The sequence below is a fragment of the Amaricoccus solimangrovi genome (genome assembly GCF_006385685.1).
Taxonomy (GTDB): domain Bacteria; phylum Pseudomonadota; class Alphaproteobacteria; order Rhodobacterales; family Rhodobacteraceae; genus Amaricoccus; species Amaricoccus solimangrovi.
This window is the reverse complement of record NZ_VFRP01000009.1, coordinates 53,902-111,445: the sequence shown is the minus strand read 5'-3', so window position 1 is coordinate 111,445 and position 57,544 is coordinate 53,902. Positions and strand designations below refer to the sequence as shown.

General features: G+C 70.2%; 48 protein-coding genes (2 of these 48 running past the window's edge). 25 read left to right on the top strand and 23 right to left on the bottom strand.

Going from position 1 to position 57,544, the window contains the following annotated elements; genetic code table 11:
• Window positions 1-324, top strand: the 3' end of a protein-coding gene (locus FJM51_RS11085; protein WP_140454208.1) for a GlxA family transcriptional regulator. 642 nt of this gene lie to the left of the window's left edge; 324 of the gene's 966 nt are visible here — the last part of the coding sequence; the start codon falls outside the window, past its left edge; the stop codon is at window positions 322-324.
• A gap of 10 nt (window positions 325-334) precedes the next feature.
• Here FJM51_RS11085 and FJM51_RS11080 read toward each other — a convergent pair whose 3' ends face one another.
• From FJM51_RS11080 to adh, 5 genes are all read right to left on the bottom strand, one after another.
• Window positions 335-1,447: a PQQ-dependent sugar dehydrogenase gene (locus tag FJM51_RS11080; protein ID WP_140454207.1), complete on the bottom strand. Its 1,113-nt coding sequence runs from the start codon at window positions 1,445-1,447 to the stop codon at window positions 335-337.
• A gap of 93 nt (window positions 1,448-1,540) precedes the next feature.
• Window positions 1,541-2,023, bottom strand: coding sequence for a response regulator (locus FJM51_RS11075; protein WP_140454206.1), 483 nt, complete (start codon window positions 2,021-2,023; stop codon window positions 1,541-1,543).
• Between the two features lie 133 nt (window positions 2,024-2,156).
• Complete coding sequence (gene adhP, locus FJM51_RS11070) at window positions 2,157-3,185, bottom strand: alcohol dehydrogenase AdhP (RefSeq protein ID WP_140454205.1); 1,029 nt, start codon at window positions 3,183-3,185, stop codon at window positions 2,157-2,159.
• A 61-nt stretch (window positions 3,186-3,246) separates the two neighbouring features.
• Complete coding sequence (locus tag FJM51_RS11065; protein ID WP_140454204.1) at window positions 3,247-3,615, bottom strand: DUF779 domain-containing protein; 369 nt, start codon at window positions 3,613-3,615, stop codon at window positions 3,247-3,249.
• Window positions 3,616-3,683: 68 nt separating this feature from the next.
• Window positions 3,684-5,201 (bottom strand): aldehyde dehydrogenase, encoded by a 1,518-nt coding sequence (gene adh / locus FJM51_RS11060; RefSeq protein WP_140454203.1) that lies wholly within the window; start codon window positions 5,199-5,201, stop codon window positions 3,684-3,686.
• A gap of 229 nt (window positions 5,202-5,430) precedes the next feature.
• On the opposite strand from adh, the gene FJM51_RS11055 reads away from it, so the two are divergent.
• Window positions 5,431-6,522, top strand: a complete 1,092-nt coding sequence (locus FJM51_RS11055; protein ID WP_140454202.1) for a sigma-54-dependent Fis family transcriptional regulator — start codon at window positions 5,431-5,433, stop codon at window positions 6,520-6,522.
• A gap of 24 nt (window positions 6,523-6,546) precedes the next feature.
• On the opposite strand, the gene mdoH is transcribed toward FJM51_RS11055, so the two are convergent.
• From mdoH to FJM51_RS11035, 4 genes are all read right to left on the bottom strand, one after another.
• Entirely contained in the window at window positions 6,547-8,661 is a 2,115-nt protein-coding gene (gene mdoH, locus FJM51_RS11050) for a glucans biosynthesis glucosyltransferase MdoH (protein ID WP_140454201.1), read from the bottom strand.
• Window positions 8,649-10,154 (bottom strand): OpgD/OpgG family glucan biosynthesis protein, encoded by a 1,506-nt coding sequence (locus FJM51_RS11045; protein ID WP_140454200.1) that lies wholly within the window; start codon window positions 10,152-10,154, stop codon window positions 8,649-8,651. Before FJM51_RS11045 ends, mdoH begins: the two co-directional genes overlap by 13 nt.
• 267 nt (window positions 10,155-10,421) lie before the next feature.
• Window positions 10,422-11,837, bottom strand: a complete 1,416-nt coding sequence (gnd, locus tag FJM51_RS11040; protein WP_140454199.1) for an NADP-dependent phosphogluconate dehydrogenase — start codon at window positions 11,835-11,837, stop codon at window positions 10,422-10,424.
• A 131-nt stretch (window positions 11,838-11,968) separates the two neighbouring features.
• Window positions 11,969-12,241 carry a SemiSWEET transporter gene (locus FJM51_RS11035; RefSeq protein ID WP_140454198.1) on the bottom strand — a complete coding sequence of 91 codons (273 nt, stop codon included), beginning with the start codon at window positions 12,239-12,241 and terminating at the stop codon, window positions 11,969-11,971.
• Window positions 12,242-12,444: 203 nt separating this feature from the next.
• Between FJM51_RS11035 and FJM51_RS11030 the strand changes: the two genes are divergently transcribed.
• From FJM51_RS11030 to FJM51_RS11005, 6 genes are all read left to right on the top strand, one after another.
• Complete coding sequence (locus FJM51_RS11030) at window positions 12,445-13,368, top strand: LysR family transcriptional regulator (RefSeq protein WP_140454197.1); 924 nt, start codon at window positions 12,445-12,447, stop codon at window positions 13,366-13,368.
• 155 nt (window positions 13,369-13,523) lie between these two features.
• Window positions 13,524-13,994 (top strand): NAD(P)H-dependent oxidoreductase subunit E, encoded by a 471-nt coding sequence (locus FJM51_RS11025; protein WP_140454196.1) that lies wholly within the window; start codon window positions 13,524-13,526, stop codon window positions 13,992-13,994.
• Window positions 13,994-15,538, top strand: coding sequence for an NADH-ubiquinone oxidoreductase-F iron-sulfur binding region domain-containing protein (locus tag FJM51_RS11020; RefSeq protein ID WP_210240273.1), 1,545 nt, complete (start codon window positions 13,994-13,996; stop codon window positions 15,536-15,538). Before FJM51_RS11025 ends, FJM51_RS11020 begins: the two co-directional genes overlap by 1 nt.
• 8 nt (window positions 15,539-15,546) lie before the next feature.
• On the top strand, window positions 15,547-18,447 hold the full coding sequence (gene fdhF / locus FJM51_RS11015; RefSeq protein WP_140454194.1) for a formate dehydrogenase subunit alpha: 2,901 nt from the start codon (window positions 15,547-15,549) through the stop codon (window positions 18,445-18,447).
• 4 nt (window positions 18,448-18,451) lie between these two features.
• Window positions 18,452-19,285, top strand: a complete 834-nt coding sequence (fdhD, locus tag FJM51_RS11010; protein ID WP_140454193.1) for a formate dehydrogenase accessory sulfurtransferase FdhD — start codon at window positions 18,452-18,454, stop codon at window positions 19,283-19,285.
• 4 nt (window positions 19,286-19,289) lie between these two features.
• Window positions 19,290-19,550 carry a formate dehydrogenase subunit delta gene (locus tag FJM51_RS11005; protein WP_140454192.1) on the top strand — a complete coding sequence of 87 codons (261 nt, stop codon included), beginning with the start codon at window positions 19,290-19,292 and terminating at the stop codon, window positions 19,548-19,550.
• A 9-nt stretch (window positions 19,551-19,559) separates the two neighbouring features.
• Here the strand turns inward: FJM51_RS11005 and glgX are convergent, their stop codons facing one another.
• The 9 genes from glgX to FJM51_RS10960 all read right to left on the bottom strand — a co-directional run bounded on the left by glgX (window position 19,560) and on the right by FJM51_RS10960 (window position 33,512).
• The gene (glgX, locus tag FJM51_RS11000) at window positions 19,560-21,557 is read right to left on the bottom strand and encodes a glycogen debranching protein GlgX (protein WP_140454191.1); all 1,998 of its coding nucleotides are present in this window, start codon (window positions 21,555-21,557) and stop codon (window positions 19,560-19,562) included.
• A gap of 8 nt (window positions 21,558-21,565) precedes the next feature.
• Window positions 21,566-23,194: an alpha-D-glucose phosphate-specific phosphoglucomutase gene (locus tag FJM51_RS10995; protein WP_140454190.1), complete on the bottom strand. Its 1,629-nt coding sequence runs from the start codon at window positions 23,192-23,194 to the stop codon at window positions 21,566-21,568.
• Window positions 23,191-24,648, bottom strand: a complete 1,458-nt coding sequence (gene glgA, locus FJM51_RS10990; protein ID WP_140454189.1) for a glycogen synthase GlgA — start codon at window positions 24,646-24,648, stop codon at window positions 23,191-23,193. Before glgA ends, FJM51_RS10995 begins: the two co-directional genes overlap by 4 nt.
• A gap of 15 nt (window positions 24,649-24,663) precedes the next feature.
• A complete protein-coding gene (glgC, locus tag FJM51_RS10985) occupies window positions 24,664-25,923 on the bottom strand; it encodes a glucose-1-phosphate adenylyltransferase (RefSeq protein ID WP_140454251.1) in 1,260 nt (419 codons plus the stop codon).
• A gap of 17 nt (window positions 25,924-25,940) precedes the next feature.
• Entirely contained in the window at window positions 25,941-28,175 is a 2,235-nt protein-coding gene (gene glgB, locus FJM51_RS10980; protein ID WP_140454188.1) for a 1,4-alpha-glucan branching protein GlgB, read from the bottom strand.
• Window positions 28,176-28,223: 48 nt separating this feature from the next.
• Window positions 28,224-30,686 (bottom strand): glycogen/starch/alpha-glucan phosphorylase, encoded by a 2,463-nt coding sequence (locus FJM51_RS10975; RefSeq protein WP_140454187.1) that lies wholly within the window; start codon window positions 30,684-30,686, stop codon window positions 28,224-28,226.
• A 216-nt stretch (window positions 30,687-30,902) separates the two neighbouring features.
• Window positions 30,903-31,598 (bottom strand): orotate phosphoribosyltransferase, encoded by a 696-nt coding sequence (locus FJM51_RS10970; protein ID WP_140454186.1) that lies wholly within the window; start codon window positions 31,596-31,598, stop codon window positions 30,903-30,905.
• 21 nt (window positions 31,599-31,619) lie between these two features.
• Window positions 31,620-32,657 carry a dihydroorotase gene (gene pyrC, locus FJM51_RS10965; RefSeq protein ID WP_140454185.1) on the bottom strand — a complete coding sequence of 346 codons (1,038 nt, stop codon included), beginning with the start codon at window positions 32,655-32,657 and terminating at the stop codon, window positions 31,620-31,622.
• A gap of 150 nt (window positions 32,658-32,807) precedes the next feature.
• Entirely contained in the window at window positions 32,808-33,512 is a 705-nt protein-coding gene (locus FJM51_RS10960) for a glutathione S-transferase N-terminal domain-containing protein (RefSeq protein ID WP_140454184.1), read from the bottom strand.
• 142 nt (window positions 33,513-33,654) lie between these two features.
• Between FJM51_RS10960 and metZ the strand changes: the two genes are divergently transcribed.
• The 10 genes from metZ to FJM51_RS10910 all read left to right on the top strand — a co-directional run bounded on the left by metZ (window position 33,655) and on the right by FJM51_RS10910 (window position 47,132).
• Complete coding sequence (gene metZ, locus FJM51_RS10955; protein WP_140454183.1) at window positions 33,655-34,833, top strand: O-succinylhomoserine sulfhydrylase; 1,179 nt, start codon at window positions 33,655-33,657, stop codon at window positions 34,831-34,833.
• Between the two features lie 162 nt (window positions 34,834-34,995).
• Entirely contained in the window at window positions 34,996-36,078 is a 1,083-nt protein-coding gene (gene folE2, locus FJM51_RS10950; RefSeq protein ID WP_140454182.1) for a GTP cyclohydrolase FolE2, read from the top strand.
• Between the two features lie 87 nt (window positions 36,079-36,165).
• A complete protein-coding gene (locus FJM51_RS10945) occupies window positions 36,166-37,614 on the top strand; it encodes a TrkH family potassium uptake protein (RefSeq protein WP_140454181.1) in 1,449 nt (482 codons plus the stop codon).
• Window positions 37,615-37,704: 90 nt separating this feature from the next.
• On the top strand, window positions 37,705-38,646 hold the full coding sequence (locus FJM51_RS10940) for a glycine--tRNA ligase subunit alpha (protein ID WP_438502751.1): 942 nt from the start codon (window positions 37,705-37,707) through the stop codon (window positions 38,644-38,646).
• Window positions 38,643-39,086: a DUF6446 family protein gene (locus FJM51_RS10935; protein ID WP_140454180.1), complete on the top strand. Its 444-nt coding sequence runs from the start codon at window positions 38,643-38,645 to the stop codon at window positions 39,084-39,086. The genes FJM51_RS10940 and FJM51_RS10935 overlap by 4 nt, the downstream gene beginning before the upstream one ends.
• Complete coding sequence (gene gltS / locus FJM51_RS10930) at window positions 39,087-40,289, top strand: sodium/glutamate symporter (protein ID WP_140454179.1); 1,203 nt, start codon at window positions 39,087-39,089, stop codon at window positions 40,287-40,289.
• Between the two features lie 8 nt (window positions 40,290-40,297).
• Entirely contained in the window at window positions 40,298-42,490 is a 2,193-nt protein-coding gene (gene glyS / locus FJM51_RS10925) for a glycine--tRNA ligase subunit beta (RefSeq protein WP_140454178.1), read from the top strand.
• Between the two features lie 179 nt (window positions 42,491-42,669).
• A complete protein-coding gene (locus tag FJM51_RS10920; protein WP_140454177.1) occupies window positions 42,670-45,297 on the top strand; it encodes a putative PEP-binding protein in 2,628 nt (875 codons plus the stop codon).
• A complete protein-coding gene (locus FJM51_RS10915) occupies window positions 45,294-46,232 on the top strand; it encodes an ArgK/MeaB family GTPase (protein ID WP_140454176.1) in 939 nt (312 codons plus the stop codon). Before FJM51_RS10920 ends, FJM51_RS10915 begins: the two co-directional genes overlap by 4 nt.
• Window positions 46,233-46,409: 177 nt before the next feature.
• Window positions 46,410-47,132, top strand: coding sequence for a cell wall hydrolase (locus FJM51_RS10910; RefSeq protein ID WP_140454175.1), 723 nt, complete (start codon window positions 46,410-46,412; stop codon window positions 47,130-47,132).
• A gap of 10 nt (window positions 47,133-47,142) precedes the next feature.
• Here FJM51_RS10910 and FJM51_RS10905 read toward each other — a convergent pair whose 3' ends face one another.
• On the bottom strand, window positions 47,143-47,775 hold the full coding sequence (locus FJM51_RS10905) for a CAP domain-containing protein (RefSeq protein ID WP_181164529.1): 633 nt from the start codon (window positions 47,773-47,775) through the stop codon (window positions 47,143-47,145).
• 129 nt (window positions 47,776-47,904) lie between these two features.
• Here FJM51_RS10905 and FJM51_RS10900 point away from each other — a divergent pair, with 129 nt between their 5' ends.
• From FJM51_RS10900 to tsf, 7 genes are all read left to right on the top strand, one after another.
• Entirely contained in the window at window positions 47,905-48,831 is a 927-nt protein-coding gene (locus FJM51_RS10900) for a dihydroneopterin aldolase (protein WP_181164528.1), read from the top strand.
• A 13-nt stretch (window positions 48,832-48,844) separates the two neighbouring features.
• Complete coding sequence (locus FJM51_RS10895) at window positions 48,845-49,513, top strand: HAD family hydrolase (protein WP_181164527.1); 669 nt, start codon at window positions 48,845-48,847, stop codon at window positions 49,511-49,513.
• A complete protein-coding gene (folP, locus tag FJM51_RS10890) occupies window positions 49,510-50,532 on the top strand; it encodes a dihydropteroate synthase (protein ID WP_233713073.1) in 1,023 nt (340 codons plus the stop codon). The genes FJM51_RS10895 and folP overlap by 4 nt, the downstream gene beginning before the upstream one ends.
• 22 nt (window positions 50,533-50,554) lie before the next feature.
• The gene (gene glmM / locus FJM51_RS10885; RefSeq protein WP_140454171.1) at window positions 50,555-51,895 is read left to right on the top strand and encodes a phosphoglucosamine mutase; all 1,341 of its coding nucleotides are present in this window, start codon (window positions 50,555-50,557) and stop codon (window positions 51,893-51,895) included.
• A gap of 140 nt (window positions 51,896-52,035) precedes the next feature.
• Window positions 52,036-52,317 (top strand): hypothetical protein, encoded by a 282-nt coding sequence (locus FJM51_RS10880; protein WP_140454170.1) that lies wholly within the window; start codon window positions 52,036-52,038, stop codon window positions 52,315-52,317.
• 226 nt (window positions 52,318-52,543) lie between these two features.
• The gene (gene rpsB, locus FJM51_RS10875) at window positions 52,544-53,317 is read left to right on the top strand and encodes a 30S ribosomal protein S2 (protein ID WP_140454169.1); all 774 of its coding nucleotides are present in this window, start codon (window positions 52,544-52,546) and stop codon (window positions 53,315-53,317) included.
• Window positions 53,318-53,417: 100 nt separating this feature from the next.
• Window positions 53,418-54,293 (top strand): translation elongation factor Ts, encoded by an 876-nt coding sequence (gene tsf, locus FJM51_RS10870; RefSeq protein ID WP_140454168.1) that lies wholly within the window; start codon window positions 53,418-53,420, stop codon window positions 54,291-54,293.
• A 103-nt stretch (window positions 54,294-54,396) separates the two neighbouring features.
• Here tsf and FJM51_RS10865 read toward each other — a convergent pair whose 3' ends face one another.
• The 4 genes from FJM51_RS10865 to radA form a co-directional block, all read right to left on the bottom strand.
• A complete protein-coding gene (locus tag FJM51_RS10865) occupies window positions 54,397-55,077 on the bottom strand; it encodes an SDR family NAD(P)-dependent oxidoreductase (RefSeq protein WP_140454167.1) in 681 nt (226 codons plus the stop codon).
• Window positions 55,074-56,531: an amidophosphoribosyltransferase gene (purF, locus tag FJM51_RS10860; protein ID WP_438502752.1), complete on the bottom strand. Its 1,458-nt coding sequence runs from the start codon at window positions 56,529-56,531 to the stop codon at window positions 55,074-55,076. The genes FJM51_RS10865 and purF overlap by 4 nt, the downstream gene beginning before the upstream one ends.
• 76 nt (window positions 56,532-56,607) lie before the next feature.
• Entirely contained in the window at window positions 56,608-57,168 is a 561-nt protein-coding gene (locus FJM51_RS10855) for a CvpA family protein (RefSeq protein ID WP_140454165.1), read from the bottom strand.
• 7 nt (window positions 57,169-57,175) lie between these two features.
• Window positions 57,176-57,544, bottom strand: the final stretch of a protein-coding gene (gene radA, locus FJM51_RS10850; protein WP_140454164.1) for a DNA repair protein RadA. Its footprint extends 1,038 nt past the window's final position; only the last 369 of its 1,407 coding nucleotides appear in the window; the start codon falls outside the window, past its right edge; it ends in the stop codon at window positions 57,176-57,178.

The window sequence follows — 57,544 nt, the reverse complement described above, 5'->3', positions numbered from 1 at the left end:
CCGAAGCTCTCGACCGTCATGCACCGGATGGAAACCCATATCGAGGAGCCGATCTCCCCCGCCGATCTGGCCGAGGAGGTCGGCATGTCGACGCGGCAGCTCGAACGGCTGTTCCGCCGCTACCTCAACCGCAGCCCGAAGCGGTACTACATGGAGCTGCGGCTGAAGAAGGCGCGCAACCTGCTGATGCAGACCGAGATGAGCGTGATCAACGTGGCGCTGGCCTGCGGCTTCGCCTCGCCGTCGCATTTCTCCAAATGCTACCGCGCCTTCTACCAGACGACGCCCTATCGGGAGCGGGGCACGCTCGAGATCCTCGAATAGCGCGCCCGGGTCAGCTACCGGGCGCCGGCACCATCCGCCAGACCGCGCCGTCGCTCTCGGCGATGAACCAGATCGCGCCGTCGGGCGCCTCGCGGATGTCGCGGATCCGGGCGAATTCGCCCTGGAACATCCGTTCGAGTTCGTCCCGGCCATCGGGCGACAGCCGCGAGATGAAGTCGTACTTGAGCGAGCCGGCGAAGAGGTCGCCCTTCCATTCCGGCCAGAGTTCGCCGGAATAGACCATGAGCCCGGAGGGGGCGATCGAGGGCGTCCAGACGTGAAGCGGCGCCTCCATCCCGGGCGCCCCGGTGCCCCGGCCGATCGCGCCGCCGCCGTATTCCTCGCCGAAGGTGACGACGGGCCAGCCGTAGTTCCGGCCCGGCGCGATCCGGTTCACCTCGTCCCCGCCCTGGGGTCCGTGCTCGGTCTCCCAGAGCGCGCCGTCGGGCCCCATCGCGATGCCCTGCGGGTTGCGGTGCCCGAAGGACCAGATCTCGGCGCGGGCATCGGCGCGGCCGGAGAAGGGATTGCGCGCGGCCGGGGCGCCGTCGCGGCGGATCCGGACGATCTTGCCCCGGTCGTTGTCGAGATACTGCGCCGTCTCGCGCTCGTGGCGCTCGCCGAGCGTCAGGAAGAGCGTGCCGTCCGGCGCCTCGACCACGCGGCCGCCGAAATGGGCGCCGCCCTTCGCCGGCGGCTCCTGGCGGAAGATCACCTCCACGTCGTCGAGCGCCGCGGTCCGCTGGTCAAGCTTCGCCACGGCGAGCGAGGTGGCGGCGCCGGCGCCGCGCCATTCGGCGAAGGTGAGGAAGATCTCGTGACTGAAGGCGTAGTCGCGCGCCACCACGACATCGAGCAGCCCGCCCTGGCCCCTGGCCCAGACCTCCGGCACGCCCGAGACGGGCCGCGCCGCGCCGCCCTCGATCAGCAGCAGCCGGCCGTCGCGCTCGGTGACGAGCCAGGCGTTGCCGGGCAGGAAGGCGAGGGACCAGGGCGTCGAGAGCCCGCTTGCCATGCGCGAGACCTCGACGGCGCCCGCCGAGGTCTCGTAGCGCTCGGCGGCCGCGGGTCCCGGGCCGCAGGCCAGGATCGCGAGCGCCAGACCGGCCGGGACAAGTCGCATCGTGCTCTCCGGATGGTTTCCATCGGGAGAGTAGCGCCCCGCCGCCCGGATGGCAGCCGGATTCGCGCATTCGTGACATCATGCCGCCAGGCCTCAGGCCGGGGGCGCCTTCGCGATCCGCTCGGTGAGCGGCGCGGCCGGCGCGCGCGCCTCGGGCAGGACCGAGCGCACGCAGTCCTGGAAGGCGGCGAGGCTCGGGATCGGCTTCGCGAGGCAGGCCGCCGCCCCGGCGGCGCGCGCGGCCGGCTGCCAGGCCGCGGGATCCTGCCCGCTCGTCGCGATCAGCGCGCGCAGCGGCGCCGCCGCCGCGGCGAGGTGGCGGATCAGCCCGAGCCCGTCGCCATCGGGCAGGCCGATGTCGACGATGACCACGTTCGGCCGGTAGATCGCGAGGTGGCGCCCGGCCGCCGCGAGGCTGTCCGCCCGGCGCAGCCGCGCGCCGCTCTCCGCGGCCATGAGCCGGACGGCTTCCGAGGCGCCGCGGCTGTCCTCGACGAGCAGGATGGTCACGCCGAAGAGGCGGTGACGGCGGCGGGTGGCGGGGGGCTTGCTGGCATCGCTGAGCGGCGGGGTCATCTCGGCTCCGAAGGATTGGGGGCACGGAGCCTTCGGCGCCATCCCCGTTGCGCGGCCCGCGGGCCGCCTCGGAGACCAGATTTCGCCATGCAAGCTTACCCGCCGGTTAAGCACCCCGGCGGGGATTTCCGGATCAGGCGATGTCGAGGACGATCCGGCCCTCGATCTCGCCCTTGCGCATCTTCGCGAAGACGTCGTTGATGTCGTCGAGCTTCGCGTGGTGGATCGTCGCCCTCACCTGCCCCCGCGCCGCGAAATCGATCGATTCCTGCAGGTCGAGCCGCGTGCCGACGATCGAGCCGCGCACGGTGATTCCGTTCAGCACCATGCCGAAGATGTCGATCGGAAAGTCGCCGGGCGGCAGGCCGTTGAGCGAGACGGTGCCGCCCCGGTCCACCATGTTCACCGCCTGCTCGAAGGCCTTCGGGCTGACCGCCGTCACGAGCACGCCCTGCGCGCCGCCGCCGGTCTCGCGCTTGATCACCGCCGCCGGATCCTCCTCCATCGCATTGACGGTGAGCGTCGCGCCGAGCTTGCGGGCAAGTTCGAGCTTGTCCTCGGCGATGTCGACCGCCGCGACGTTGAGCCCCATGGCCTTCGCGTACTGCACCGCCATGTGGCCGAGCCCGCCCACGCCCGAGATCACCACCCAGTCCCCGGGCTTCGTGTCCGTGACCTTGAGCCCCTTGTAGACCGTGACCCCGGCGCAGAGCACGGGCGCGAGTTCCGCGAAGGGGATGTTCGAGGGCAGATGGCCCACGTAGTCGGGATCCGCCACCACGTATTCGGCGAATCCGCCGTTGACGGAATAGCCGGTGTTCTTCTGCTCGAGGCAGAGCGTCTCCCAGCCGCCGAGGCAGTGCCGGCAATGGCCGCAGGCGGTGTAGAGCCAGGGCACGCCGACCCGGTCGCCCTCGCGGACGTGTTTCACGCCCCCGCCGACGGCGGAGACGAAGCCGACGCCTTCGTGGCCGGGAATGAACGGAGGATTGGGCTTCACCGGCCAGTCGCCCTCGGCGGCGTGCAGATCGGTGTGGCAGACGCCCGAGGCCTGGATCGCGACCTGGATCTCGCCCTCGCCGGGCTCGGGAACCGGCACCTCGTCGATGGTGAGCGGCGCGCCGAATTCGCGCACCACCGCCGCCTTCATGGTTTTCGCCATGGCAGTCTCCTCCGGATCGGTCCGCTTCCCGCGCGCGCCGCGGAAAGCCTCCGCCGGCCGCCTAGCCCGGCGGCGCGACGGCGCAGATGGTCGAGCGGGTCAGGAAACGCCGCTCCCGGCCGTTGTCGAGGGAGAACATGCCCCCCCGGCCGGGCACGACGTCGATGATGAGGTCGGTATGGGCCCAGGCGGCCGCCTGCGGGCCGCTGATGTAGAAGGGCGCGCCGCCGATATGGCCGAGCAGCACGTCGGTCTCGCCGATCAGGAATTCCCCCTTCGGGTAGCACATCGGCGAGGAGCCGTCGCAGCAGCCGCCGGACTGGTGAAACAGGACCGGGCCATGGTCGGCCTCGATCTCGGCGAGCAGTTCGAGCGCCGCGGGGGTCGCGCTGACCTTGCCGGGCGCCGGGGCATCCTCGGGTTCCGTCATTGCCTCCTCCCCTGAATAAAAGGCCGGGGGCTGGCCCGAAGGCCAGTCCCCGGAGTCGCTCAGGGAGATCAGAAGAAGCCGAGTTTCTTCGGCGAGTAGCTGACGAGGAGGTTCTTCGTCTGCTGGTAGTGGTCGAGCATCATCTTGTGGGTCTCGCGCCCGATGCCCGACTGCTTGTAGCCGCCGAAGGCCGCGTGGGCCGGATAGGCGTGGTAGCAGTTGGTCCAGACGCGGCCCGCCTTGATGCCCCGGCCGAAGCGATAGGCGCGGTTGCCGTCGCGCGTCCACACGCCCGAGCCGAGGCCATAGAGCGTGTCGTTGGCGATCTCGAGCGCCTCTTCCTCGGTCTTGAAGGTCGTGACCGAGACGACGGGCCCGAAGATCTCCTCCTGGAAGACCCGCATCTTGTTGTGGCCCTTGAACACCGTGGGCTTCACGTAATAGCCCCCGGCGAGGTCGCCGCCGAGTTCGTTGCGTTCGCCGCCCGTCAGCACCTCCGCGCCTTCCTGCCGGCCGATGTCCATGTAGGAGAGGATCTTCTCGAGCTGCTCGGAGGAGGCCTGCGCGCCGATCATCGTCGAGGGGTCGAGCGGGTCGCCCTGCTTGATCGCCTCGACGCGCTTGACGGCCCGCTCCATGAAGCGCTCGTAGACAGACTCCTGGATCAGCGCGCGGCTCGGGCAGGTGCAGACCTCGCCCTGGTTCAGCGCGAACATCGTGAAGCCTTCGAGCGCCTTGTCGAAGAAGTCGTCATCCTCGGCCGCCACGTCGGCGAAGAAGATGTTCGGGGACTTGCCGCCGAGTTCGAGCGTGACCGGGATCAGGTTCTGGCTCGCATACTGCATGATGAGCCGGCCGGTCGTGGTCTCGCCGGTGAAGGCGATCTTGGCGATCCGGGGGCTCGAGGCGAGCGGCTTGCCGGCCTCGAGGCCGAAGCCGTTCACGATGTTGAGCACGCCCGCGGGCAGCAGGTCGCCGATGATCTCGGCCCAGAGCAGGATCGAGGCCGGGGTCTGCTCGGCGGGCTTCAGCACCACGCAGTTGCCGGCGGCGAGCGCCGGGGCGAGCTTCCAGCAGGCCATGAGCAGCGGGAAGTTCCACGGGATGATCTGGCCCACGACGCCGAGCGGCTCGTGGAAGTGATAGGCGATCGTGTCGTGGTCGATCTCCGAGAGCGAGCCTTCCTGGGAGCGGAGGCAGCCCGCGAAGTAGCGGAAGTGGTCGACGGCGAGCGGCAGGTCGGCCGCCATCGTCTCGCGGATCGGCTTGCCGTTGTCCCAGGTCTCGGCGGTGGCGAGAAGCTCGAGGTTCTCCTCCATCCGGTCGGCGATCTTCAGAAGAATGCCGGCGCGCTCCGCCGCCGGGGTCCGGCCCCAGGCGTCCTTGGCGGCGTGGGCGGCGTCGAGCGCCTTCTCGATGTCCTGCGCGCTGGAGCGCGCGATCGAGGTGATGACCTGGCCGTTGATCGGAGAGGTGTTGTCGAAATAGCGGCCTTCGACGGGCTCGACCCAGTCGCCGCCGATGAAGTTCCCGTAGCGCGTCTTGAACGGCGCCTTGCGGGTGGCGATCGCGTCCTGAACGGTCATGTCGGTTGTTCTCCTCCGTGGATGTGGCGGGTGTCGCCCGCCCTTGTGATTGATCCGAGGCTGATACCGCGAGGCCTCCCGGTCAATCGCGACTTGGGGCGATGACGGAGGGTTTACGCCAAAGTGGCATTGGACAAAGGTGCCCGTCCCGGTATCTTCTGACGCACCAAGCAACAAGAAAGTCACGCCTGTCGCGAAATGCGACACTTCAGGGAAGGGACCGGCTTTCATGGGCCGTGCAAGCGAATCAGTGATCGACCAGGCGCGGAACCAGTATTTCGGGGAAGGCCGGCTGCCGTCGGACCAGCTCGGCCACGCGGTGCTGCGCTCCTGGATCCGCTGTTCGGACATGGGCCTGCGGGAACGCGTCGCGCCCTCGCCCGATCCGCTGTCCTCCGGCGACCTGCGCCACCTCCACGATCGGCACGCGCGCTTCTGCCGCCTCTGCCGGCCCGAACTCGAGATGCTGGGGGCGGAGGCGCGCGACACCGGCAGCGTGGTGATCCTGACCGACGCGGCCGGGATGATCCTCGACACGCTCGGCGACACCGCCTTCGCCGGCCGCGCGGCGCGCGTCGCGCTCCGCCCGGGCGTCGACTGGAGCGAGGCCAGCACGGGGACGAACGCGATCGGCGTCGCGCTCGCCGAGCGGCGGCCGGTCGCCGTGCATGGCGGGGAGCATTTCTTCGCCGACCACCAGCTTCTGAGTTGCTCGGCGACGCCGATCATGGACCCGCGCGGGGCGATCATGGGCGTGCTCGACATCTCCGGCTCCTCGGGCGTCTCGCATACCCACGCGCTCGGCCTCGTGCGCATGGCGGTGAGCCAGATCGAGCACCGGCTGCTGCGCCAGCGTTTCGACGGCTGCCGCGTCCTGCGCTTCCACGGCGACCCGGGGATGCTCGGCACGGTCCGCGAAGGCGCGCTGATCTTCCGCGAGGAGACCCTGGTGGCGGGGAACCGTCGCGGCCTCGCGCTGGCCGGGCTCGGCTGGGACGCGCTCGACCGGACGCGCTTCGAGCAGATCTTCGCGCTGCCGGCCGGCGCCGCCCGGTCGGCCACCACGCTGCGCGGGCCGAAGGGCGAGACCTTCGTCTGCGAATGGCGCGACGCGGAGACCGGCGCGCCGACGCTGCTCGCCGAGCCGGAGGCGCCGGCGCCGCGGGAGACGACGCTGCACGACGCGGAGACCGACCTCATCCTGCGCACGCTGCGCGACTGCGGCGGCAATGTCAGCGAGGCGGCCCGGCGCCTCGGCATCCACCGCAGCACGATCCACCGCCGCGTCGCCGCGACCGGCCGTCCTCATCCGCTGCAATAGGGCCGAGGTCCCGGAGCGGGAGCCTCAGAAGGCGACGTTCCGCGCGATCAGCCGGCGCATGATCGGCTCGGAGGCGAGCACCGCGTAGCGTTCGCCGGGGGTGAGCGCGTCGGGTTCCGCGCCGTCGGAGAGCCGCAGCCAGCCCGCCGCCAGCGTCGCGTCCGCCTCGCCCGGGCGGCGCGCGGTCGGCGCGTCGAGCCAGGCGAGATGCCGCTCGAGCGCGGCCTTGTCGGCGAGCAGCGCGGCGATGGTGGCGGGCGGCGCGCAGCGTTCGCGCATCTCCTCCGCGATCGCCTCCGCCGCCACCGAGATCGCCGGCGGATGCTCCTCCTCCGGCGTCACCAGCAGCTTCGCGCGCCGCCGGAGCCAGCCGCCGACCACGCCGCTCGAGACGAAGCCCGCGAGCGGGATCGCGATGATCATGCCGGTGAGCGCGGGGCTCATCCAGGCCAGCAGCGACCAGGAGATGAGCCCGGCGAGCACGGCGAGAACGACGCCCACGAACATGTGCCGGTGGTGGAAGCTCCAGAGCACGCGCCAGGGGATGCGCTCCGCGTCGCGCGCCTGGGCGCGCCAGCCGCTGTCCGCGCCGGTCAGGATCTCCACCACCGAGCGGGTCTGCGCCAGCATCATCACCGGCGCGATCAGCGCCGAGACGATGTTCTCGACGAAGAAGCCGACGACGGCGCGGATCCGCAGCCCGCGCGCCGCCCGCTCGCCGAGGAAGGCGACGAGGCCGAGCAGCTTTGGCAGGAACAGGACCAGCATGCAGAGCCCGAACAGCATCATCGCGCGCCGGGCGTCGATCTGCGGCCAGGTCGGGAACAGCGACCAGCCCTCGGGGAAGTAGTTCGGCGGCACGAGATTGGCATGGAGCGCGAGCAGCATGCCGGTCAGCAGGAACAGGAACCAGAGCGGCGAGGCGAGGTAGGACATGACGCCCATCGCCAGATGCAGCCGGCTGAGCGGGTGGAAGCCCGCGGTATTGATGAGCGCGAGATGCTGCAGGTTGCCCTGGCACCAGCGCCGGTCGCGCGCGACGAGTTCCATCAGGTTCGGCGGCGCCTGTTCGTAGCTGCCGCCGAGATCGTCGGCCATGACGATCGACCAGCCGGCGCGGCGCATCATCGCCGCCTCGACGAAATCGTGGCTCATCACCATGCCGCCGAAGGGCTTTCGCCCCGGCAGGATCGGCAGGCCGGCGGCGGAGGCGAAGGCCTCGGTCCGGATGATCGCGTTGTGGCCCCAGTAGTTGCCCGCGTTGCCGAACCAGACCCCGAGACCGCGTGCGAGCAGGGGGCCGTAGACGCGCGCGGCGAACTGCTGCGCGCGGGCGAGCACGGTCCGGCCGTTGATGAGCCGGGGCACGGTCTGGATCAGCCCGGCCTCGTCGTCGGCCTCGATCCGGTGGGCGAGTTCGATGATCGTCGCCGCGTCCATCAGGCTGTCGGCGTCGAAGACCACGAAATATTCGTAGGCCCCGCCCCAGCGCTCGACCCAGTCGCTGAGATTGCCGACCTTGCGCTCCCGGTTGCGCAGGCGGTGGCGGTAGAAGAGATGCCGCGCGATCACCGGATCGCGCCGCGCCTCGGCGATCATCGCCTCCTCCGCCAGCCAGACTTCGTCCTTGTTCGTGTCGCTGAGCACGAAGAGGTCGAAGGTCTCGCCCTCGCCCTGTTCGGCGAGCGCGCGCAGCGTGGCGCAGGCCGTGCCGACGAAGCTCGCCGTGTCCTCGTTGTAGACCGGCAGCAGCAGCGCGATCCGGTGCCGGAGCGGCGCCTTCGCGGCCGGCCGCGGCCCCGGCGTCGAGAGCAGGCCCAGCAGCGTCGAGACGGCGCCGAAGGAGATCCAGCAGATGTTGATGACGAAGAGGCCGAGCATCACCATCTCGATCGCGACCAGCTGGCCGACCGAGAGCACGAGATACATCTCGTGCGTCATCCAGGCGGTGAGCGCCAGCGTGCCGCCGAAGAGCGAGAGCCGGGCGAGCAGGACGCTCCAGTCGAAACGGGGCTTCACCGCGCGTTTCGACCGGTCGAAGGACCGCAGGTCCTGGATCGGCATCTCGCGCGGCGCGGGCGGAGGCAGCGGTGGCGCGTCCTCGCCGGACGCGAGGGTGGCCTCGGCTACTCGGTCCATCGGTAGACCCAGACCTCGCCGCCCGGCGCGCCCTGGCGCAGCAGGTCGAGCCGCAGGTCCACGGCCTCGTTGCCCTGCGGATCGAGCTCGAAGGCGACGCGGATGCCGCCGATCTCGGGATTGTCCATCACGACGACGTTGCGCACCGCCCCGGCCGAGGCCGAGATGTTGGCGGTGAAATCCGTGGCGGGGGCGCCGACCGAGACGCCCGGCGTGGAGAAGTCGACGACGAAGCGGCGCCGGCCCTCCTGCTCGCCCTGGCCGCTCAGCGTGCGGGTGACGCGCAGCAGGCTGGTCGCCGGCGCGTCCCAGCCCCAGGTGAGGCGATAGGTGAAGGAGGTCTCGCTGCCCGCGGAGAGCGGCTGTTCGGGCCGCCAGAAGGCCACCATGTTGTCGTGGATCTCGACCACGTTCGGGATCTCGACCAGCATCACATGGCCCTTGCCCCAGTCGCCGATCGGCTCGACCCAGAGGCTCGGGCGCTTGTGGTAGAGCGCCTCCAGATCCTCGTATTCCGAGAAGCGCTTCTCGCGCTGGATCAGCCCGAAGCCGCGGGGGCCGTTGTCGGAGAAGGAGCTGATCTGCAGCAGCCTCGGATTGTGCAGCGGCCGCCAGATCCGCTCGCCGCCGCCGTTCCACATCGCGAGCCCGTCGCTGTCGTGGATGCCGGGGCGGAAGTCGTCGTAGCCGTCGCGCTCCTTCGCGTCGTAGAGGAACATCGAGGTGAGCGGCGCGAGGCCGAGCGTCTTGATGTCGACCCGGGCGAAGATCGTCGCCTCCACGTCCATCACCGTCTCGTCGCCGGGGCGGATCGTGAAGCGGAACGCGCCCGAGGCGCTCGGCCCGTCGAGCAGCGCGTGCACGACCATGCGCCCGTCGCCCGGCCGCTCGAGCCAGAAGGTGCGGAAGAACGGGAATTCCTCGCCCGCCGGATCCGCGGTGCCGATCGAGAGGCCCCGCGCCGAGAGGCCGAAGACCTGGCCGCGCGCGATCGCGCGGAAGTAGCTCGCCCCGGCGAAGACCAGGAACTCGTCCATGTAGTCGGGCGAGTTCAGCGGCGTCCGGCCGCGGAAGCCGCTGAACTCGAGCGGCGTGTCCTCCGCCGGCGGATCGATTCCCTGATAGGTGAAGAGGTCGGTGCTGAACGGGATCTTCGTCGCCTTGCCGTTCTCGACCGTGTAGATCTCGACCGGGATCCGGTAGATGAAGCCGGGGTGCAGCAGGTCGACGGCGAAGCCGCTCGGCGGGTTGGTGAAGAGGCGCCGCTCCTCCTTGAAGCGGATCTTCTGGTAGTCGGAATAGGAAAGCTGCAGCAGCGCGTCCGGCACGGCGGGGCCGGGCTGCTCGAAGGGCTTGGCCGCGAGCGCCCGGGCGGCGTCGACGACGTCGCTCCGGCTGAAGGGGGTCGCGTCCTGGGCGAAGGCGGCCGCGCCCCGGAACAGCGCTCCGACCGAGAGAGCGCCCGCGGTACCGAGAAAGCTTCGACGGTTCATGTAATTGATGTACCTCGCCCCAACCCTATGACGCGGACGCCACGAAAGCCAGTCCCGTTGCCCGGGCCAGCGCGAGTCGCGGGCGCGATTGCTCCCGACACCCGCGCGCCGATCCCCCGAACAGCGTTTTCCACATGATTGTCTCTGTGCCCAGAAACATCGGCGTTAGCAATTGGGAACACGCCGATCCCCCGTGATCCGTTCCGGGCAGCCGCCGATTCGGCGCCTTATGCTCGGGAGGCGGCAGAGTCGCGCGATCCGGGCGCCTCAGAGTTGAAAACTGTCGGCCCATGGTCCGTGATGGGTTCCGGCCCGGTCCAGCCGAGCGAAACCGTGCAGGCCGAAGAAATCGCGCTGCCCCTGCAACAGGTTCGCGGTGCCGCGCGCGGTCCGCATCGTGTCGAAATAGGCGAGCGCCGCGCCGAGCGCGGGCGCGGCGATGCCCGAGAGCGCCGCGCGGGCGACGACGGCGCGCAGCCCGCCGTGGTTCTCCGCCATGCGCGAGGCGAAGCTCGGCGCGAACATGAGATTCGTGAGGCCCGAGACCGCGAGCGCCTGCGCCATGTCGTCGAGCATCGCGGAGCGGATGATGCAGCCCTCCCGCCAGACCTTCGCGATCGCATCGAGCGGCAGGTTCCAGCCGAATTCGCGCGAGGCGTCGGCGAGCAGCCCGAATCCCTGCGCGTAGCAGGCGATCTTGCCCGCGAGCAGCGCCTGGCCGAGTTCGTCGATCAGCCCGCCGGTCTCGGCGATCCCGCGCGGCGCGGGGCCGAAGATCGCCTCGCCGCTCTTGCGCTCATCGAGCCGGGCGGAGAGGTTGCGCGCGCCCACCGCCGCCTCGATCGCCGAGGCGGGGGCGCCGAGCATCAGCGCCTCGATCGCGGTCCAGCGCCCGGTGCCCTTCTGCCCGGCGGTGTCGAGGATCACGTCGAGCAGCGGCTGGTGCGTCTCGGGGTCGATCGTGCGCGCGACGATGCCGGAGATCTCGATCAGGTAGCTCCGCAGCGGCCCCTCGTTCCAGCGGTCGAAGACATCGGCGATCTCGGTCGCCTCCATCCCCATGCCGTCGCGCAGCACGCCGTAGACCTCGGCGATCATCTGCATGTCGGCGTATTCGATGCCGTTGTGCACGGTCTTGACGAAATGGCCGGCGCCGTCCTCGCCCATCCAGGTGGCGCAGGGCTCGCCCTCGTGCTTCGCCGCGATCGCCTCGAGGATCGGGGCCACGCGGTCCCAGGCCTCGCGCGGGCCGCCGCCCATGATCGAGGGGCCGTGCCGCGCGCCTTCCTCGCCGCCCGAGACGCCCATGCCGAGGAAGAGCTCGCCCTTCTCCGCGGCCTCGGCCGAGCGGCGGCGGGTCTCGCGGAAATCCGCGTTGCCCGCGTCGATGATGAGATCCTCGGGCGCGAGCAGCGGGCGGAGCGCCGCGATCATCTCGTCGACCGGCCGGCCGGCCGGGACCATCAGGATGATCGCGCGCGGGCGCGCGAGCGCGGCGACGAAGCCCTCGAGCGTCTCGCAGGGCGTGATCCGGGGCGCGAGTTCGCCGGCCTCCGCCGCGAAATGCTCCGTGACCTCCCTGGTGCGGTTGAAGACCGCGATGCCGTAGCCCTTCTCCGCGATGTTCAGCGCCAGTGCCCGGCCCATCGTGCCGAGCCCGAGAAGACCGATGTCCGAGCTCATCCTACCCCCAAGCCATGAAAGCGCCGGGCCGGGCCCGTGCCCGCGCGCCGGCTCGCCATGAAGATGGCGTGATCACGTTCGCGGGGGACGCAATCACCTGCGGCCCGCCGGGTCAAGTCCGGCGGGCGCGTTCAGGCGGCGCGGGCGAAACGGTCGCGCAGCTTCAGCGTCAGCAGCACCATGACGAGCATCAGCGTCGCGCCATTGGCGAGGATCACCGGCACCTGGCCGGTGCCGAGCCCGTAGACGAACCAGAGCGCCACCCCCGTCGAGAGCGCGAGCAGCATCCCGAGGTTCAGATCCGCGGTCGAACGGCTGCGCCAGGTCTGGATGACCTGGGGCAGGAAGGCCATGGTGGTCAGGAACGCGGCGACAAGACCGGTCACGTCGAAGATGCCAGGCATCGTGGTAATCCGAACAGGAGGGCGAAAACGGACCGAATATAGAGAGAGGCCGCCGCGCTGAGACGCGTGGATTTTCGCATGCCTGCCATGCGTTCGACGCATCGCCGTCCATCCCGCCGCAAGGGTCGCGCTTGCGCCGCGCCGCCACGCCTGCTCCCTTGTCGCGGCCGCGCGGCGAGGCGCCGGGCGGGGGAGGATCGGGCATGGACATCCGTCAGCTGCGCTACCTGATCGCGCTCGCGCGCGAGAAGCATTTCACCCGCGCCGCGGAGGCGAGCCATGTCACCCAGCCCACGCTCTCAGGCCGGATCCGCCAGCTCGAGGAGGAACTCGGCGTGCCGATCGTGCTGCGCGGCCAGCGCTACCACGGGCTGACGCCGGAGGGCGAGCGGGTGCTGAGCTGGGCGAAGAAGATCGTCGAGGATTTCGACGGGATGCGCCGCGATCTCTCGATGCTCTCCGACGAGCCGGAGGGGCGGGTGACGCTCGGCGTCATTCCCTCGGCCATGCCCTGCCTGCCGGCGCTGACCCAGGCGACGCGGCTGCGCCATCCCCGCGTCGGATTCGAGATCCTGTCGCGCACCTCGCGCCAGATCGCGCGCGAACTCGAGGATTTCACCATCGACGCCGGGATCACCTATCTCGACAGCGAGCCGCTCGGGATCGGCGCGACCCGGCCGCTTTATACCGAGCACTACCGGCTCTTCGTGACCGCCGATTCGCCGCTCGCCCGCCGGGCCGAGGTGACCTGGGCCGAGGCGTCCGCCCTCCCGCTCTGCGCGCTGACGCCGGACATGCAGAACCGCCGCATCCTCGACGACGCCTTCGCCGAGGCGGGGCAGGCGCCGCGCCCCATGGTCGAGAGCAACTCCACGGTCGCGCTCTGCGCCCATGTCGCCCATGGCGGCTACGCGGCGATCCTGCCCGAACATTTCCTCGCCGTCCTCGGCGGCGGCGCGGGGCGGATCCGCGCGATTCCGCTGGTCGCGCCCGTCGTCTCGCGCACCATCGGACTGGTCGCGCTGGAGCGCGATCCGCCGCCGCCGCTGCTCGCGGCGTTGCTCGACGCGGCGAAATCCTTCGGCACCTTCGCCGGCTTCGCGCTCGATCCCCCGCGTATCCGCTGAGGCTTCATCGGGAACTCCGATCAATACCCTGCGACTTCATAGGCTGCGTCTATCAAGCCATAGAGTCACCCGATTTGCATCTGGTATGCCGCGAGCGCATAGTGGCCCTGCAAGCCGCGCCGCGCACAAGGCGCGGGCAGGAGGAAACAGGACCGATGCTCGATGAAACCGACCCGCGGGTAACCGCCGCGGCGGAAATCTGCGCTAGCCACGCCTACGACCCCGCGGAGCTGATCGAGATTCTTCACGAGCTCCAGGATCGCGAAGGCTACATCGCCGAGGAGACGCTTCCGGCGATCGCGCAACTGCTCAACATCAGCCGGGCCGAGGTGCACGGCGTCGTCTCGTTCTACCACGACTTCCGCCGCGAACCGGCGGGCAAGGTGGTGGTGAAGATCTGCCGCGCCGAATCCTGCCAGTCGATGGGCGCGAGCAAGCTGATCGCCCGGATCTGCGAGCGCTACAATACCGACCTTGGCACGACCTCGCGCGCGGGCGTCACGATCGAGCAGGTCTTCTGCCTCGGGCTCTGCGCGCAGTCGCCGGCGGCGATGCTGAACGGCCGGTTCATCGGCCATGCCACCGAGGAAGGCCTCGACACCGCGATCGTGGAGGCGCTGTCATGATCAGGATCTGGATCCCCGCCGACACCGCCGCGCTCGCCGCCGGCGCCGACGAGACGGCCGCCGCCTTCGAGGAGGCGGCCCAGGCCCGCGGCGTCGAGATCGACATCGCCCGCAACGGCTCCCGCGGCATGCTCTGGCTCGAGCCGCTGGTCGAAGCCGGGATGAACCACGACCGGATCGCCTTCGGTCCGGTGCGCGCCGCCGACGCGGCCTCGGTCCTGGATGCGATCCTCGACGGCAAGGAGCACCCGCTCGGCCACGGCCGGACGGTCGAGATGCCGTGGCTCGCGCATCAGGAGCGGCTGACCTTCGCCCGCGTCGGCGTGATCGACCCGCTCGATCTGGCGGACTACGAGGCGCACGCGGGCCTCACCGGGTTGCGCAAGGCGCTGACGATGGAGCCGGCGGCGATCTGCGCCGAGGTGCTCGAGTCCGGCCTGCGCGGCCGGGGCGGCGCGGGCTTCCCCGCCGGCATCAAGTGGAAGACGGTGCTCGACCAGAAGGCCGAGCGGAAATACGTCGCCTGCAACGCCGACGAGGGCGACAGCGGCACCTTCGCCGACCGGATGCTGATGGAGGGCGACCCGCTCCTGATGGTCGAGGCGATGACCATCGCGGGCATCGCGACCGGCGCGACCGAGGGCTACATCTACATCCGCTCCGAATATCCCCGCGCGATCGCCCAGATGAAGGCGGCGATCGCGGTGATGGAAGGGGCGGGCTGGCTCGGCGAGAACATCCAGGGCTCGGGCCACTCCTTCCGGATGAAGGTCCGCCGCGGCGCCGGCGCCTATATCTGCGGCGAGGAAAGCTCGATGCTCCAGAGCATCGAGGGCAAGCGCGGCACGGTCCGCGTCAAGCCGCCGATCCCGGCCATCTCCGGCCTCTTCGGCCAGCCCACCGTCATCAACAACGTGCTGACGCTCGCCTCCGTGCCGCTCATCATCGACCGGGGCGCGGCCTTCTACAAGAACTACGGCGTCGGCCGCTCGCACGGGACGCAGCCCTTCCAGCTCGCCGGCAACATCAAGCGCGGCGGCCTGGTCGAGAAGGCCTTCGGCATCACGATCCGCGAGCTGATCGAGGGTTTCGGCGGCGGCACCGCCTCGGGCCGGCCGTTCCGGACCGCGCAGATCGGCGGCCCGCTCGGCGCCTATGTCTCCGAGGACATGCTCGACCTGCCGATGGATTACGAGGCGATGGCGACGCATCAGGCGATGGTCGGCCACGGCGGCGTCGTCGTCTTCGACGACACCGTGGACATGGCCGAGATGGCCCGCTTCGCCTTCGAGTTCTGCGAGGAGGAAAGCTGCGGCAAGTGCACGCCCTGCCGCATCGGGGCGATCCGCGGCAAGGAAACCGTGGAAAAGATTCTCAGGGGCGAGAACGTCGCGAAGAATATCGCGTTGATAGACGACCTCTGCGAACTGATGCGCGACGGCTCGCTCTGCGCGATGGGGGGGCTCACCCCCATGCCCGTCCTGTCGGCGATCCGCCTGTTCCCCGAGGATTTCGACCGCGCCACCCCGGTGGCGGCGGAGTGAGGTAGACCATGACGATCCACCAGGACATCCCGCAGATCCTCCGGAACCTCCGCGCGCCGGGCATCGGCTCCGAGGTCGACCGCGGCACGCCCGCGCGCGAGGGGGCGCCGGTCACGCTCACGATCGACGGCGTGCCCGTCACCGTGCCCGAGGGCACCTCGGTCATGCGCGCGGCCTCGCTCGTCGACCGGCCGATCCCGAAGCTCTGCGCCAGCGACAACATGGAGGCCTGGGGCTCCTGCCGCATGTGCCTCGTCGAGATCGAGGGGGTGAAGGGCACCCCCGCCTCCTGCACCACGCCGGTGCGCGAGGGGATGGTCGTCCACACCCAGAACGAGCGGCTGGAGCGGCTCCGCCGCGGCGTGATGGAGCTCTACATCTCCGACCACCCGCTCGACTGCCTGACCTGCCCGACCAACGGCGACTGCGAACTGCAGGACATGGCCGGCGTCTCGGGCCTGCGCGAAGTGCGCTACGGCATGAAGGGCGAGAACCATTTCGAGGACGGCCACAAGGCGCCGATCGACGTCTCGAACCCCTATTTCCAGTACGACGCGTCGAAATGCATCGTCTGCTCGCGCTGCGTGCGGGCCTGCGAGGAGGTGCAGGGCACCTTCGCGCTCACGATCGAGGGCCGGGGCTTCGGCAGCCGCGTCTCGGCCGGCACCGCGGCCGATGACTTCTTCTCCTCGGACTGCGTCTCCTGCGGCGCCTGCGTCCAGGCCTGCCCGACCGCGACGCTGGTCGAGAAGTCCCAGGTCGAACACGGCATCCCGACGCGCGAGGTCATCACCACCTGCGCCTACTGCGGCGTCGGCTGCTCCTTCAAGGCCGAGCTTCAGGGCGAGACCATCGTCCGGATGACGCCCTGGAAGAACGGCGGCGCGAACGAGGGCCATTCCTGCGTCAAGGGCCGCTTCGCCTTCGGCTACGCCACCCACCAGGACCGCCAGCTCTCGCCGATGATCCGCGACAAGATCACTGATCCGTGGAGGAAGGTGAGCTTCGACGAGGCGATCGAATTCGCCGCGAGGCGCTTCAAGGACATCCAGGCGAAGCACGGCCGCGATTCGATCGGCGGCATCACCTCTTCCCGCTGCACCAACGAGGAAGTCTACGTGGTGCAGAAGATGATCCGCGCGGCCTTCGGTAACAACAACGTCGATACCTGCGCCCGCGTCTGCCATTCCCCGACCGGCTACGGCCTCAAGATGACCTTCGGCACCTCGGCCGGCACGCAGGACTTCAAATCGGTCGACAAAGCCGACGTGATCCTGCTGATCGGCGCGAACCCGACCGACGCGCATCCCGTCTTCGGCAGCCGGATGAAGAAGCGGCTCCGCGCCGGCGCGAAGATCATCGTCGCCGACCCGCGCCGGATCGACCTCGTGCGCTCGCCCCACATCAAGGCCGCGCATCACGTCCAGCTGCGCCCCGGCACCAACGTCGCCTTCATGAACGCGCTCGCGCATGTGATCGTGACCGAGGGGCTGGTGAACGAGACCTTCGTCGCCGAACGCTGCGAGGCGGCGGATTTCGAGCGCTGGCGCGCCTTCGTCGCCGAGGAGCGCAACAGCCCCGAGGCGCTCGCCGAGACCATCGGCACCTCGGCCGAGATCCTGCGCGAGGCCGCCCGGCTCTACGCCACCGGCGGCAATTCGGCGATCTACTACGGCCTCGGCGTGACCGAGCACAGCCAGGGCTCGACCATGGTCATGGCCATGGCGAACCTCGCGATGGCGACCGGCAACATCGGCCGGGACGGCGTCGGCGTGAACCCGCTGCGCGGCCAGAACAACGTGCAGGGCTCCTGCGACATGGGCAGCTTCCCGCACGAACTGCCGGGCTACCGCCATGTCGCGGACGACGTGACGCGCCACCTCTTCGAGGAGGACTGGGGCGTGAAGCTGCTCGGCGAGCCGGGCCTGCGGATCCCGAACATGTTCGCCGCCGCGATCGACGGCACCTACCGCGGCATGTTCGTCCAGGGCGAGGACATCGCCCAGTCCGATCCGAACACCGCGCATGTGCAGGCGGCGCTCGCCGCGCTCGACTGCCTCGTCGTGCAGGACCTGTTCCTGAACGAGACGGCGGCCTACGCCCATGTCTTCCTGCCCGGCACCTCCTTCCTCGAGAAGGACGGCACCTTCACCAATGCCGAACGCCGCATCAACCGCGTGCGCCCGGCGATGAAGGAGAAGCAGGGCATGTCCGAGCACGAGATGGTCTGCCGGCTCTCGACCGCGATGGGCTATCCGATGCACTACGACAGCGCGGCCGAGATCATGGACGAGATCGCGCGGCTGACGCCCTCCTTCGCGGGCGTGAGCTTCGCAAAGCTCGACGAGATGGGCTCGCTGCAGTGGCCGGTCAACGCGGAGTATCCGGACGGCGCGCCGATCATGCACATGGACCGTTTCGTCCGCGGCCATGGCCGGTTCATGGTCACCGAATACGTGCCCACGACCGAGCGGACCAACCGCTACTATCCGCTGATCCTGACCACCGGCCGGATCCTCAGCCAGTACAACGTCGGCGCGCAGACGCGGCGGACCGAGAACAGCCAATGGCATCCGGAGGACGTGATCGAGATCCATCCGCACGACGCGGAGGAGCGCGGGATCGAGACCGGCGACATGGTGAGCGTCGGCAGCCGGATCGGCGCGACGACGCTCCGGGCGCGGGTGTCGGACCGGGTGCCGCAGGGCGTGGTGCACACGACCTTCCACCACCCGCTCTCGGGCGCGAACGTGATCACGACCGACAATTCCGACTGGGCGACCAACTGCCCCGAGTACAAGGTGACGGCGGTGCAGCTGACCCGCTCGAACCAGCCCTCGGAATGGCAGGAGGAGCGTGAGGAACTCGGCCGCACCAACTTCCGCGTGACGCTGACCGCCGCGGAGTGATCACATGAGGATCCGCCGCCTCGACACGGGACCGCTCGACGTCTCGCCCGTGGCGGCGGGTCGCCTGCTCACGCCGGAGGGGGAGCGCCGCGCCTTCTGGCAGATCGCGGAGGAAATGCCCGTCGCGATCCTGCTGAACGGCGAGACCTTCGCCGTGATGATGATGACCCCGGCCGATATCGAGGATTTCGCGGTCGGCTTCGCGCTGACCGAGGGGATCGTCGAGGCGGCGGAGGATATCGAAAGCCTCCGGATCGCCGAGGCGGCGGACGGGATGATCTGCAATCTGACCCTCGATCCCGCCCGGATCGAGAAGGTGGAGGGCCGCCGCCGCACGCTCGCGGGCCGCGCCGGCTGCGGCATCTGCGGCGCGCAGAGCCTCGAGGCGGTGCTGCCGGCGCCGCGCCGGGTGGCGCGGACCGCCTTGCCCGGCGCGGAGGCGCTCTTCGCCGCTTTCGACGGGCTGCCCGCGCGCCAGGTGATGAAACAGGTCAACAAGACCACCCACGCCGCCGCCTTCTGCGACCGCGGCGGCGCGGTGGAGCTGGTCCGCGAGGACATCGGCCGCCACAACGCGCTCGACAAGCTCGCGGGCGCCCTGGCGCGCGACGGCCGCGACGCGTCCCGGGGCTTCGTCCTGCTCTCGAGCCGCGTCAGCGTCGAGATGGTCCAGAAGGCCGCGGCGATCGGCGCGCCGCTCGTCGCCGCCGTCTCCGCGCCCTCGGCGCTGGCGCTGCGCGTCGCCGCCCGCGCCGGGATCGTGCTCGCCTGCCGCGCCGGGCGCGACATCATGCTTTTCGACGACACGGCGCTGACCGCGCCCCTGAAGGAAGACTAGAGCCATGAGCGACTCGACCGCCGAGATCATCCGGATGGCGAACCAGATCGCCGATTTCTTCCGCCCCTATCCGGCGGCGGAGGCGGAGGAAGGCGTGGAACTGCACATCCGCGACTTCTGGGACCCGCGCATGCGCCGCGAACTCGCCCATGTCCTCGAGCAGGACGGCGAGGGGCTGAGCGACCTCGCCCGCGCCGGCGCGATCCGCGTATTCCGGACGCCGGAACCCGGCACCGTGCCCGCGCCCGGCTGCGACGCGGGCTGAGGCTTCGCGCTACGCGCGGGGCCGGCGCCGCCGCGAGGCCTTCACCGGCGCTTCCTCGACGAACCGGACGCTCCGTCCGGGAAGCGTCACGGCGGGCTCGACCCAGGCGAAACCCTCGCGCGGGGGCAGGGCGAAGACCATCTCGTCGTGGCCGCGATTGAACAGCACGGCGAGCCGGCCCGGGCGGGTCGCGCCCGGGGTCGTCGGCCCGAGGATCATCGTCACCGCCGGCGCCTCGGGATGCTCCCAGTGGCCCGCGTGCATCTCCACCCCGTCCGGCGCGAGCCAGACCACGTCCGGCACCCCGTCCGGCGCGGCCTTCCCGGTCAGGAAGCGCGGATCCGACAGCCGGGGATGGGCGCGCCGGATCCGCGCGAGTTCCCCGCACCAAGCCTCCAGCGCGCGGTCGCGCCCCCGCCAGTCGAGCCAGGTGATCGCATTATCCTGCGCGTAGGCGTTGTTGTTGCCGTGCTGGCTGCGCCCGAATTCGTCCCCCGCCGTCAGCATGATCGTGCCCCGGGCCGCGAACAGCGTCGCGAGCAGCGCGCGGAGGTCGCGCTCGCGCGCGGCGAGGATCGCGGTGTCGCGCGTCGGGCCCTCGGCGCCGTTGTTCCAGCTGTGGTTGTCGTTGTGCCCGTCGCGGTTCTCCTCGCCATTCGCGTCGTTGTGCTTGTGCGCGTAGGCGGTGAGATCGGCGAGGCTGAAGCCGTCATGCGCGGCGATGAAGTTCACGACGCGGGTGTGGGTGCCGGAGAAGGCATCGCTCGATCCGGCGAGCGCCGTCGCGAAGGGGCCGAGCATGTGGTTGTCGCCGCGCCAGAAGCGGCGCACCCGGTCGCGGAAGGTGTCGCTCCATTCGAGGAACGGCTCCGGGAAGCGCCCGAGCTGGTAGCCGCCCGGCCCGATGTCCCAGGGCTCCGCGATCAGCACCCGGTCGGAGAGCAGCGGATCCGCCGCGATCTCGCGCAGGAGCCTCGCGTTCGGATCGAACCCCTCCATCGAGCGGCCGAGGATGGGCGCGAGGTCGAAGCGGAATCCGTCCACCCCCGCGGCGCGCACGAAATGCCGCAGCGTGTCGAGCACGAGGCGACGCATGGCCGGCCGTTCGCAGGCGAGCGTGTTGCCGCAGCCGGTGTCGTTGATGAGCTGGCCCTGTGGGCCGGTCCGGAAATAGGCGCGCGCGTCGAGGCCGCGCAGCGACAGCGTCGGGCCGAAGGCGTCGCTCTCCCCGGTATGGTTGAAGACGAGGTCGAGGATCACGCCGATCCCGGCCTTGCGGAGCGCGGCGACCGTCCCGCGCAGTTCCGCGACGCCGCCGGGACAGAGCCGGGGGTCGAGCGCCATCATGGCCACCGGGTTGTAGCCCCAGGCGTTCGAGAGGCCGAGCGGCCCGAGATGGCGTTCGTCGATCCAGGCGGTGATGGGCATCAGTTCGACCGCGTCGACGCCGATCGCCTTGAGATGCGCGATCACCGCCGGATGCGCCAGCGCCGCGACCGTGCCCCGTTGCGCCTCCGGAACTTCCGGATGCAGCATCGTGAAGCCGCGCACCGAGAGTTCGTAGATCAGCCCGCCGGGCCTGAACACCGGCGCGGCCCGGCGGACCGCCCGGCCGGGGGCGGGCACGATCGCCTTCGGCATCAGCTCCGCGGTATCGACCTTCGCCGCCCGCGGGCTCGCGAGCAGCGGGTCGTAGCCGAAGGGCCGGTCGAGCTCCACGGCGTAGGGATCGACCAGCAGCTTGGCCGGGTCGAACCAGAAGCCCGAGGCGGGATCGTGCGGCCCGTCCGCGCGCAGCCCGTAGCGCGCGCCCGGGCCGACCTTCGGCACCACGGCGGAATGGATCCCGTCCGCGTTGCGCGTCATCGCCACCCGATCCACCTCCGCCCCGGTGTCGGGATCGAATATGCATATGCTTATTCGATCCGCAGAGCCGGACCAGACGGTGAAGCGGGTGCCGTTCCGCAGCGGCTCCGCGCCGAAGCGGACGCCGGCGGGCAGCTCCATCGCGGCGCTCAGGTGATCACGTCCGGCTCGGAACGGCCGGTCCTCGTCGAGATGTCCGCCACCTCCTCGGCCGCCGCGATCAGATCGGAGAGCGCGGCCTGCGTCTCCTCGCCGAGCTTCGCCGGGTCGTCCTCGTAGCGCTCGATATAGACGCGCAGCGTCGCGCCCGAGGTGCCGGTGCCCGAGAGGCGGAAGACGACGCGGCTGCCACCCTCGAACATCACACGAATGCCCTGTTTCGAACTCACCGAGCCGTCGACCGGATCGTGATAGGCGAAATCATCCGCCGCCGCGACCCTGAGCCCGGCGATCTCGGTTCCCGGCAGGTCGGCGAGCTTCGCGCGGAGCGCGTCCATCAGCCCGTTGGCGGCCTCCGAGTCGATCCCCTCGTAATCGTGGCGGGCGTAGTAGTTGCGCCCGAACTCCTTCCAGTGGGCCTCGGCGATCGCTTTGGCGGATTCCCCGCGGACCGCGAGGATGTTGAGCCAGAGCAGCACCGCCCAGAGCCCGTCCTTCTCGCGCACATGGTTCGAGCCGGTGCCCGCGCTCTCCTCGCCGCAGATCGTCGCCATCCCGGCGTCGAGCAGGTTGCCGAAGAACTTCCAGCCGGTCGGCGTCTCGTAGAGGCCGATCCCGAACTTTTCCGCCACCCGGTCCGCCGCGCCGCTGGTCGGCATCGAGCGCGCGATCCCGGCGAGGCCGGCCGCGTAGCCGGGCGCGAGATGGGCGTTGGCGGCCAGCATCGCGAGCGAATCCGAGGGGGAGATGAAGATGCCCTTGCCGATGATCAGGTTGCGGTCGCCGTCGCCATCGGAGGCGGCGCCGAAATCGGGCGCCTCCGCGCTCATCATCAGGTCGTGGAGCTCCTTCGCATGGACGAGGTTCGGATCCGGGTGATGCCCGCCAAAATCGGGCAGCGGCGTCGCGTTCTTCACCGTGCCCGGCGCGGCGCCGAGACGGTTCTCGAGGATCTCCTTCGCATAGGGCCCGGTCACCGCCGACATCGAATCCATCGACATGGTGAAGCCGTTCGCGAACATCGCCTTGAGCGCCGGGAAGTCGAAGAGCGATTCCATGAGTTCGGCGTAATCGGCCACCGGGTCGATCACCTCGACCGTCATGCCGCCGAGGTCGAAGCTTCCCTCCGTGTCCAGGTCGAGGTCCGGCGCGTCGAGGATCCGGTATTCGGTGATCTCCTTCGTGCGCGCGAAGATCTGGTCGGTGAGCTTCTCCGGCGCCGGGCCGCCGTTGCCCGCGTTGTACTTGATCCCGAAATCCTCGTTCGGCCCGCCGGGATTGTGGCTCGCCGAGAGGATGATGCCGCCGAAGGCGCCGTACTTGCGGATGATGTTGGAGGCCGCCGGCGTCGAGAGGATGCCGCCCCGGCCGACCATCGCCTTGCCGAAGCCCGCGGCCGCGGCCATCCGGAGCGCGATCTGGATCACCTCGCGGTTGAAGTACCGGCCGTCGCCGCCGATCACCAGCGTCTCGCCTTCGAAGCCCTCCAGACTGTCGAAGATCGACTGGATGAAGTTCTGGACGTAGTTCGGCCGCTGGAAATGCGGAACCTTCTTGCGCAGCCCCGAGGTGCCCGGCTTCTGGTCGTCATAGGCGGTGGTGGCGACGGTCTTGATCATGCGTGGTGTCCTGAGGCTACCGGGATAAGAGACTTGTAGAGATCGGCGTAGAGCGCGGCGCTGCGGTCCCAGGAGACGTCGGAGCGCATGCCGTTGACGCGCAGCCCGTCCCAGGTGCCCGGCTGCCGGAACAGGCGGACCGCCTGCCTGATCGCGTGGCGCAGGCCGGCCGCGTCCACCGGCAGGAACTGCACGCCCGTCGCGACGCCCGCGTTGAGCGCCGCGGTATTTGCGTCGATCACCGTGTCGGCGAGCCCGCCGGTGCGCGCGACGATCGGCACCGCGCCATAGCGCAGCCCGTAGAGCTGCGTGAGGCCGCAGGGCTCGAACCGCGACGGAATGAGGATGCCGTCCGCGCCGCCCTGCATCGTGTGGGCGAGCTGCTCGTCATAGCCTATGACGACGCCGACCCGGCCCGCGTGCCGGGCGGCGGCGCCCGCGAAGGCGTTTTCGAGCGCCGGATCGCCCGTGCCGAGCACGGCGAGCTTCGCCCCCTCGGCGACCAGATCGCCGGTCGTCTCGGCGAGGAGGTCGATGCCCTTCTGGTGCGTCAGCCGGCTGATCACGACGAAGAGCGGCTCGTCGTCGTGATCGAGGCGGAACCGCTCCTCCAGCGCGCGGCGGTTCGCCCGGCGGCCTTCGAGATCGTCGGCGGAGAAGGTCGCGGGCAGGATCGGATCGGTCGCCGGGTCCCAGACCCCGGTGTCGATCCCGTTGACGATGCCGCGCAGGACCGGCGCGCGGGCGTTGATGAGCCCGTCGAGCCCCATGCCGAAGGCGGGGGTTCGGATCTCCTCGGCATAGGTCGGACTTACCGTGGTGATCGCGCTCGCATTGGCGAGCCCGGCCTTCAGGAAGCCGACGCCGCCATGGTATTCGACGCCGTCGAGCGCCATCGCATGCGGCGGCAGGTAGAGCCCGCCGAGCACGGCGGCGGAGAATTGTCCCTGGAAGGCGATGTTGTGGATCGTCATCACCGAGGGGCAGGAGATGCCGGAATAGCGCAGATAGGCCGGGACCAGCCCGGCCTGCCAGTCGTGCGCGTGAACGACATCGGGGCGGAACCCCTCGATGATGCCGGCGCAGATGTCCGCGCCGGCCCGCGACAGCGCCCCGAAGCGGTGCCAGTTGTCGCCGTGGTCGATCCCGGCGGCGTCGACATAGGGGCCGCCGGAACGGTGATAGAGGCTCGGCGCGTCGATCAGGATGAGGTCGAGCCCGTCGAGCCGGGCGGAGACGAGGCGCGCGGGCACGCCGAGCAGGGCGTCGTATTCGAAGACGACCTGGCTCCGCGCGCCCTCGAGCCGGGCCATCACCGGGCCATAGCCCGGCATCAGCACCCGCGTCTCGATGCCCCGGCGGGCGAGGGCGGGCGGCAGCGCGCCCGCCACGTCGGCGAGGCCGCCGGTCTTGATCAGCGGATAGACCTCGGAGGCGACGGAGAGGATCTTCATGGCACTCTCGGGCGGTCAGCCGAGCTTGTCGAGCATCGGCTGGGTGATCAGGCAGACGCCGTTGTCGGTGCGGCGGAAGCGGCGGGCATCGAGCTCCGGATCCTCGCCGACGACCAGACCCTCGGGGATGGAGACGCGGCTGTCCACCACCACCTTGCGAAGCCGCGCGCCTCGGCCGATGTCGCATTCGGGCAGGATCACCGCCTCGTCGAGGCTGACGAAGGAATGCGCCCGCGTGCCGGTGAAGAGCAGGCTGCGCCGGATCGAGGCGCCCGAGACGATGCAGTCGCCGGCGACGAGCGAGCTTACCGCCGAGCCGCGGCGGCCCTCGACGTCATGGACGAATTTCGCGGGCGGCGTGATCTCGGCATAGGTCCAGATCGGCCAGTTCCGCTCGTAGAGGTCGAGTTCGGGGATCACGTCGGTGAGGTCGATATTCGCCTCCCAATAGGCGTCGACGGTCCCCACGTCGCGCCAGTAGGCGGTCGCCTCCATGCTCGAGCGGACGCAGGAGCTCGAGAAGCGGTGGGCGACGGCTTTCCCGTTCGCGACGACGTAGGGGATGATGTCCTTGCCGAAGTCGCGGCTCGAATTCGGATCGGCGGCGTCGCGGCGCAGCAGGTCCATCAGGAATCTGGTGTGGAAGACGTAGATCCCCATCGAGGCGAGCGCGAGGTCCGGCTGGCCCGGGATGCCCGGCGGGTCGGCGGGCTTCTCGACGAAGGCGGTCACGATGTCCTTCTCGTCGACATGCATCACGCCGAAGCCGGTCGCCTCCATCCGCGGCACTTCGAGGCAGCCGATGGTGACGTCCGCGCCCGAGTCCACATGCTCGCGCAGCATCACCTCGTAATCCATCTTGTAGATGTGATCGCCCGCGAGGATGACCATGAATTCGGGGTGGTAGTCCTCGATGATGTCGATGTTCTGGAAGACGGCGTCGGCTGTGCCCTCGTACCACTGCGTCTCGGAGACGCGCTGGGAGGCGGGGAGGATGTCGAAACTCTCGTTCCGCTCGGTCCGCAGGAAGTTCCAGCCGCGCTGCAGGTGGCGGATCAGGCTGTGCGCCTTGTACTGCGTCGCGACCCCCATGCGCCTGATGCCGGAATTGAGCGCGTTCGACAGCGCGAAGTCGATGATCCGGGCCTTGCCGCCGAAATAGACCGCGGGTTTGGCGCGGCGGTCGGTCAGCTCCTTCAGGCGGCTGCCGCGTCCGCCCGCCAGCACATAGGCCATCGCGTCCCTGGCCAGCGGCTGCGTCTTCTTTTCCACCATCATCCCCCGTCCTTCCCTTATTCCTCCGCCGCGTCCGGCACGTGTTCGAGCCACGTGACCGAAAGCGGCGGCAGCACGATATGGGCGCCGACGCCGGCCGCGTCGGCCGCGGCCGTGACCGCGCCCATGTTGCCCTTTCCCGACCCGCCGTAGACGGCCGCGTCGGTGTTCATGATCTCGCGCCAGCGCCCCTCCTTCGGGAAGGGCACACGGTAGTGGTCGTGTGTCGCGGGCGTGAGGTTGCAGATCACCGCGACCGGGTTCTCCTCCGGCGCCATGCGCGTCCAGGCGTAGACCGAGTTGGCCGCGTCGTCGGCGATGAGCCAGGCGAATCCCTCGCCCTCGCAGTCGCGCGCATGGAGCGCCGGCCTGTCGCGATAGAGCCGGTTCAGGTCGCGCACCAGCGTCCGGACGCCCGCGTGCTCGGCGAGGTCGAGCTGCCACCAGTCGAGCCCCCGGGACTCCGCCCATTCCGCCCCCTGGCCGAATTCCTGGCCCATGAAGAGCAGCTTCTTGCCGGGATAGGCCCACATATAGGCGAGATAGGCGCGCAAATTCGCGAATTTCTGCCAGGTGTCGCCCGGCATCTTGCCGAGCAGGCTGCCCTTCCCGTGCACCACCTCGTCATGGCTGATCGGCAGCACGTAGTTCTCGGAATAGGCGTAGAGCATGCCGAAGGTCAGGTCGTTGTGGTGGAAGCTCCGGTAGATCGGGTCGCGCTGGAAGTACTGGAGCGAGTCGTGCATGAAACCCATGTTCCACTTGAACCCGAAGCCGAGCCCGCCCTCGTGGACCGGCGCGGAGACCTTCGGCCAGCTCGTGCTCTCCTCGGCGATGGTGATCGTGCCCGGGTGGCTGCCGTAGACGGCGGCGTTGGTGGCGCGCAGGAATTCCACCGCCTCCAGATTCTCGCGCCCGCCGTGGCGGTTCGGGATCCATTCTCCCTGCCCGCGTGAATAGTCGAGGTAGAGCATCGATGCGACGGCGTCCACGCGCAGCCCGTCGATGTGGAACACTTCCGACCAGTAGAGCGCGTTGTTGACGAGGTAGTTCATCACCTCGAGCCGGCCGAAATTGTAGATCGCGGTGTTCCAGTCGGGATGGAAGCCCTGCCGCGGGTCGGCATGCTCGTAGAGCGCGGTGCCGTCGAAATGCGCGAGCCCGTGCGCGTCGGTCGGGAAATGCGCGGGCACCCAGTCGATGATCACCCCGATCCCCGCCCGGTGCGCGCCGTCGACGAAGCGCGCGAGCCCCTCGGGCGGGCCGAAGCGGGCGGTCGGCGCGTAGAGGCCGGTGGTCTGATAGCCCCAGGACGGGTCGTAGGGATGTTCGCTGACCGGCAGGAACTCGATGTGGGTGAAGCCCATCTCGACCACGTAGGGGATGAGCTGGTCGGCGAGTTCGTCCCAGCTCAGGAAGGAGCCGTCCTCCTTGCGCTTCCACGATCCCGGATGCACCTCGTAGATCGAGATCGGTTGGCGGCGCGGATCGACCTTCGCCCAGAAGTCGCGATGCGCCGCGTCGCCCCAGTCGTGGTCGAGCCAGGGCGCGACGACCGAGGCGGTGGCCGGGCGCAGTTCCGCCGCGCGGGCGAAGGGATCGGCCTTCAGCGGCTGCGGCGTCCCGTCGGGGCCGATGATCTCGTATTTGTAGGGCTCGCCGCAATGGACGCCGGGCAGGAAGATCTCCCAGATGCCGGTGTCGCGGCGGTGGCGCATCACGTGGCGCCGACCGTCCCAGGCGTTGAACGGGCCGACCACGCTCACCCGCTTCGCATTCGGCGCCCAGACCGCGAAATGCACGCCCTCCGCGCCCTCGTGGCTGATCGGATGCGCGCCCATCTTGTCGAAGAGCCGCAGGTGGCTGCCCTCGCGGATGTAGTAGTCGTCCATCGGCCCCAGCACGGGGCCGAAGGAATAGGGGTCGGTGACGCTCCATTCGCCCCCGGCGTTGCGCGCGCGGTAGCGCAGCGGCTGGCGGTCGGGGATGGTGAGAAAACCCTCGAAATACCCCGCCGGGTGCACCCGCTCCAGCGTGCCCGCGGGCTCGCCGTCGAGCGTGCTGGCCTCGAGCGTCTCGGCTCCCTCGACGAAGGCGCGCGCGAAGACCCGCCTTCCAGTCCTGTGCGGCCCCAGCACGGCGAAGGGATCGCCGTGCCGGCCCTCGACCACCGCCTCGATCTCTCCGGGGGGAAGGCCGGGCGGGGCCTTCGCCTTCCGTCCCGATCCGGCGCGCGCTGTCGGCTTGTCCACGATAGACGTCCCTCCATCGTGGCCGGCACGACGCGCCGGCCACCCTTTCTAGATATCGACCTTCCAGATGTCGGCGGCGTATTCCCGGATCGTCCGGTCCGAGGAGAACCAGGCCATCCGCGCCGTGTTCAGGATCGATTTCTCCCACCAGAGCGCGCTGTCGTTCCAGATCGCGTCCACGCGCCGCTGCGCCGCCGCGTAGGAGTCGAAATCCGCCGCGCACATGAACCAGTCGTGTTCGTAGAGCCCGCCGATCAGCCCCTTGTAGCGGTCGGGATCGTCGGGCGAGAACACGCCCGAGGAGATCGCGGTCAGCGCCTGGCTGAGTTCGGGCGAACGCTCGATGATCTCGCGGGGATTGTATCCGTCGGCGCGTTTCGCCGCGACCTCGGCCGCGGTCAGGCCGAAGATGACGATGTTGTCGATGCCGACCTGCTCGCTGATCTCGACATTCGCCCCGTCCATCGTGCCGATGGTGAGCGCGCCGTTGAGCGCGAACTTCATGTTGCCGGTGCCCGAGGCCTCCATGCCGGCGGTCGAGATCTGCTCGCTGAGATTGGCGGCGGGAACCAGTACCTCGGCCAGACTCACGTTGTAGTTCGGCACGAACACGACCTTCAGCACCTCCCGCACTGAGGGATTGGCATTGATGACCCGCGCCACGTCGTTCGCCAGCTTGATGATGAGCTTGGCATTATAGTAGGTCGGCGCCGCCTTCCCCGCGAAGAACTTAACGCGCGGCACCCAGTCGTGTTCCGGATGGGAGCGGATCTGGTCGTAGAGCGCCACGGTCTCGATGATGTTCAGCAGCTGGCGCTTGTATTCGTGGATGCGCTTGATCTGGATGTCGAAGAGCGATTCCGGATTGACTTTCACCCCCATCCGCTCGCGCACCAGCGCGGCGAGCCGCTCCTTGTTCGCGAGCTTCACGGCGGCGAAGCGCTTCTGGAATTCCGCGTCCTTCGCGTATTTCTCGATGCTCCGGATCTTCTCGATGTCGTCCATGAATTCGTCGCCGATCGTCTCGCGGAGCAGGGCGAAGAGACCGGGGTTGCACTGCATCAGCCAGCGGCGGGGCGTGATGCCGTTCGTCTTGTTGTTGATCCGCGTCGGGAACATCTTGTGGAGATCGGCGAAGACCGTCTCCTTCATGAGTTCGGTATGGAGCGCGGAGACGCCGTTGATCGAATGCGCGCCCGCGAAGGCGAGGTTGCCCATCCGGACCCGCCGCTCGCCGTGCTCGTCGATCAGGCTGATGTTGCGGATCTGGCTGTCGTCCATCCGCAGTTCGGAGCGGGCCTGGCGCAGCAGGCGGGCGTTGATCTCGTAGAGGAGCTGCATGTGGCGCGGCAGCATCCGCTCGAAGAGCGGCACCGGCCAGCTTTCGAGCGCCTCGGGCAGAAGGGTGTGGTTGGTGTAGCTGATCGTCTGCTGCGTGATCGCCCAGGCGCGGGTGAAGGTCATCCCGTGCTCGTCGATCAGAAGCCGCATCAGCTCCAGCACGCAGACCGCCGGGTGGGTGTCGTTGAGCTGCACCGAGACCTTCTCGCCGAGATTCTCCAGATTCTCGTATTGCTGCAGGTGGCGGCGGATGATGTCCTTGAGCGAGGCGGCGGAGAAGAAATACTCCTGCCGGAGCCGGAGTTCCTGGCCCGCGGGCGAGGTATCGGCGGGATAGAGCACGCGGGTCAGCGCGTCGGCCCGGTTGCTCTCGGCGAGCGAGCCGAAATGGTCGCCGGCGTTGAAGGCGTCGAGCCGGATCGGGTCGAGCGGCTCGGCCTTCCACAGGCGCAGCGTGTTCACCCGCGCGGCGCGCCAGCCGACGATCGGCGTGTCATAGGCGGTCGCGATCACCCGCTCCGCCGGGATCCAGACGAATTTCTCCTCCGAACCGTCCGCCTCGTGGAATTCGACGCGGCCGCCGAAGCCGATCTCGTAGGCCGCCTCGCGCCGGTCGAATTCCCAGGGGTTGCCGTGTTCGAGCCAGGTCTCGGGCAGTTCGACCTGGAAGCCGTCGGCGATCTTCTGGCGGAACAGGCCGTGGCGGTAGCGGATGCCGTAGCCGTAGGCGGGCAGGCCGACGGTCGCCATGCTCTCCATGAAACAGGCGGCGAGACGGCCGAGGCCGCCGTTGCCGAGCGCGGCGTCGGCCTCGAGCTCGGCGATCAGGTCGAGATCGACCTTCAGGATCCTCAGCGCGTCGCGCATCGGTTCGAGCAGGCCGAGATTGCCGACCGCGTCGCGCATCAGCCGGCCGATCAGGAATTCGAGGCTGAGGTAATAGACGCGCTTGGTGCCGGCGGCGTAGGTGTCGCTCGTCGTCTCCATCCAGCGCTCGATCGCGCGGTCGCGGATCACGAGGATCGCCGCCTCGAGCCAGTCATAGGGCTTGGCGGCGCGGGAATTCTTGCCGATGCGGTACATCAGCCGTTCGACGATCTCGTTGGCGAGATCCTCGGGGTCGGTCGAGCGGGTTCGTGACAGCGGGAGGGATTGCTGCGGCTGGTTCATACGTCTGTCCCTGATGGCCTCGAAGGCCGTTTGATCCTGTCAGCCATCGCGGTGCTTCGCGCACCGTCTTTCCATGCGAGCGCTTTCCCCCCGGCGGTCCGCCGCCTGAGTCGGAGTATGTTCATGTTCGGGCGCGGATCAAGCGCCCTGAAAATGCCCGGCGCCCGCGCGGAAATCCGCGCGGGCGCCGGGGGAAACGGGTCCGGGAGGGGAGTGTCAGGCGTCGAGCGAGGCCACGCCGCCATGCGCCGCCGACCATTCGAGCGGCGCGGCGAGGAAGTCGCCGACCTCGCCCAGCGTGCGCTCGTCGAAGAGTTCGCGCACCCGCGCCTCCGCCAGCACGTCGCGCCAGGTGGCGACGTTGTGCAGCGTCACGCCCTTGGCCTTCATTCCCGTCCGGCCCTCGGGGAAGATGTCGTAGTAGAAGAGCGCGATCCCGTGCTCGACCACGCCGCCGGCCGCGCGGATCGCCTCGATGAAGCTCATCAGGCTGCCGCCGGCGGTGGTCAGGTCCTCGATCACGAGGACGCGCGCGCCCTCGGGCAGATCGCCCTCGATCCGCGCGCCCTTGCCGTGGCCCTTCGGCTTCTTGCGCACGTAGATCATCGGCAGGCCGAGCCGGTCGGCGAGGAGCGCCGCGAGCGGGATGCCCGCCGTCTCGCCGCCCGCGACCACGTCGAACTGCTCGAACCCGGCCTGGCGCAGGATCGTCGCCGCGGCGAAGTCGATCACCGCGCTCCGGATCCGGGGGTAGGAGAGCAGCTTGCGGCAGTCGATATAGACCGGGCTCGCCATGCCGGAGGAGAGCCGGTAGGGCTGGACCGCGTTGAAATGCACCGCCCGGATCTCCCAGAGCATCCGCGCGAAGAGCCGCGCCATCTCCTGCTCGGTCGGGAAGGTATTCGCGAACAAGGGCCGGTCCTTTCGAGACTGTCAGGCGCGCACGCGCCAGTGGAGGGGAATGCCGGGATCGAAGACGATGACCGGCCCGGCGCCGGTCTCGAGCGCGGCCGGGGCGGGCAGGGGGTCCTCGGAGCGGGCCAGCGTGATCCGGTCCGCGTTCGGCGCGCGGCGGTACCAGGCCGGGCCGTGCAGCGAGGCGAAGCCCTCGAGCCGGTCGAGCGCGCCCTCGGTCTCGAAGACCTGCGCGAGCCAGGGCATCGCGTTCGGCGCCGTGAAGACGCCGGCCGCGCAGCAGTCGCATTCCTTGCGGTCCTTCGCATGCGGCGCGCTGTCGGTGCCGAGGAAGAAGCGCGGATCGCCGCCGGTCGCGGCCGCGACCAGGGCCGCGCGGTGGCGTTCGCGCTTGATGATCGGCAGGCAGTAGAAATGCGGCCGCATGCCGCCGACGAGCAGGTGGTTGCGGTTCAGGATCAGGTGGTGGACCGTGAGCGAGCCCGCGAGGTTCCGCTCCGCGCCGAGGATGAAGTCGATCCCGTCCTTCGTCGTCACATGCTCGAGCGTGACCCGGAGTTCCGGCAGGCGCTCCCGGAGCGGCGCCAGTACCCGCTCGATGAACACGGCCTCGCGGTCGAAGATGTCGATCTCCGGATCCGTCACCTCGCCATGGACGCAGAGCGGCAGGCCGATCTCGGCCATGCGCTCGAGCACGGGCATGACCTTTCCGATGTCGCGCACGCCGCTCGCGGAATTGGTCGTGGCGCCGGCGGGGTAGAGCTTCACCGCCGTGACGAGGCCCGAGGCCGCGGCCGCCGCGACATCCGCCGGGTCGGTCGACTCGGTCAGATAGAGCGTCATCAGCGGCTCGAACGCCTGCCCCTCGGGCAGGGCGGCGAGGATGCGCGCGCGATAGGCGGCCGCGTCCTTGGCCGTCACGACGGGCGGGACGAGGTTCGGCATGACGATCGCGCGGGCGAAATCGCGCGAGGCGGGCAGCACGCCCGCGAGCATCGCGCCGTCGCGCAGATGCAGGTGCCAGTCGTCGGGCCGGGTGAGGGTGATCTCGGTCATGCGCCGCGGTGTCCGGGTCGGAAAGGGTCCGTTCCGCCATAGCGGGACACCCGGGCGCGGGCAAGACCCCCGGGTGCCGACCGTGGGGCGCCGACCGTGGGGCGCCGACCGTGGGGCGCCGACCGGGGGGCGCCGACCGGGGCGCCGCGCTCAGCCCCGCGCGCCGAAGAGCACGCGCTGCGCCGCGCGGTCGGTCGTGAGGTCGGCGCGCTTCTCGGCCGCGAGCGCGACGCCGGCCTGGACGGCGGGACGCGCGCCGACGCGGGCGAGCCAGGCCGACATGTTGGGGAAGGCGCCGAGATCCTGCCGCTGCTTCTCCCAGCCGCGCGCCCAGGGCCAGATCGCCATGTCGGCGATCGAATAGGGCCCCGCCACGTAGTCGCGGTCCGCGAGCCGCTTGTCGAGCACGCCGTAGAGCCGGGCGACCTCGCGCCGGTAGCGCTCCTTCGCATAGGGCAGGTCGTTCGGCGGATCCATCGCGGGCGCGTAGTTCAGGAAGTGATGCGCCTGGCCGGCCATCGGCCCGACCCCGCCCATCTGCCACATCAGCCACTTGTCGATCTCGACCCGCTCGCGCTCGCTCTCGCCGTAGAAGCGGCCGGTCTTGCGGCCGAGATACTGCAGGATCGCGCCCGACTCGAAGATCGCGATCGGCTGGCCGTCCGGCCCCTCGGGATCGACGATCGCGGGCATCCGGTTGTTCGGCGCGATGCGCAGGAAGTCGGGATCGAACTGCTCGCCGGCGCCGATGTTGACGAGCCTGAGGTCGAAGGGCAGGTCCATCTCGCAGAGCGCGATCGAGATCTTGTGCCCGTTCGGCGTCGGCCAGTAGTAAAGCTCGATCGGTGCGACCATCATACCCTCCTTGAACGGTGCCTCGGCGGCGAAGGTGCGTCGGCCGGCGGGCAAGTCAAGGCGCCGGCCTTGACCCGGCGCGCCGCCTCGGCTAGTCGCCGGGGTCCCGAACGGCGCCGGTGAGCCCGGCGAGGAGGCGATCATGACAGAGTGGAGCCCGCGCACGAAACTGGTGCACGGCGGCGTGCGCCGCAGCCAGTACGGCGAGACGGCCGAGGCGATCTATCTCACCCAGGGTTTCGTCTATCCCGACGCGGAAACGGCGGAGAGCCGGTTCATCGCCTCGGGCGAGGACGAGTTCATCTATGCACGCTACGGCAACCCGACGACGCGGATGTTCGAGGACCGGATCGCCGCGCTCGAAGGCGCCGAGGCGGGCTTCGCCACCGCCTCGGGCATGGCGGCGGTCCACGCGGCGCTCGCCTGCCAGCTCAAGGCGGGGGATCACATCGTCTCCGCCCGCGCGCTCTTCGGCTCCTGCCTCTACATCGCCGAGACGCTGCTGCCCCGCTTCGGCGTCGAGGTGACCTTCGTGGACGGCACCGATCTCGACCAGTGGCGCGCGGCGGTCCGTCCGGAGACGAAGCTCGTCTTCTTCGAGGCGATGTCGAACCCGACGCTCGAGGTGATCGACGTCGCGGGCGTCGCCGAGATCGCGCACGCGGCCGGCGCGATGGTCGTCGTCGACAATGTCTTCGTGACCCCGATCTTCCAGCGCAGCCTCGCGCTGGGCGCCGACGTCGTGGTCTATTCCGCGACCAAGCATATCGACGGCCAGGGCCGCTGCCTCGGCGGCGTCGTGCTCGGCACGAAGGACTTCATCCGCGGGCCGTTCGAGACCTTCGTCAAGCATACCGGCGGCGCGCTCAGCCCGTTCAACGCGTGGGTGATGCTGAAGGGGCTCGAGACGCTCGACCTGCGCTGCCGCGAGCAGGCGGCGAACGCCGCGCGCATCGCCGCGGCGCTGCCCGGAACGCCGGGCCTCGTCCGGCTCATCTATCCGGGGCTCGACGATCATCCGCAGGCCGATCTGGCGCGGCGGCAGATGGAGACCGGCGGCACGATGCTGGCGCTCGAGATCGAAGGCGGCAAGGCGGGCGCGTTCCGCTTCCTCGACGCGCTCCGGATCCTGCTGATCTCGAACAACCTCGGCGATGCCAAGAGCCTCGTCACCCATCCGGCCACCACGACGCACCAGCGCCTGACGCCGGAACAGCGCGCCGCGCTCGGGATCTCGGACGGGCTCGTCAGGGTCTCGGTCGGGCTCGAGGACGCGGACGACCTGATCGCCGACATCCGGCAGGCGCTCGCCCGCGTCTGAGGCCGCCAATGCGGCGCGCCGTCGCCGGCGGTCGCCGGAATGTCGCGCCGGGACGGCAGGTCTCGGCGCGGGATTGCCATTTAGCATGGGCCGCGCCACTTCGCGCTTGGGCGGAGGCCGGGGGTTCCCTATATATCCCCGGGACTGGAGAGGGTTGAGAGCATGGACGGGCCGACCGCGATCAACGAGCATCAGCCGACCGAGGCGGAGGCGCGGGCCGCCGCGCGGCTCCTGATGCGCTGGGCGGGCCGCGCCGGCGAGGCGGGCCCCGGAGAGGTCGCGGAACTCGTCGCCCGCGCCGCGCCCTATCCCGACCTCTCGCGCGAATTCGAGGCCGGGTTCCGCCCCGACGCCGCCTATCTCGCGGACATGCCCGACCTGCAGAACGGCCCCGCCGCGCTCATCAGGGGCGCGCGCGTGCCGATCCAGCACGTCGGCATCTCGAACTTCCGCCTGCCGATCCGCTACCGCGTGCGCGAGGGCGGCGAGGTGCAGCTCGAGACCTCGGTGACCGGCTCCGTCTCGCTGGAGGCGGATCGCAAGGGCATCAACATGAGCCGGATCATGCGCTCCTTCTACCAGCACGCCGAGAAGCATTTCTCGGCCGAGGTGATCCAGGGCGTGCTCGATTCCTACGTCGTCGATCTCGATTCCTTCGACGCGCGCATCCAGATGCGATTCCGCTATCCGATGCTGCGCCGCTCGCTGCGCTCGGGGCTCGAGGGCTACCAGTATTACGACGTCGCGCTCGAGGTGGTGCGCCACGGGCGCGACACCCGGCGGATCATGCATCTCGACTACGTCTATTCCTCGACCTGCCCCTGCTCGCTGGAACTGTCCGAACACGCGCGCGAGACGCGGGGACGCATCGCGGTCCCGCATGCGCAGCGTTCGGTCGCGCGGGTCTCGGTCGAACTCGTGGGGACCGAGCGGCTGTGGTTCGAGGATCTCGTGGACCTCTGCGCCCGCGCGATCCCGACCGAGACTCAGGTCATGGTGAAGCGCGAGGACGAGCAGGCCTTCGCCGAGCTCTCGGGTGCCAATCCGATCTTCGTCGAGGACGCGGTGCGCGTGCTCTGCGCCCAGATCGAGGCCGAGGCGCGGATCGGGGATTTCCGCGTGGTCGCGAGCCATCAGGAATCGCTGCATTCGCACGACGCGGTCTCGATCCTGACGCGCGGCGAGACCTTCCGCCAGTCGAGCTACGATCCGAGGCTCTTCGACACGCTCTATCACGTCGGCTGAGGGCGGCGCGGCCACAGTCCGCGCCCGCCGCGCGCCCGCGCCCGCGGCGGGGTTGACAGCCGCGGGGCGCGCCTCCATCGATCACGAATGCTCGACCTTCGGCCAGTGGGATACGTGATCGGCTGGCTCGTCGCCGCGCTCGGGGGTGTCATGGCCATCCCGGCGGTCTTCGACCTGATCGACGGCGACCCGAATTTCCGCGCCTTCCTCGCCGCGATGGTCATCACCACGAGCTGCGGCGTCGCCGTCGCGCTCGCCTGCGCCGACAGCTGGCGCTCGGATCTCGACCTGCGCCAGGGCTTCCTGCTGACCACCGGCTCCTGGGTGAGCTTCGTGCTCTTCGGCATGCTGCCCTTCGTCCTCGGCCAGCCGGCGCTGAGCTTCACCGACGCCGCCTTCGAGACCACCTCGGCGCTCACGACGACGGGCGCGACCGTGATGAGCGGCCTCGCGGACATGCCGCGCGGCGTGCTGCTCTGGCGCTCGCTCCTGAACTGGGTGGGCGGCATCGGCATCGTGCTGATGGCGCTCATCCTGCTGCCGCTTCTCAACATCGGCGGCATGCAGATCCTGAAGACCGGCGATTTCAACACGCTCGGCAAGATCATGCCCCGGGCGAAGGAGATCGTGATCTCCTGCGGCGCGGTCTATCTCGTCTTCACGCTGGTCTGCGCGCTCGGCTATTCCTGGGGCGGGCTCTCGGGTTTCGACGCGCTGCTCCACGCGATGGCCACGCTGGCGACGGGGGGGATGGGCAACTACGACACCTCCTTCGGCGGGTTCAGCGCGACGACGCAATACGTGGGCACCGTCTTCATGCTGCTCGGCGCGATGTCCTTCATCCGCTTCGTGCAGTTCGCCCGGGGCGACGTCCGCTCGCTTTTCGGCGACTCGCAGATCCGCTATTTCCTCGGCATCTATCTCGCGCTCTGCGCCGGGCTGGTCGTGGCGCGGCTGCTGCATGGCGACGCGCTGAGCGAGAAGATGCTGCGCGAGGTGCTCTTCAACATGGCCTCGATCATCTCGACCACCGGGTTCGCGAGCACGGACTACACGCTCTGGGGGCCGATGGCGCAGGCGCTCTTCTTCTGCGCGATGATGATCTGCGGCTGTTCCGGCTCGACCACCGGCGGGCCGAAGGTCTTCCGCTACCAGCTGCTGCTCGCCGGCATCAACGCCGAGATCCGCCGGCTGCACAGCCGCAGCGTCGTGGTGACGCCGCGCTACCAGGGGCAGGTCATCTCCGAGGAGGTCATGGGGTCGGTCATGGCCTTCTTCATGCTCTTCTTCCTGACGCTTGGCATGGGGGCGGTCCTGCTCGTGCTGATCGGGCTCGACCCGGTCAGCGCCATATCGGGCGCGGCGACCACGCTCTCGAACGTGGGGCCGGGGCTCGGGCCGGTGATCGGCCCCTCGGGCAATTTCGCCGCGCTCCCCGATCCCGCGATCTGGGTGCTGACCTTCCTGATGCTGGTCGGCCGGCTCGAACTCATGGCGGTCTACGTGCTCTTCATGCCGAGCTACTGGCGCGCCTGAGGCCCGTCGGCGCGGGCGCCGCGCATTGACCGGGCGGAGGCGGGTGCTTAAGGAAGCACCGCACCTTGCCCCGGACGCCGAGCCCCGCGAATGAAGACCGAATCCATGTCGAACGCCCGCCCGCGCAGCTTCCAGGAGATCATCCTGCGGCTCCAGTCCTACTGGGCGGCCAGGGGCTGCGCGATCCTGCAGCCCTACGACATGGAAGTGGGCGCGGGCACCTTCCACCCGGCGACGACCTTGCGCGCGCTCGGCTCCCGCCCCTGGGCCGCGGCCTATGTCCAGCCCTCGCGCCGGCCGACCGACGGGCGCTACGGCGAGAACCCGAACCGGCTGCAGCACTATTACCAGTACCAGGTGCTGATCAAGCCGAGCCCGCCCGACCTGCAGGAGCTCTATCTCGGCTCGCTCGACGCGATCGGGATCGACACGGCGCTCCACGACATCCGCTTCGTCGAGGATGACTGGGAGAGCCCGACGCTCGGTGCCTGGGGCCTCGGCTGGGAGGTCTGGTGCGACGGGATGGAGGTGAGCCAGTTCACCTATTTCCAGCAGGTCGGCGGCCATGACTGCCACCCGGTCTCGGGCGAGCTCACCTACGGGCTGGAGCGGCTCGCGATGTACGTGCTCGGCGTCGACCACGTGATGGAGATGCCGTTCAACGATCCGGGAGCGCCGATCCCGCTCACCTATGGCGACGTGTTCCGCCAGACCGAGCAGGAATATTCGCGCTGGAACTTCGACGTGGCCGATACCGCGATGCTGCTCGGCCATTTCGAGGACGCGGAGCGGGAGTGCCGGCGCATCCTCGACGCGCCGCGCGCGGACAGGGCGGGGCGGGAGATCGTGATGGCGCATCCGGCCTACGACCAGTGCATCAAGGCGAGCCACCTCTTCAACCTGCTCGACGCGCGCGGCGTGATCTCGGTCACCGAGCGGCAGGCCTATATCGGCCGGGTCCGCGCGCTCGCCAAGGCCTGCGCCGACGCCTTCGTCACCACGGAGGCCGGCGGGTCGACCGGGGCGGCATGAACGGCAAGCGCCTCGTCCAGGGCTTCCTCGTCTTTCTCGCGATCTTCGCGGCCGCGCTGATCTATACCCAGTTCTTCGCCTATTACACGCGGGAGAGGGGGGTGGAGACGCTGCGCCTCGCGGGGGCGGAGGTGCCGGTCTCCGATTACGACGGGATCGATTCCGCCTCCTCGCCGCTGAAGCTGCGCGGCTGCTTCCGGATTGATCCGGCGGCGGTGGCGGCGCTGCCGCCGGCCGCGGATGCGACGCCGCTGACGCCGCCCTTCTGGTTCCGCTGCTTCGACGCGGGGGCGCTGACGGAGGATCTCGCCTCCGGGGCCGCGACGGCCCGCGTGGTGACGCGCGACGATCCGAAGGGGTTCGACGAGATGATCGCCGTCTACCCCGACGGGCGCGGCTATCTCTGGCGCCAGCTCAACGCCGCCTTCCGGGACGAATAGATGGCCCAGATCCAGTTCCCCGACTTCATGGCGATCACCGTCGGCCTCGTCGTCTATCTGCTGGGCGAGTCGATCAACAACCGCGTCCGGCCGCTGCGCGAGCTCAACATTCCCGACCCGGTGACCGGGGGGCTCGTCTTCGCGGCGCTGACCTGGGGGCTCTACCGCGCAGGCGTCGCGGAGATCGGCTTCGACACGCATACCCGCGACCTGCTGCTCCTGATGTTCTTCACCGGGATCGGCCTCAACGCCCGGCTCTCCGACCTGCTGCGGGGCGGGCGGCCGCTCGCGATCCTGATCGGGATCACCGCCGTGCTCCTCCTCGTCCAGATGGCGGTCGGCGGGCTCGGCGCCTGGATCGCCGGGCTGCCGATGGGGATGGGCGCGGTGCTCGGCTCCACCGCGCTCCTCGGCGGGCACGGCACGGTGATCGCCTGGACGCCCGAGCTGCAGGCCCGCGGGCTCGAGGCGGCGCCGGAGGTCGGCATCGCGATGGCGACGCTCGCCCTCGTGGTCGCGAGCATCATCGGCGGCCCGATGGCCGGCGCCCTCATCCGGCGGTTCGGCCTCGCCTCGACCGAGATCGAGGCCGGCAGCGTCGGCCTCGCGGAGGGCTACGCGACGGGCGAGATCACGCGCAACGCGCTGATGCGCACGCTGCTCTGGATCTTCATCTGCATGATCCTCGGCTTCTTCGTCCAGCGCGCGATCGCGGAATTCGGATTGAACCTGCCGCTCTTCGTGCCCTGCCTGCTGACGGGCATGCTCGTCGGCAACCTGATCCCGCTCGTGCCCTTCATCAAGCCGGTCTCCCACACGCCGACGCTCTCGCTGGTCTCGGAATTCGCGCTCGGCGTCTTTCTCGCCGTCTCGCTGATGTCGCTCCGGCTCTGGCAGCTGGGCGGCTACGCGGGCACGATCCTCGCCGTGCTGACGGTCCAGACGCTGATCGCGGTGCTGGCCGCCATCCTGCTCGCCTTCCGCTTCCTCGGGCGCGACTACCAGGCGGCGGTGATCTCATCCGGTTACGCGAGCTTCGTCATCGGCGCGACGCCGACCGCGATCGCGACGATGACCGCCGTCACCAAGCGCCACGGCCCCTGCCAGGCGGCCTTCATCGTGATCCCGCTGCTCTCGGCGCTCTTCGTCGACATCGCCAACGCCCTCGTCACACAGGGCTATCTCAATCTCCTCTCACCCTGAGCCAGCCCATGCCCGATCTTCTGCTCGAACTCTTCTCCGAGGAAATCCCGGCGCGCATGCAGGGCAAGGCCGCGGACGACCTGAAGCGCCTCGTCACCGACGGGCTGGTGGAGCGCGGCCTCACCTACGCCCACGCCGCCGCCTTCGCGACTCCGAGGCGGCTCACGCTGGCGATCGAAGGGCTCTCCGAACGCTCGGCCCTGCGCCGCGAGGAGCGCAAGGGGCCGAGGCTCGACGCGCCCGCCAAGGCGCGCGAGGGCTTTCTGCGCGCGATCGGCGCGTCCGAGGCCGAGGCGGCGGCGCTCGCCGCGAAGCCGGTCTCGGAAATCGCCATCCCGGGCGTGCGCGTCGTGGCGCGGCCGGAGAAGAAGTCCGAGGTGCTCTTCGCCCTCATCGAGCGTCCGGGCCGCGAGGCGGCGGAGATCGTCGCCGAGACGGTCGAGGCGGTGATCCGCGCCTTCCCCTGGCCGAAGTCGATGCGCTGGGGCGCGGGAAGCCTGCGCTGGGTGCGCCCGCTCCGCTCGATCCTCTGCCTGCTCACCACCGAGGCGGGGGCCGAGGTCGTGCCCTTCGGGATCGACGGCATCCCCGCGGGCAACCTCGCCCGCGGCCACCGCTTCATGGCGCCCGACGCCTTCGCCGTCTCCTCCTTCGAGGATTACGAGGCGAAGCTCGCGCGCGCCTTCGTGATCCTCGATCCGAAGGACCGGGCGGAGAGGATCTGGCATGAGGCGACGCAGCTCGCCTTCGCGCAAGGCCTGGAGGTGATCGAGGACAAGGGGCTGCTCGCGGAGATCGCCGGGCTCGTCGAATGGCCCGTGGTGCTGATGGGCCGGATCGCGGAACCCTTCCTGCACCTGCCGCCCGAGGTGCTCTCGACCTCGATGAAGGAGCACCAGAAGTTCCTCTCGGTCCGCGATCCCGGCACGGGGCGCGTCACCGGCTACGTCGTCGTGGCGAACCGCGAGACGGCGGACGACGGCGCGGCGATCCTCGCGGGCAATGCCAAGGTGCTCGCCGCCCGGCTTTCCGACGCCGTGTTCTTCTGGGAGAACGACCTCCGGACGCCGCTCGACGCGATGACCGGGAAGCTCGGCGCGGTGACCTTCCACAACAGGCTCGGCACGCAGGGCGCGCGCATCGCCCGGATCGCCGCGCTCGCGCGCGAGATCGCGCCGCTGGTGAAGGCCGATCCGGACCTCGCGGAGCGGGCGGCGAAGCTCGCCAAGGCCGATCTGGCGAGCCAGATGGTCTACGAATTCCCCGAGCTTCAGGGGGTGATGGGCAAGTACTACGCCGAGAAGGCAGGCGAGGACGGCGCCGTGGCCCTCGCCGCCGAGCAGCACTATTCGCCGCTCGGCCCCTCGGATTTCGTCCCCTCCGAGCCGGTGCCGGTCGCGGTCGCGCTCGCGGACAAGCTCGACACGCTGACCGGCTTCTGGGCGATCGACGAGAAGCCCACCGGCTCGAAGGATCCCTTCGCGCTCCGCCGCGCGGCGCTGGGCGTGATCCGTCTCCTGCTCGAGAACGGCATCCGGCTGCCGCTGACCCGTGTCCTGCTCGATCCGGTCCGCCGGAACCGCGCGGCGATGGTCGCCGCGGGCGCGGTTCCCGCCGAGGATGTCCCCGACCTGTCGAACGACCGCGTGGAACGGGAATGCGCCCTCGTGCTCGCGGAGGATCTCCTCTCCTTCTTCGCGGATCGCCTCAAGGTCTACCTTCGCGATCAGGGCATCCGGCACGACGTGATCGACGCGGCCTACCAGCTCGGCGGGCAGGACGACCTGACGCTGCTCGTCGCGCGCGTTCGGGCGCTTTCGGATTTCCTCGCGACCCGGGAGGCGGCGAACCTGCTCCAGGGCTACAGGCGCGCGGTCAACATCCTCGAGGCGGAGGAGAAGAAGGACGGCGTCGAATATTCGCTCGCCCCCGAGCCGAAGCTCGCGGAGACGCATGAGGAAGGCGCGCTCTTCGACGCGCTCGACGAGGCGGAGGCGGCGATCGGCCCGGCGCTCGGGCGGGAGAATTTCGAGGCGGCGATGAGCGCGCTCGCGGGTCTGCGCGCGCCGATCGACGACTTCTTCGAGACGACGGTGGTCAACGCGCCCTCCGCGATCATCCGGCGGAACCGGCTCTGCCTGCTGAACCGGATCCGGGCGGTGATGAATCAGGTGGCGATTTTTTCGGCAGTCGAAGGCTGACCGCGACCAAAGTTCGAGAGCCGCCGCCGCGGCGGCTTCGCGGATCCCGGGCGGCGAAAACCGCGCGGGATCAGATGGTTCCTGCAATGTCCTGACGCGGGCCGCGAAGGCGGCCCCGGGGAATGCGACACTTACGTTTCACTTTGCCGGCCGGGCAAACCGGACTATGCTGCGGTGCAATGAAACCGCAGGAGATCATACAGTTCGCCCCCGACGCCGTGGTCGGTCTCGACCGGGACGGGGCGGTGCGTGCCGAGGTGCACGGATCGCGCGCGCACATGCTCGCGCGGCTGACGACGCTCGGCCTGCCGGTGCCGCCGGGCGTGGCGCTCTCCTTCGACTGCGTGCGCCATCTCGCCGAGGGCGGCCCGATGCCGAAGCTGCCGCCCCGCTCCGCGCCCGACCGGCTGCTCTGCCTCCGGCCGAGCCCGCGCGACCGCGCCTGGGGCGGGCCGAGCGCGACGCTCAACATCGGGATCACCGCGCGCGACATCGCGGCGGTCGAGGCCGCGATCGGCGTGGTGGAGGCGCGGGAACTCTATGCCCGGCTGATCTCGACCTACGCGCTGATGGTCCATGGCGTCGATCCCGAGGGATTCGAGGCGCTCGCGCACCGAATCCTCGGCCCGGGTCCGCGCCAGCCGGAGGCGATGCGTGCGACGACCGAGGCGATGCTGCGCCTCTACGCCGAGGAGACCGACGAGGAATTTCCCGACGACGCGGCCGACCAGCTCGAGGGGATCGCGCGGGCGATGGCGCTGGACTGGGACCGGGCCTCGGCGCGGATCCTGCGCCAGGCCAAGGGCGGCCCGGCCGAGGGCGGGCTGGGGCTCATCGTTCAGGAACTCGCGCTCGGCGTGGCGCCGGGGGTGAGCGGGGCGGGCCACATCCAGATCGTCGATCCCCGCACCGGCGCGCCCTCGGTCGACGGGGCCTTCCTGCCGGGCAAGCAGCGCGCGGTGACGCGCCCGGGCTCGCGGCGGACCGGCGTCCTGCTCGCCCGCGGCCGGCGCGAGGGCTGCGACCAGCCCGCGCTGGAGGAGATGTGCCCCGAGGCGCTGGAGGCGCTGCGCGGCTATGCCGGGCAGGCCGCGCAGGGGCTCGGCGACGCGGTCCAGCTCTATTTCATCCTCGAGAACGGCGCGGTCTCGGTCGTGGACGCGGTGCCCGCGCGGCGCGGCGCGCGCGCCTCGGTCCGGATCGCGGTCGATCTCGCGAACCGGGGCGCTATCACGCGCGAGCAGGCGCTGCTCCGGGTCGAGCCGCGCAACCTGATCGAGCATCTGCATCCGCAGATCGACGCCTCCGCGGCGCGCGACGTCTGGGGCGGCGGCCTCGCCGCGAGCCCGGGCGCGGCGACCGGCTACATGGTCTTCACCTCGGAGGCGGCGATGCAGGCCGCCGCGCAGGGCGAGGACACGATCCTCGTCCGGCTCGAGACCGGGCCGGAGGACGTGCGGGGCATGCACGCGGCGAAGGGCGTGCTGACGATCCGGGGCGGGATGACCAGCCACGCGGCGGTGCTCGCCCGCGGGCTCGGCCTGCCGGCGGTCGTCGGCGCGAGCGATCTCCGGCTCGATCTCGAAGGCCGCCGCCTCGTCACCCCCGACGCGCGGGTGCTGCACGAGGGGGCGCTGATCACGATCGACGGCACGCGGGGCGAGGTGCTGGCGGGCGCCCCCCGGATGGTGGCGCCCGATCTCGGCGGCGCGCTCGCCGAACTGCTCGACTGGGCGGACGCGGCGCGCGATCTCGGCGTGCGGGCCAATGCCGACACGCCCGCCGATTCCCGCGTCGCGCGGGATTTCCGCTGCGACGGCCTCGGGCTCTGCCGGACCGAGCACATGTTCTTCGATCCCGCCCGCCTCACGGTGATGCGCGAGATGATCCTCGCCGACACGCCCGAGGAGCGGCGCGCGGCGCTCGATCTGCTGCTGCCGATGCAGCGGGCGGATTTCGAGGAGATATTCTCGATCATGCGCGGGATGCCGGTGACGATCCGGCTGCTCGACCCGCCGCTCAACGAGTTCCTGCCGCATGACGAGGACGAGATGGAGCATCTCGCCTCGGCGATGGGGATCCCAGCGGGCCAGGTGAAGGCGCGCGCCCGCGAACTCGCGGAGGTGAACCCGATGCTCGGCATGCGGGGCGTCCGGCTGGGCGTGGCGCTGCCGGAGATCTACGAGATGCAGGCCCGCGCGATCTTCGAGGCGGCGATCGCGGTCAACCGCGACGCGCGCGACCCGGTGGTGCCCGAGGTGATGATCCCGCTCGTCTCCGCCTATCGCGAGGTCGAGCTCGTCAAGCACCGGATCGACGCCGTGGCCCGCGCGGTCGAGGAGGAGCAGGGCGAGAAGCTCGACTTCTCGCTCGGCGTCATGGTCGAGACGCCGCGCGCGGCGCTGCGCGCCGGCGATCTGGCGGAGGTGAGCGAATTCCTCTCCTTCGGTACCAACGACCTGACCCAGATGACCTACGGCCTCAGCCGCGACGACGCCGGCCGGTTCATGCGCGACTATGTCCGGGAAGGCGTCTTTCCGGAGGATCCGTTCCACACGCTCGACATCGAGGGGGTGGGCGAACTCATGCTGATCGCCGCGCGCCGCGGCCGGGCGCGCAACCCGAACCTCAAGCTCGGCCTCTGCGGCGAGCATGGTGGCGATCCCGCCTCGGTGCGCTTCTGCCGGCTCGCCGGCTTCGACTATGTCTCCTGCTCGCCCTTCCGCGTGCCGATCGCCCGGCTCGCCGCGGCGCAGGCGACGATCCTCGTGGGCAAGGCCGGGGCGGAGGCCGTCGCTTCCGCATGAGCACGCCGCCCCGGGATCTCGCCGCCCTGCGCGCGGGCGGCAAGGCGGCGCTGGCCCGCTGCCTCTCGATGCTCGAGACCGATCCCGCGCATCCCGCCCTCGTCGGCCTGCTCGACGCGGCCTTCACCGGGCCGGGCGGGCTCGTGCTCGGCCTGACCGGGCCGCCGGGCGTGGGCAAGTCCACCCTCACCAATGCGATGATCGCGCGCCTGCGCGCGCGGGGCGAGCGGGTCGGGGTGATCGCGGTCGATCCTTCCTCGCGCCGGACCGGGGGCGCGCTGCTCGGGGACCGCGCGCGCATCGAGACCGACCCCGAGGATACCGGCGTCTTCGTGCGCTCGATGGCGGCGCGCAGGCGCCTCGGCGGCCTCGCCGATCTCACCTATCCCGCGGCGGTGCTGATGCGCGCGCTCTTCGACTGGGTGATCATCGAGACCGTGGGCGTCGGCCAGTCGGAGACGGAGATCGTCGATTGCGCCGATCTCGTCGTGTTCTGCGCCCAGCCGGGATCGGGCGACGCGCTGCAGTTCATGAAGGCGGGCGTGATGGAGATGCCCGACGTCGTGCTCGTCACCAAGGGCGACATGGGCGCGCCCGCGCGCCGCGCGGCGGCGGATGTGCGCGGCGCGCTGTCGCTCGCGGCCGAGGATCGCCCGCCCGCCGCCGTCGCGATCCTCTCCGCGGTGACCGGGGAGGGGATCGGGGAGGCGCTCGATCTCATCGCCGCCCGCGCGCCCGATCCGGCGGAGGGCGCGGCGCGCCATCGCGCGCGGGCGCGGGCCTGGGCCGAATCGCGCCTCGCCGAATCGTTCGGGAGCGTCGGCCTCGCCGCGCTGGCGCCGCTGATCGACCGTTACGCGACGCCGTTCTCGGCGGTTTCCGCGCTCGGCGACTCGGCTCGCACGGCGGTTCAGGCGAGTCTCGAAAACATCTGAATCCCCGATCCTTTCACCCGAAAACGTTAATGTCTCCGCCGCGCGCGTTCGGCGGCTTTTCGCTCATCTCCCGCAAACATTTGGACTTTTCGGCCCCTCGCCGGTTTGTAGGGCATGACGAGCAGTTAACGCGCAAGCTGACCGAGCCCGAGTCTCGGCCCAAGATACGGAAGCCCCATGAACGGCCTGCACAGCCCCGCCTCCGGGCGGCTCCCAATGGTTTTTGCCATCGCCGCCAGCCTCCTCGGAACCGTTTTCGCACCGATCGCCGCGCGCGCCGAGACGCCCGCGCCGGTGCCGACCGCGGCGGTCGCGCAGGTGCTGGGGCAGGAGCGGGCCCGGCTCGCCGGGACGGGGCGGCTCGCGGAACTCGCTAAGGGCCGGGCCACCAGCGTCACGCCGGTCATCGGTACCCGCAACGTCGATCCCGGCTCGGCCCGCGCGCTCGCCGGCGCGGCGGGCAAGAGCACGCTGACCTTCGCCGCGCTCGACGCGCTGCCGGAAACCACGGGCGGCGCGGACTGGAAGTGCCTCTCGGAGGCGATCTATTTCGAATCGCGCGGCGAGCCGCTCGCGGGCCAGATCGCGGTCGCGGAGGTGATCCTGAACCGCGTGGACAGCCCGTCCTATCCCAAGAACGTCTGCGGCGTGACCCATCAGGGCGTCGGCACCGCCGGCCGCTCCTGCCAGTTCTCCTATGCCTGCGACGGCCGGGCCGACACGATGAAGAGCGCGCTGCCGCGCGAAAGGGCCGAGAAGCTCGCCACGCTGATGCTCGCGGGGCGGGAGCGTACCGTCACCGACGGCGCCACGCATTTCCACGCGGCGCGCGTGCGGCCGTCCTGGGCCCGGGTGATGACCCGTACCGCGCGGATCGGGCACCACAGCTTCTACCGCTGAGCCCCGCCGCTCAGCCCGCGAAGGCCTGCGCCATGTAGACGTCGCCGCATCCCGCGCCCGTCGGATCGACGCCGAGGCCGGCGCCGACGCGCGTGTAGCGGGGCGAGAGCAGCGAGGCGCGGTGGCCGGGCGAGGCGAGCCAGCGCGCGACGACTTCCTGGGCGAGACTGGCGTAGCTGTGGATCGGCACCGGCGCGCCGGTATCGCCATAGGTGAAGGCGCAGCCCTGCGACCGCCGCGAGATGGGGCGGCCGAGCAGCCGGTAGAGCTTGCCGAGCGCGATGTTCTCGGCGGCGCGGGTGTAGGGGATGCCGAGCGCGCGCAGCCTGTCGCGATAGGTGACGGCGCCCGGGATCGGCAGCCGATGGCTGAGCGTGCGCAGCGCCTCCATGTTTCCGGCCTGGTTCGACGCGGCGAGCGCCAGCGCCGGGTCGGCGCGGAGCGGCGGGATGCCCCGCGCCTCGCGCGCCGCGTTGGAATAGAGCAGCACCGCCTCGGCGAAGCGGGCCTGATCGGGCGCCGACCAGCTGACCGGCGCGAGCAGGTCGTCCGGCGGGATCCGGGTCTCGGTCGCGCCCGCCATCCCCGCGAGCAGGGCGAGGACCGGGATCAGGCCCCATGATGCCGCGCGCGTCGTTCCCATGTCGTTCCCCATGCTCGCTCCCATGTCGCGCAGAGCCTACACCTCGTTTCGTATCCGCCAAGTTCACGCTTTCAACCGGGGGCGCCCGCCGCTAACACATCGGGGCCGGAAGAGATGCGAGGCAGTGCCGTGGGCGATACCCTTTCCGAGACCGCGCTCGCCTTCGCCCCGCCCGAGGCGCGGGCCAGGGCGACGGCCGCGGGCCAGCCGTGCGACCGGATCTCGGTCCGCGACGACGTGCGCGCGGTCGAGATCGGCGCCTTCGGCGCGGAGCGCGGCGTCACCCAGCGGCTGCGCTTCAACGTCGTGCTCGAGGTCGCGCCGCATGACGCGGCGGCGGGCGACGACGTGGACCGGGTGATCTCCTACGACACGATCACCGACGCGATCACCGCGGAACTGGCGCGGGAGCGGTTGAACCTGCTCGAGACGCTGGCGGAGCGGATCGCGGACCGCTGCCTCGCCGATCCCCGGGCACTCCGCGCCTTCGTCCGGGTCGAGAAGCTCGACCGGGGCTCGGGCGCGCTCGGAGTCGAGATCGTGCGCGCCCGCGCGGCGGCGGAGCCGGTGGCCGAGGCGCGCGCGGCGACGGCGGCGCGGGTGGTCTATCTTCCCCCGGAGGTCATGGGTGGCCCGGAGGGGCCGGACTGGATCGCCGCGCTCGGCGCCCATCCGGGGCCGCTCGTCCTCTGCCTCGGCCCGGCGCTTCCCGAGCCCGCCGCCACCTCCGAGGCCGGGCTCCGCGCGGGGCTTCTCTCGATCGACCAGGCCGCCTGGCGCCTCGCCGAGCGCGCGCCCGGCCTCGCCGTCGTCGGCTCGCGCACCGAACTCGACTGGGCGCTCGCCCGGGGCAAGGGGGCGATCTGGGCGCCGGTCAAGATGGTGCTCGACGCCCGCGCCCGGCCCGGGGCGGATGCGAGCGCGCCGGAGCGCCTCGCCGCCTGGCTCGCGGCCGAACTCGGCGCGCCCCTCGCCCTGGCCGGCGACGGCCCCGCGGCGGAGGGCGCGATCCGCCTGCGGCATCCCGCCGATCTCGCCCCTTCTCCTTCCTCCTGACTTCGGAACCGCGATGGCCCGTCTCATTTTCGATCTCGATGGCACGCTCGTCGACTCCCTGCCCGCGATGCTCGCGAGCGCCAACCGGATGCTCACGGAATTCGGCCGCGCGCCGGTCAGCCCCGAGACCTGTTCGGATTTCGTCGGCCGGGGCGTGCGCGTCCTCGTCACGCGGCTGCTCGAACATACCGGCGGCCTGCCTGGCGGCGACGTGGAGCCCGCGCTGGCGCGCTATCATGCGATCTACGGCGCGGATCCGGTGACCGGGACCACGGTCTATCCGGGCGCGCGCCGGGCGCTGATGGCGCTGGCGGCGGCGGGCCACGGGCTCGCGGTCTGCACGCAGAAGCCGAGCGGGCCGGCGCGCGACATCCTGACCAGCCTCGCGCTGATGCCGCCGGTCTCGGGCCTGACCTGCGGCGACAGTCTCGACGTGCTGAAGCCCGATCCCCGGATGTTCGCCCATGCCGCGGAGCAGCTTCCGCCGGGGGAGGCGGTCGTGATCGGCGACGGCCTGGCCGACGCGCAGCTGGCCGCGGCCGCCGGCGTGCCCTTCCTGCTGCGCATGGGCGGGTATGGTGAGCAGCCGAGGTCGGACGTGCCCGTGGCGGGCCGGTTCACGCATTTCGACGAACTGCCGGAACTCGTCGCCCGGGTCGCGTCCGCGCGGGTGGTCTCGTGACCGCGATCTTCCACCGGCCGATCCCGCTCACCGGCGCGCCCTGGCCGGCCGACGCGCTGCCGCTCGCGGGCGGGCCGCTCTTCTTCTCGATGGTGGCCGAGCACCGCCCCGGCCATCCGGTCCGGCTGGTCCCGGTCTCGGAACTCGGCGCTCCGGTTCGCGCGCGGCTCAGCGCGCCCCGCGCGCCGCTCCTCGGCCTTTCGCTCGACCGGCCGCGGATCATGGGCGTGCTGAACGTCACCCCGGACAGCTTCTCCGACGGCGGGCGCTTCCTCGCGCGCGCCGACGCGGTGGCACGCGCCCGGGCGCTCATCGCGGCGGGGGCGGACATCCTCGACATCGGCGGCGAGTCGACCCGGCCCGGCGCCGAGACCGTGAGCGTGGCCGACGAGATCGCCCGCGTGGTGCCGGTGATCGAGGCGCTGCGCGAGGAGGGGATCGCGGCGCCGATCTCGATCGACACGCGCAAGGCCGAGGTCGCCCGCGCCGCGATCACCGCCGGGGCGGATCTGCTCAACGACGTCTCCGCGCTGGAATACGATCCCGCGAGCCTCGATCTCGTCGCCGGGACCGGCGTCTCGGTCTGCCTGATGCATGCGAAGGGCGATCCGCGCACGATGCAGGAGGCGCCGGCCTACGATGACGTGCTCGCCGAGGTCCACGCCTATCTCGCGGCGCGCGTCGAGGCCTGCCTCGCCGCCGGCGTCCCGCGCGCGCGGATCCTCGTCGATCCCGGGATCGGCTTCGGCAAGACCGCCGCGCACAATCTCGCGCTGATCGACGGGCTCGCGGCCTTCCACGATCTCGGCTGCGCCGTGCTGCTCGGCGTCTCGCGCAAGCGTTTCATCGGCGCGATCGGCCATGCGCCGAGCCCCGCCGACCGGATGCCGGGCTCGATCGCCGCGGCGCTGCAGGGCTTGCGCCGCGGCGCCCAGGTGCTACGAGTTCATGATGTCGCCGAAACCCGGCAGGCCGCCCTGCTCTGGACGGCGATCGAGGAAGGCGGCGCGGGCGGCTAGGCGAGAGACCGGGGCGAGAGAGATGGCGCGCAAGTTCTTCGGCACGGACGGGGTCCGGGGCCGCGCGAACGACGAACCGATGACGGCGGAGATGGCGCTGCGTCTCGGCCAGGCGGCCGGGCGGTTCTTCCGGACCGGATCGCACGCGCATCGCGCGGTGATCGGCAAGGATACGCGCCGCTCCGGCTACATGATCGAGAACGCGCTCACCGCCGGCTTCACCTCCGTCGGCATGGACGTCTTCCTCGTCGGCCCGGTCCCGACCCCCGCCGTCGGCTATCTCGCGCATTCGATGCGGGCCGATCTCGGCGTGATGATCTCGGCCTCGCACAACCCGTTCCAGGACAACGGCATCAAGTTCTTCGGCCCCGACGGGTTCAAGCTCTCCGACGAGGACGAGGAGGCGATCGAGGCGCTGCTCGACGGCGCGCCCGATCTGGCGGAGCCCTCGGCGATCGGCCGGGCGACCCGGATCGACGACGGCCGCGGCCGCTACATGGAATTCGCCAAGACGACCTTCCCCCGCGGCCTCCGGCTCGACGGGTTGAAGATCGTCGTCGATTGCGCGAACGGCGCCGCCTATCGCACCGCGCCGGAGGTGCTCTGGGAACTCGGCGCCGAGGTCGTGCCGCTCGCGGTCTCGCCGAACGGGTTCAACATCAACAAGGACTGCGGCTCCACCCACCCGGGTCTCGCGGCGGAGGCGGTGGTCGCCCATGGCGCCGATCTCGGCATCAGCCTCGACGGCGACGCCGACCGGGTGATGATCATCGACGAGAGCGGCGCCGTCGCCGACGGCGACCAGATCATGGCGCTGATCGCCGACCGCTGGGCGGCGGCGGGGCGGCTCGCCCGGGGCACGCTGGTCGCGACCGTCATGTCGAACCTCGGGCTCGAGCGGCATCTTGCCGGGCAGGGGCTGCGGCTCCTGCGCACCGCGGTCGGCGACCGCTACGTGGTCGAGGCGATGCGCGCGGGCGGCTACAATCTCGGTGGCGAGCAGTCGGGCCATATCGTGATGACCGACTACGTGACGACCGGCGACGGGCTGATCGCCGCGCTCCAGTTCCTCGGCGCGATGGTCGAGACCGGGCGGCGGGCGAGCGAACTCGCCCGGGTCTTCCGCGCCTATCCGCAGACGCTGCGCAACGTGCGCTACGCCAAGGGCGCCGCGCCGCTCGAGGCGGCGAGCGTCAAGGCCGCGATCGCCGCCGGCGAGGCGCGCATGAACGGCCAGGGCCGGCTGCTGATCCGCAAGTCGGGCACCGAGCCGCTGGTGCGCATCATGGGCGAATGCGAGGATCCGGGCCTGCTGAGCGAGGTGCTCGGCGAGATCGAGGCCGAGGTCGTCAAGTTCGCCTGAGCGCGGATCCCCGCCCGCGGACAATTGTCTGGAACCCTATTCCTCTCCCGTGGTTTAACTGCGACTGCCGAGCGCGGTATTCGGCCAAGTAAACGACGCCGGAACCGCGCGAGGCCTAGCATCGGAGAGGGAGCCTGAGAATGAAACGCACTGCCAACAAGCTCGTCGCGATGGGGCTGCTGCTCGCGGCGCCGCTGGTGACCGTCGCCTGCGCCGCGCCGCCGACGGACGTGTCCGCGATCGAGAAGGAGGTGCAGACCGATCTCGCCCAGATCGGCATCAACGGCGTCGATACCTCGACCCTCACCGTGAAGCAGCTTCAGGAGATCAAGCTCATCGCCGGCCAGCAGACCGACCGGCAGTCGAAGCAGAACCAGATCAACGCGCTTCTCGGGCGCGCGCCGGGGTCGCAGGCGGGCTGAGCCGCCGGATCCGCGAAGAGCTACCCGGGGCGGCCATCGGCCGCCCCTTTCCTTTGCTTTTCCAGAACGCGGGCTTGTGTTCCGCCCCGAAACGATCTATGGGGCGCTCCATTCAATCCACAGGCGGGGGCGCGGCGCCCCGGGGGAGACATCCCCGGGCGTCCACCGGTTGGGCCGAGAGGCTCTTCTCCCCGCCGAGGCGAAACCGGAAAGGTAAGGACTTCAGATGGCTCTTCCCGAGTTCACTCTGCGCCAGCTGCTCGAAGCGGGCGTTCACTTCGGCCACCAGACCCACCGCTGGAACCCGCGCATGGCGCCGTACATCTACGGCGACCGCAACGGGATCCACGTGATCGACCTCACGCAGACCGTGCCGCTGCTCGACCAGGCGCTGCAAGCCGTGCGCGACTCCGTCGCCAAGGGCGGCCGCGTCCTCTTCGTCGGCACCAAGCGTCAGGCGCAGAAGGCCGTCGCCGACGCCGCCGAGCGTTCGGCCCAGTACTACATGAACCACCGCTGGCTCGGTGGCACGCTCACCAACTGGAAGACCGTCTCGAATTCGATCTCGCGGCTGAAGGCGATCGACGAGAAGCTCGAGTCGGGCGCGAGCGGCCTCACGAAGAAGGAGCGGCTGAACCTCGAGCGCGAGCAGGACAAGCTGCAGAAGTCGCTCGGCGGCATCCGCGAGATGGGCGGCGTGCCGGACCTCATCTTCGTGATCGACACGAACAAGGAGGATCTCGCGATCCTCGAGGCGAAGAAGCTCGGCATCCCGGTCATCGCGGTGCTCGACTCGAACTCCTCGCCGGACGGCATCGACTATCCGATCCCGGGCAACGACGACGCGGCCCGCGCGATCGCGCTCTACTGCGACCTGATCGCCCGCGCGGCGCTCGACGGCATGTCGGCCCAGATGGGCGCGGCGGGCATCGACATCGGCGCGATGGAAGAGGCGCCGGTCGAGGAATTCGCCGAGGAGCCGCACCCGGCCGAGGCGTAAGCCGTCATGTGACTGTCGCGGCGCGGGGCTAGCCTCCGCCGCCGCGAATTCAGTGGCGCCGGCGTCCCGCCGGCGTCCTTATCAATTGAGGAGAGCGATGATGACGATCACCGCGACGATGGTGAAGGAACTCCGCGACGCTTCGGGCGCGGGGATGATGGACGCCAAGAAGGCGCTGACCGAGACCGCGGGCGACATGGAAGCCGCCATCGACTGGCTGCGTACCAAGGGCCTCGCCAAGGCGGCCAAGAAGTCCGGCCGGACCGCGGCCGAGGGCCTCGTCGGCGTCGCGGTCAAGGGTGGCGTCGGCGTGATCGTCGAGGTCAATTCCGAGACCGATTTCGTCGCGCGCAACTCCGACTTCCAGGCGACCGTCCGCGCGATCGCCGAGGTCGCGACCGAGGTTTCCGACATCGAGGCGCTGAAGGGCGCGAAGCTCGGCGACAAGACCGTCGAGGAAACCGTGACCGAGAAGATCGCCACCATCGGCGAGAACCTCCACATGCGCCGCATGGTCGCCGTCGAGGGCGATTCCGTCGCCTCCTACGTGCATAACGCCGTGGCCGACGGGCTGGGCAAGATCGGTGTCGTCGTCGCGCTCAAGGGCGCGGACAACGGCGTCGGCAAGCAGATCGCGATGCACATCGCCGCCACCTCGCCGGCCTCGCTCTCCGAGACGGATCTCGATCCGGCGCTGGTCGAGCGCGAGAAGGCGGTGCTGACCGAGCAGGCCCGCGAGAGCGGCAAGCCCGACGCGGTGATCGAGAAGATGATCGTCGGCCGGATGAACAAGTTCTTCGAGGAAGTCACGCTTCTGAAGCAGAAGTTCGTGATGAACCCCGACATCACCGTAGGTCAGGCGGCGAAGGACGCGGGCGTGGAGATTGTCGAATTCGCGCGTCTCGCCGTCGGCGAGGGCATCGAGAAGGAAGCCGAGGATTTCGCCGCCGAAGTGGCGAAGACCGCCGGCCGCTGAGGCGGGCGGGGCGCCCCTCGGGGCGCCCGCCACCGGCTCTCCCAAAGAAAAACCCCGCGAGGTCTCTCGCGGGGTTTTTTCGTGTCCGGGCCGGCTTCCGGTGTCAGGCACTCGCGACGGGCGCGGGGACGTCGACGAGTTCGAGAAGCCGGGCCGCTTCCTCGGCGCAGGGCGCGAGGCCGGCGGGATTCTCGCCCGGGAAGAAGCGCGCGCGCAGCGCGGTCGGCATCGGCCGGGGCAGGAAGATCGAGACCTTCGGCCCGATCCGCGCGCTCTCCGCCGCGAAGGAGCGCAGGAGCGCCTCCGCCGCCGCCTTCGCCGCGCCATAGGCGCCGTGGTTCGGCTGGCCGGCCCGGTCGTCGGTCACATGGATGAAATGCCCCGCCGGCGCTGCGCGCAGGAGCGGCGTCAGCATGGTGACGAGCCGCTCGGTCGCGCGCAGGTTCACCTCGATCGACTGGTCGAAATCCTTGTCCGCGATGAAGGGCGCGGGCGCGAGCGGCGGCGCGTTCGCGGCGCAATGCACCGCGAGATCGAGATGGCCCCAGCGCTCGTGCACCGCGAGGCAGAGCCGGGCCAGCCCCTGGAAATCCGTCAGCGACAGCGGCACCAGCGTGGGCGAGGGGCCGCCCTCGGCCTCGATCGCATCGGCGAGCTCCTCGAGCCCGCCGACGGTGCGCGCCACCGCGACGACGCGGAAGCCCCGGGCGCCGAGCGCGCGGCCCACGGCGTAGCCGAGCCCCCGGCTCGCGCCGGTGACGAGCGCGACGGGCGCGTCGCTCACGCCACGACCTTGAGCTTGAAGCCGGTGTCGATCATGTCGGAGGGGCGCACCGGATACTCGCCGGAGAAGCAGGCGTCGCAGAACCGCGGCGCGCGCGGGTCGCGGCCCTCCTCGGCGCCGCAGGCGCGGTAGAGACCGTCGAGCGAGACGAACTTCAGGCTGTCGACGCCGATGAACTCGCGGATTTCCTCCTCGCTCATCCGCGCGGCGATGAGCTTCGAGCGGTCGGGCGTGTCGACGCCGTAGAAGCAGGGCCACATCGTCGGCGGCGAGGCGATGCGAAAATGCACCTCGGCCGCGCCCGCGTCCATGATCATGTCGCGGATCTTCTGGCTCGTCGTGCCGCGCACCACGGAATCGTCGACCAGCACCACGCGCTTGCCCTGGACGATGGCGCGGTTGACGTTGAGCTTCAGCCGCACGCCCATGTTGCGGATCTGCTCGGTCGGCTCGATGAAGGTGCGGCCCATGTACTGGTTGCGGATGATCCCCATCGCGTAGGGGATGCCCGACTGCTGGGAGAAGCCGATCGCCGCAGGCGTGCCGCTGTCGGGGACCGGGCAGACGAGATCGGCCTCCACCGGGGCCTCCTTCGCCAGTTCCTCGCCGATGCGGCGGCGCGTCTCGTAGACCGACTGGCCGCCGATCACGCTGTCGGGCCGCGAGAAGTAGACGTATTCGAAGACGCAGAACCGCGGCTTCACCCGCTGGAACGGGAAGAAGCTCTCCACCCCCTCCTCGGTGCAGATCACCATCTCGCCGGGCTCGACCTCGCGCTCGAAGGTCGCGCCGATGATGTCGAGCGCGCAGGTCTCGGAGGCGAGCACCCAGCCGGTCTCGCCGACCCGGCCGAGCATCAGCGGCCGCACGCCGAGCGCGTCGCGCACGCCGATGAGCTTTGAGCGCGTCATGGCGACGACCGAGAAGGCGCCCTCGACCCGGCGGAGCGCGTCCTTGATCCGCTCGGGGATCGTCTTCTGGATCGAGCGCGCCATCAGGTGGATGATGCATTCGGTATCCGAGCCCGACTGGAAGATCGAGCCGTGCCGGATCAGCTCCTCGCGCAGCGCGACCGCGTTGGTGAGGTTGCCGTTATGCGCGATGGCGCAGCCGCCCATCGCGAATTCGGCGAAGAGCGGCTGCACGTCGCGGATCGCCGTCGTGCCCTTCGACCCGGCGGTCGAGTAGCGCACATGGCCGATGGCGAGGCTGCCCGGCAGCGTCTCCATCAGCGAGGCCTTGGTGAAATTGTCGCGCACGTAGCCGAAGCGGCGGGCTTCGGAGAAGCCGGCCGCCTGGTCGTAGGACACGATTCCACCCGCCTCCTGGCCGCGATGCTGCAGCGCATGCAGGCCGAGGGCGACGAAATTCGCGGCGTCCTGGACGCCGGTCACGCCGAAGATGCCGCATTCCTCATGCAGCTCGTCGTCGTCGAAGGGATGAGACAACACTATTGGCACACCGCTCTGAGTCTCGGGGATCGGGGCCTATATAGGGCGGTGTCGCGGGAATGTCACCCGCGCCTTCGGCTCATGTGGCCGGCTGGGCACAGTTCTGGGTCAACAGTTCGTAGCGCCCGACGACCCAGGAGAGCGCGGCCGGCGCGTCCTCGGTCAGCCGCTTCTGCGTCGAATCGAGCACGGCGCGGCTCCGGCTGTCGTCGACCATCGCGACGCCCCCCGCGCCCAGCACCTGATCGTAGACGACGAGCGCGATGATCACGAGCAGCACGCCCCGCGCGACCCCGAAGAGCAGGCCGAGCCCCTGGTCGATCGGCCCGAGCGCGGAATTGTGCACCACGCCGGCGAGGAGCGGCGTGAAGAAGGAGACGATGATGAGCGCGACCGCGAAGACCGCCGCGAAGCCCGCGAGCAGGCCGAGCTCGCAATTCGTGCCCAGAATGTCGCGCAGCACCGGAATTTCGCGCATCAGCGGGTCCACGGCCGGGGCGAAGGCGAAGGCCGCGATCGCCGCCGCCACCCAGCCCGCGATCGACAGCATCTCGCGCATCAGGCCGCGCGCATAGGCGAGGACGGCGGAGATGATGATGACCGCGAGCACGGCGCCGTCGACAAGAGTGAAACCGTCCATGCTGATCCTAGCCGTCCCCAGTCGTCTCGCGAGCAGGTCCGGAGCGCGTTCCGGACCCGAAACACTTCTCTATGAACCCGGCGAGGTTCGCAACCATGTGAATGGCAAGGCCGCTCGAGGCGGGCAGCTTCGAGCCTTCCGGCGCGTAGGCCTGGCCGAAGCCGAGCTTCGCCGCCTCCCGCAGCCGCGCCTCGCCCTGCGCGATCGGGCGAAGCGCGCCCGAGAGGCTGATCTCGCCGAAGATCACCGCGTCCGCGGGCAGGGCGGTGTCCTCGCGCGCCGAGACGAGCGCGGCCGCGACGGCGAGATCGGCGGCGGGTTCCGAGATCCTGAGGCCGCCCGCGACGTTGAGATAGACGTCGAGCCCCGCGAAGCC

Bases quoted from the DNA above. Each gene is read 5' to 3' on its own strand.
- FJM51_RS11080 (WP_140454207.1), bottom strand. From the start codon at position 1,447: ATGCGACTTGTCCCGGCCGGTCTGGCGCTCGCGATCCTGGCCTGCGGC.
- FJM51_RS11075 (WP_140454206.1), bottom strand. From the start codon at position 2,023: ATGACCCCGCCGCTCAGCGATGCCAGCAAGCCCCCCGCCACCCGCCGC.
- adhP (WP_140454205.1), bottom strand. From the start codon at position 3,185: ATGGCGAAAACCATGAAGGCGGCGGTGGTGCGCGAATTCGGCGCGCCG.
- FJM51_RS11065 (WP_140454204.1), bottom strand. From the start codon at position 3,615: ATGACGGAACCCGAGGATGCCCCGGCGCCCGGCAAGGTCAGCGCGACC.
- adh (WP_140454203.1), bottom strand. From the start codon at position 5,201: ATGACCGTTCAGGACGCGATCGCCACCCGCAAGGCGCCGTTCAAGACG.
- FJM51_RS11055 (WP_140454202.1), top strand. From the start codon at position 5,431: ATGGGCCGTGCAAGCGAATCAGTGATCGACCAGGCGCGGAACCAGTAT.
- mdoH (WP_140454201.1), bottom strand. From the start codon at position 8,661: ATGGACCGAGTAGCCGAGGCCACCCTCGCGTCCGGCGAGGACGCGCCA.
- FJM51_RS11045 (WP_140454200.1), bottom strand. From the start codon at position 10,154: ATGAACCGTCGAAGCTTTCTCGGTACCGCGGGCGCTCTCTCGGTCGGA.
- gnd (WP_140454199.1), bottom strand. From the start codon at position 11,837: ATGAGCTCGGACATCGGTCTTCTCGGGCTCGGCACGATGGGCCGGGCA.
- FJM51_RS11035 (WP_140454198.1), bottom strand. From the start codon at position 12,241: ATGCCTGGCATCTTCGACGTGACCGGTCTTGTCGCCGCGTTCCTGACC.
- FJM51_RS11030 (WP_140454197.1), top strand. From the start codon at position 12,445: ATGGACATCCGTCAGCTGCGCTACCTGATCGCGCTCGCGCGCGAGAAG.
- FJM51_RS11025 (WP_140454196.1), top strand. From the start codon at position 13,524: ATGCTCGATGAAACCGACCCGCGGGTAACCGCCGCGGCGGAAATCTGC.
- fdhF (WP_140454194.1), top strand. From the start codon at position 15,547: ATGACGATCCACCAGGACATCCCGCAGATCCTCCGGAACCTCCGCGCG.
- fdhD (WP_140454193.1), top strand. From the start codon at position 18,452: ATGAGGATCCGCCGCCTCGACACGGGACCGCTCGACGTCTCGCCCGTG.
- FJM51_RS11005 (WP_140454192.1), top strand. From the start codon at position 19,290: ATGAGCGACTCGACCGCCGAGATCATCCGGATGGCGAACCAGATCGCC.
- glgX (WP_140454191.1), bottom strand. From the start codon at position 21,557: ATGGAGCTGCCCGCCGGCGTCCGCTTCGGCGCGGAGCCGCTGCGGAAC.
- FJM51_RS10995 (WP_140454190.1), bottom strand. From the start codon at position 23,194: ATGATCAAGACCGTCGCCACCACCGCCTATGACGACCAGAAGCCGGGC.
- glgA (WP_140454189.1), bottom strand. From the start codon at position 24,648: ATGAAGATCCTCTCCGTCGCCTCCGAGGTCTATCCGCTGATCAAGACC.
- glgC (WP_140454251.1), bottom strand. From the start codon at position 25,923: ATGGTGGAAAAGAAGACGCAGCCGCTGGCCAGGGACGCGATGGCCTAT.
- FJM51_RS10975 (WP_140454187.1), bottom strand. From the start codon at position 30,686: ATGAACCAGCCGCAGCAATCCCTCCCGCTGTCACGAACCCGCTCGACC.
- pyrC (WP_140454185.1), bottom strand. From the start codon at position 32,657: ATGACCGAGATCACCCTCACCCGGCCCGACGACTGGCACCTGCATCTG.
- FJM51_RS10960 (WP_140454184.1), bottom strand. From the start codon at position 33,512: ATGGTCGCACCGATCGAGCTTTACTACTGGCCGACGCCGAACGGGCAC.
- metZ (WP_140454183.1), top strand. From the start codon at position 33,655: ATGACAGAGTGGAGCCCGCGCACGAAACTGGTGCACGGCGGCGTGCGC.
- folE2 (WP_140454182.1), top strand. From the start codon at position 34,996: ATGGACGGGCCGACCGCGATCAACGAGCATCAGCCGACCGAGGCGGAG.
- FJM51_RS10945 (WP_140454181.1), top strand. From the start codon at position 36,166: ATGCTCGACCTTCGGCCAGTGGGATACGTGATCGGCTGGCTCGTCGCC.
- FJM51_RS10940 (WP_438502751.1), top strand. From the start codon at position 37,705: ATGAAGACCGAATCCATGTCGAACGCCCGCCCGCGCAGCTTCCAGGAG.
- FJM51_RS10935 (WP_140454180.1), top strand. From the start codon at position 38,643: ATGAACGGCAAGCGCCTCGTCCAGGGCTTCCTCGTCTTTCTCGCGATC.
- gltS (WP_140454179.1), top strand. From the start codon at position 39,087: ATGGCCCAGATCCAGTTCCCCGACTTCATGGCGATCACCGTCGGCCTC.
- glyS (WP_140454178.1), top strand. From the start codon at position 40,298: ATGCCCGATCTTCTGCTCGAACTCTTCTCCGAGGAAATCCCGGCGCGC.
- FJM51_RS10920 (WP_140454177.1), top strand. From the start codon at position 42,670: ATGAAACCGCAGGAGATCATACAGTTCGCCCCCGACGCCGTGGTCGGT.
- FJM51_RS10915 (WP_140454176.1), top strand. From the start codon at position 45,294: ATGAGCACGCCGCCCCGGGATCTCGCCGCCCTGCGCGCGGGCGGCAAG.
- FJM51_RS10910 (WP_140454175.1), top strand. From the start codon at position 46,410: ATGAACGGCCTGCACAGCCCCGCCTCCGGGCGGCTCCCAATGGTTTTT.
- FJM51_RS10905 (WP_181164529.1), bottom strand. From the start codon at position 47,775: ATGGGAACGACGCGCGCGGCATCATGGGGCCTGATCCCGGTCCTCGCC.
- FJM51_RS10895 (WP_181164527.1), top strand. From the start codon at position 48,845: ATGGCCCGTCTCATTTTCGATCTCGATGGCACGCTCGTCGACTCCCTG.
- glmM (WP_140454171.1), top strand. From the start codon at position 50,555: ATGGCGCGCAAGTTCTTCGGCACGGACGGGGTCCGGGGCCGCGCGAAC.
- FJM51_RS10880 (WP_140454170.1), top strand. From the start codon at position 52,036: ATGAAACGCACTGCCAACAAGCTCGTCGCGATGGGGCTGCTGCTCGCG.
- rpsB (WP_140454169.1), top strand. From the start codon at position 52,544: ATGGCTCTTCCCGAGTTCACTCTGCGCCAGCTGCTCGAAGCGGGCGTT.
- tsf (WP_140454168.1), top strand. From the start codon at position 53,418: ATGACGATCACCGCGACGATGGTGAAGGAACTCCGCGACGCTTCGGGC.
- FJM51_RS10855 (WP_140454165.1), bottom strand. From the start codon at position 57,168: ATGGACGGTTTCACTCTTGTCGACGGCGCCGTGCTCGCGGTCATCATC.